This window comes from Verrucomicrobiota bacterium (genome assembly GCA_034440155.1).
GTDB lineage: Bacteria > Verrucomicrobiota > Verrucomicrobiia > JAWXBN01 > JAWXBN01 > JAWXBN01.
Genome location: JAWXBN010000102.1, coordinates 1 through 49,679, shown reverse-complemented (window position 1 = coordinate 49,679; position 49,679 = coordinate 1). Strand labels below are relative to the sequence as shown.

Genomic DNA, 49,679 nt, shown 5'->3' with positions numbered 1-49,679 from the left:
CGAATTGACTCATAAGTTATGACACCAGAAGGAAAAAGATTATACTCGCACTCGAAAGCATCCTGACTCTATCGACTCACTTCACACAAAGCCTAATTTTTCCCCTTTCTGCAAGGGGGGGAGAGAGTCATTTTTGAATTTCCGGCAAGAAACGTTTTTTCGTTTTTGACGAAGTGGGTAACGGGGATTAATAATAAGGGGTCATGCTCATTAAAGCCCGTACCATTTTACCTGTAGTGACTCCGCCGATAGCGGACGGGATGGTCTGTGTCGAGGACGGGCGGGTGGTGGATGTCGGGCCGGAAGATAAATTCCGCGGGCGACTCGCGCACCAGGAGGTCATCGACCTTGGTTCGAGCATTTTGCTGCCCGGATTGATTAATTCCCATTGTCACCTCGACTACATGATGATGAAAGGATCGATTATCCCGTCGGATTCCTTTTCGAGCTGGATCCGGCAGATTAATGGGCTCAAACGGATGCTTGTTGCTGATGATTATCTCTTGTCCATCCATGAGGGGTATGAGGAGCTTTTGGATCATGGAACGACAACGGTGGTTAATATCGAGAGTTTCCCTGAGGTTTTCCCCCGGTTGACTCCGCCGCCCTTGCGTGTGATCTGGGCTTTGGAACTCATCGATATCCGGGTGCGGCAGGACCAGCCCGATTTTGTCGATGGTATGTTGCTGGCTTTGAATTATCCGGAAGAGTGGCTGGGGGGAGTGGCCCTTTCCCCTCATGCACCTTACACGGCATCGGTGGATATTTATAAACTCGCCCGGGACGCTGCGCGCGAGCTCGGGTGCCTAGTCACGACGCATGTATCCGAGTCGGATGAGGAATTTGACATGTTCACGCTGGGGAAAGGGAATTTTGCCCAGTTTATGAAAAGTATCGGTCGTGACATGAGCGACTGCGGGATTCACACCCCGTTCCAGCATTTATTGAGGAAGGGAGCCGTCGGGGATGATGATTTGCTGGTGCATATGAATTACCTGAGCGAGGAGGATATCGTGGAGGCGGGTCGGAGGGGGATGACGATTTGCCATTGCCCGAAGAGTCATCATTATTTCGGGCACGGGGAATTCCCTCTAATCAAACTGCGTGATGCGGGTGCCCGGGTTGTTTTGGGCACAGACAGCCTCGCCTCGAATAACAGCCTTGATCTCTTTAGTGAGATGAGGGCGGCTAAAGAAAAGTATCCCCAGCTAAATTACCGCCAGCTTCTGGATATGTGTACGATTGATGCGGCGCGGGCGATAGGTAAAGGCGGGTGTCTCGGGCAAATTGCTCCGGGAGCCCTAGCGGATTTTGTGGCGGTGCCAGCGACGGGGTTTGATGACCCCTTTGAGGATGTCTGCCGATTCCGGGACATTGTTCCTTTTGTTATGATTAATGGAAAGGTCGTGCGTCGTGACTGTGTCCTCTGACATGGATCAATGGCTCTCAGGCCAATTACTCAAAATCGATGCCGCCCATCTCCGGCGCAAATTGCGCACCGTGGAAAGCCCTCAGGGCCCAGAAATCAGGATCGAGGGGCAGACGGTCTTAAACTTTTCATCGAATGACTATCTCGGGCTGGCTAATCACCCCTTGATCAAGGGTGCCGCGCAAATTGCGCTGGATCATTATGGCACGGGTGCCGGGGCTTCGCGCCTGATTAGCGGGAATTTCGAGCCGCAAGCAGCTTTGGATGCGCAAATTGCCCGTTGGAAAGGAACTGACGCGGCATTAACTTTCTCCAGCGGGTTTGCTGCGGCACTCGGGACGGTGACGGCTTTGTGCGGAAAGGAGGATGTGGTGATCCTGGATAAACTGGTGCATGCCTGTGTCGTGGATGGAGCCCGAATGAGCGGGGCCGCGGTCCGGGTTTTTCCCCATAATGATAGGGGGAAATTAGAGAGTCATTTAGCTTGGGCTCGGGGAAAGGCCGACAGTAATGGCGGGAAAATATTGGTCATTACGGAGAGTGTTTTTTCCATGGACGGGGATCGTGCTCCCTTGGCCGAGATGATTGCACTCAAGGAAAAATACGGAGCATGGCTGATGATTGATGAGGCTCATGGACTCGGAGTGCTGGGCGCGACGGGGGCCGGACTGGCGGAGGATCTCGGGGTGCAATCTCGGGTCGATATCCAGATGGGAACGATGAGTAAGGCTCTGGGCAGCGGGGGCGGTTACATTGCAGGCTCGCAGGCACTGGTGGACTTTTTGCTTAACCGGGCGCGTTCCTTCATTTTCTCCACGGCCCTCCCTCCTGCGACCTGTGCGGCGGCGATGAAAGCTATCGAGGTGGTATCGGGTAATGAGGGGAAAAAACTGCGCAAATTGCTCTGGGAAAATATTTCAGCTTTTACGGGGGCATTTCAAAGGGGAGTAACCGCACAAAGCGCGATTATCCCGGTCATGATCGGGGATGAGTCCCGTGCGTTGCAAATAGCGCAGGGATTATTTGACGCAGGTATTTATGTCCCGGCCATCCGTTATCCGACAGTCGCCAAAGGGGCGGCCCGGCTGAGGATTTCCCTCAGCGCAGGGCATACCCCGCAGCAAATTGCGCGGTTAGTATGCGCACTGCCTGCGCCCGGTCAATAGGTCTGGCGCGGGCTGGGGGCTGGCGGGAGGCTACATTAAAATGCTTTGCCTAAGACACGATTTAATCTCCTCACAAAGTCGGGGGCATCTTTGATCTCGACACCTTCCATCAGGAGGGCCTGGTCAAAGAGGAGTACGGCCACATCGGAAATCTTCTCCTCGTCGTCAACATTCTTGAGGCCTGTGATAATCGGGTGGTCCGGATTGATTTCTAGAATGGGTTTCACCTCGGGAAGGTCGTCGCCGCGACCCATCTGCTTCATCATCGCATGCATCTGGTAGGTAGGATCGGATTCATCCGTGACAATACAGCTCGGGCTGTCGGAAAGGCGTATGGACACTTTGACGTCCTTGACGCGGTCGCCTAGGGCTTTTTTGATCTTTTCCACGACAGGAAGAACGTTTTTTTCCTTCTCCTTGTCTTGGGTATCCTTGAGGTCCTCACCGGCGTCGGAACGGTTGACGGCTTTGAGATCCGCGTCTTTGTATTTGTGAAGGGAGGGAATGACGACTTCATCGATTTTGTCGTCCATAATGAGGACTTCAATCCCTTTTTTCTTGTAGGCTTCAAGCAGCGGACTGGCGCGGAGTTTCACCTCGTTATCCCCGCTGATGAAGTAAATGGCCTTCTGTTCAGGCTGCATCCGGCCCTTATAGTCTGCGAAGCTTGTCCAGCCCTCGACTTTGGAGGATTTGAACCTTACCAGGTCGATCAATTGATCTCTGTGTGAATAGTCGGAGTAGAGGCCTTCCTTGAGGGGACGATTATACTGGGCGATAAACTCCAGGAATATGTCAGGCTTGTCCTTGGCCAGTTTCTCAAATTCAGAGAGGAGCTTTTTCACGCTGTCTAGCTTGATCTTCATCATGACTTTGTTCTGCTGGAGGATTTCGCGGCTGACATTCAGAGGTAGATCCTCGCTGTCAATGACCCCGCGGATGAATCTTAACCAAGAAGGGAGAAGCTCCTTGTCGTCATCTGTGATAAAGACACGGCGGACGAAGAGTTTTACCCCCGGTTTATAATCCGCATAGTACATGTCGAATGGAGCGGTTTTCGGAATGTAGAAGAGGGTCGTATACTCAATGGTGCCTTCGGCGCGGGTATGAGTCCAAAACATCGGATCATCCACATCGTGGCCCACTGTCTTGTAAAACTCCTTGTAGTCCTCGTCCTTGAGTTCGTTTTTGGAACGTTTCCACAGGGCGCTGGCAGAGTTAACCTGTTCGGTTTCCATTGCCTTGGACGTTTCCTTGCCTTTGTCATCGCGCTCAGTCTTTTCGTAGGTGAGGAAGATCGGGAAAGCAATATGGTTAGAGTATTTTTTGATCAGACTTTCAATCGACCAGTGGGAGGCGTATTCCGCACCCTCTTCATTTAAATGCAGGACGATAGTGGTGCCGTGGGATGGTCGGACGGCCTCAATAATTTCAAACTCTCCTTTGCCTGTGCTTGTCCATTTGCAGGCCGTATCCTCGCCAGCCTTCCGTGAGGTGACCTCGATCAGGTTCGCGACCATGAATGAGGAGTAGAATCCCACGCCGAATTGACCGATCAGGTTTGAATCCTTTTTTCCGTCACCGGAGAGTCCCGCGAGGAAGGTGCGTGTGCCGGAGCGGGCGATCGTGCCCAAGTGCTCGACGAGCTCAGTCTCGTTCATGCCGATTCCGTTATCGGAAATGGTGAGAGTTTTTGGATCTTTCTCGTTGAACTCTATATTGATGGCCGGATTGAACGATAGGGATTTGAATTGATCATCGGTCAGGGTGAGATACTTCAGCTTGTCCAAAGCGTCAGAGGCGTTCGACACCAGTTCGCGCATGAATATCTCCTTGTGCGAGTACAGGCTGTGGATGATCAGGTGGAGGAGTTGGTTTACCTCGGTTTGGAATTGATGTTTACTCATAGTGGTCAGTGTTTTCTTGTGGATAAATTGTTGTTCGGTGTATTGAAGTCGCAGAGTTAATGATTCCGGATATTCCCTTACCCGCTTTTGTGAAAGCTGGTTCACATGAATACGGATTACCTCTCTGTGACGAACGCCATGAATCTACAGGACTGCGGAACGACCCACAAGCGGAAATCTAACACATTCCTGATCTCTCATTACATTTTTTTTACAATTGATTAACGATAGCCTGACAACACGGGGGAAGGAATTTGCCAGTATGAGGGCATGAAAACAATATTCATCGCAATCACAATGGCGGCGCTGGCGCTTTGTTTAACCACAGGCAAAAGCGAAGAAATAATCACGGTCAAACTCACCCCCGACCGGAATAAGATCGTTAAAACCAAAGATGCCGAGGTTTTAATTAAACTCGAGCTTAAAGGCCGGGAAGCATCCCGAAAAAGGCGGACCCCGGTTAATCTGGCCCTTGTACTGGACCGATCGGGTTCCATGGCGGGGCCCAAGCTTGAAAAGGCAAAACAGGCCGCCTGTGTGGCGATCGACCAGCTTTCTGAAAAGGATACGATCTCCGTGGTCATCTACGATGATCTGAGCAACCTCCTGATCCCGCCCCAGAAAGTCAAAGATAAATCGCATTTAAAGTCATTGGTCCGGGAAATTACTGATGGCGGGAGTACGGCCCTTTATGCCGGGGTGGAGATGGGCGCTCAGCAAGTGAATAAATTCTTCGCCAAAGAAAATGTCAACCGTGTCTTCCTGCTTTCCGACGGGATCGCCAATGTCGGGCCCAGCTCACCAGCGGAACTCGCCCGGCTCGGACGCAATTTGCGCGAACAGGGCATCCAAGTCACCACAATCGGGCTGGGGGATGATTATAATGAGGATTTGATGGTTTCACTGGCTGAGGCTTCAGCGGCGAATTATTATTACGTGCAAGATACGGAAAAATTACCCGGGATATTTGCGGAGGAACTCGGCAAAATCCAAAACATTCTCGCACGCAATTTGCGCGTGATTATCGTGCTCCCCGAGGGGGTAGAAGGTATCGAAGTCGTAGGTGAGCCGGATATCCGTTTTACCAACCGCCGCGCGGAGATTATCCTGCCCGAGGTTTACGGATCCCAAAACCGCAGTTTCCTGGTCCGTGCCCGGGTGGTGAATGCCTCAGGCGGAAAAATGGACGTAGCTCAGGCAAATATCGATTATAAGGATGAAGAAAGCGGGAAAGATAAAAAACAACAGATTCTTGCCTCTATCGAAATGACGGAAAATCAAAAGGAATCCGACGCCTCGCTGAATGTCGAGGTGGCCCAAGAAGCGGCCTTGGTACAAAATAGGGTGGTCCGTGAGGAAGCTCTGAAACTCGCTGATTCAGGAAAAAAGGCAGAGGCTGTACTAAAGCTCAAAGAACAATCCCAAGCCATCAGTAATCTTCCTGCAGCCGCCAGAACCCCGAAACTCGATCAGGAAAGGGATTCCTTGAGTGCCGTAGCGGACGAAGTAGAAGCTAAAGACGGTTTTGATAAACGCAGCCGCAAAGCTTTCCAATACGAGAATTATAAACAGAAAAACCAGAAAGAGTAGGTGATGTGAATCGTGTTACCGGAGGGGGACTCCTTCCCCCTCCTTTTTTATGAGGTTCTCATGAAGGAATCATAAGCGTGATAAAAGAAGGCCAGGGACGGGTTCGTAATGAAAATAATCGAGGATTCCGAGGACATGTGTCGCAATTTGCACGGATTCTGTTAATGAACCATTGATTAATCGTATGAAGAAGAATGCCATCATTTTTATCGTTTTTATTTTTCTCCCGGCCTTTGTGCTCGGGGTGCTGGCATTCCGAGCGGCGGGGCAACAAAAAGTGATTATTGAAAATCAGGAAGTGGAACTCCGGCAAACCCAGACGGATGAATTAGCCGCGCAGGTCAGGCTTTATATTGCCTCGGAATTCCTGAAATTCAAAGACGGGGTGAATGAATTTGGCAGCCTGGCCAATAGTGGCCAGCTTCCAGAGCAGATTGTTACGGGACTCGAGCAGAATAGTTTATTCTCGGAATATCAACCGGTCTTTTTTGCCACGGATATGCAAGGCGGGATCGTGGCGCCTTCACAGATTGCCGTGGATTCGGATGCGCGCCTGAAAAGTTTTTTTGAGCTGAATCGCACTTTTTTTGGGAATCAAACATCCGTGGCTGTTTACCAGACAGTTCCCCAGATCGATGAGGTTCTTAAGCAGAACCAGATGTCCACTGATAAATTACAATCGAAAGATAACCGGTCGGATGCCGCATCAGGCCTAGCGATGGAATCTCAAAAGCGGGACAGAATAAGTGGGGATCAGATGTCTGCATCAAAAGTAGATAATGCCCCCGCGCCACCTACTGCGGCGATCACTCCGGATGTTTCCCTATCCAGCAGGAATGAGGAAAAAGAATCTTTCAAAAATAAGAAAGCTGAGACCTATTACCGCAGTGTCGCGCCGAAAAAACAGGTCAGGCTCCAGGACGAAGAAAATAAACAACAAACATCGTCGGTGGTGGCAGATTATACACGGTTTAGTGAAATCGTGAGTGCCCAGAAGGAAGGGATTATTTCCCGTTACGTCGATGATCGGCTGGAGGTTTTATTCTGGTATAGGCCCGACCATATAAAAGAGACGGTTTTTTGCATGGCTTTAGAGGCTAAGGGGGTTGAGAAAATGATGGCGATAGGTTTCCCATCCTCAGTCCTCAAAGGGAATCAGGACGTGGGAATCGCCATACTGAATAACAAGGGTAAACCCGTGAGTTTTTCCGCAATGGATGGTTACCGCCCCGACTGGAAACAGCCCTTTGTCGCTACGGAAATAGGGGAAGTACTTCCTTATTGGGAGGTGGGCTTGTATTTCCGGGACGCGAACCGGCTGGAGCGTTCGGCCCGGACCATGAGATTAGTCCTCATGAGTGTCATCGCCCTGGCACTCGCCGCTATTTGTGTAGGGGTATGGTTTATCTTTAATGAAACCCGTAAACGCATGGAGATTGTCCAAAAGAAAACGGACTTTGTCAGTAATGTGTCGCATGAACTCAAGACACCGCTGACCTCGATCAGGATGTTTGCCGAGTTGCTCTTGGAGGGACGGGTGCAGGAACCCGAAAAAGTGACGAACTATTTGCGCATCATCACACTGGAGAGCGAGCGCCTGACAAGGTTAATCAACAATGTATTAGATTTCGCCAAGATCGAGAAGGGACAGAAACGGTATCATAAAAGAGTGTTTGATTTTTATCCGGTGATTCAAAAACTGTGGGAAGGTCAGGAACTGCACTTGCGGAATCAGGGATTCGACACAGTCTGGCACGGGGAGCAAGTCGCCTATCTCATCGACGGGGATGAGGATGCCTTGTCACAGGTCTTGGTTAATTTGCTCTCGAACGCAGAAAAATATTCTACCGATGTCAAAAGTATCGAATTACACACGGTCATCGACGGGAAGAAACTCCATGTCAGTGTGCTTGACCGGGGTATTGGGATTCCGTCAGGTGAGGAAAAGAAAATTTTCGAGCGTTTCTACCGTGCCCATGACTCGCTTTCGAGTGGTGTACAGGGTTCGGGCCTAGGGCTCACACTAGCTTTAAAGATCGCCGAAGATCACCGGGGGATCATTACCTGTGCACAAAGAAAAGGGGGAGGCAGTAATTTCACCCTCACGCTGACTCTAGAAGAGGAGACACTTTTATGAAAAAGAAAATTTTGGTCGTTGAAGATGATGCCCATATCCGGATGGGACTCGTGGAGTCGCTCAAAAGCGAGAATTACGATGTCGATGAAGTCAGTGACGGGCGTCAGGTGATGGCCAAGCTCAAAGGGTTCCAGCCCTCGCTGATGGTGCTCGATGTCATGCTCCCGGGAAAAAGCGGGTTCGATCTTTGCCGTGAGATCAGGGCGGGTGGGATGCAAGTGCCGATCCTCATGCTCACGGCCAAGGGGCAGGAGGTCGATAAAGTAGTAGGGCTCGAGCTCGGCGCGGATGATTATATGACAAAACCTTTCAGTGTGCGTGAATTACTCGCACGGGTCAATGCCCTCCTGCGGCGTTCCGAGCAAATTGCCCCAGCTGGAAAAAACGGGAAAGGGATCGTCCTACCTGCGCAAATTGTTTTCGGCTCAGTCAAGATCGATACTAAGGCCATGCGCGGCCAGAGGGGAAAAGAGAAAATCGACCTCACGGAAAAGGAACTCAAGATTATTGCCTTGCTCCACCGCGAGACAGGCAATGTCGTCAGTCGTAACCAATTACTCGACGAGGTCTGGGGGATGGAATATTACGGTACCACCCGCACACTCGATCAGGTCATTGTGAAGATCCGCCAGAAAATCGAAGTCGACCCTGCCGATCCGGTACACCTCCTCACCGTTCATGGAGTCGGATATCGATTAGAAGTGTAGAGAGAAAATCTGGGAGGGACTGTGATTGCAAAACGGGCGTGCCATACGAATACACACAATATTCAAAGTCATTCTGAGTGAAATACTTTGAGCTTAACCGTTTTGGATAAAAATCGATCTTTCTAAAGAAAACCCGGACGAATTAAAAAAAGTGATTAAATAACGGGAAGATTTAGGTCGAAATACACATTTTCACGGAAAAAGAAGGCGGCTAGTTGATCGGCGTTCAAAATGTTCCTCGTGGAAAATTATGAGGATCGGACAAATTAGGGAGTTAGGGTGCTCTATCCTTTAGAATATTATCATTTCAAAGATAGAGAGAAATCCGACTTAAAAATTGACAGTAAATCATGTTTTGTCAATGAATATATTATCAACTTTATGTGAAAAAGTTAAAAAACCAATTGACTAATTTTTCGGAAAGTCCTTATTTTGATCCCCTTGGAGTAATTCAAGTCTTTGGAGTCTTCAGAGAATTCTTTTCGTTACCAACGAATAAAATTTTCGGGAGGCTTTTCGTCATTTGACGGCAAAGCAGGTTTTATTCCAGAATGATAAACGATTTTTATTTTTGGTGGAAGCTAGAGATTAAAATTGGAGCGAGCCCGGTCATCGCATGGATTCATACAAGCTGTTGTGTATACGGTACGGATGGATTTAAAAAGAGCGGGAAAAGAACTGTAAGTAAGGCCCATGTAGCTCAGTTGGTAGAGCACGTCCTTGGTAAGGACGAGGTCACCGGTTCAATCCCGGTCATGGGCTCCATAAGAAATATAAATTTAGAAAACAATTCAAAACACTAACCAAAAAACTGTAAGGAGAAGCCAATATGGCCAAAGCAGTATTCAATCGTACTAAACCCCATGTTAACGTTGGAACAATAGGACACGTTGACCATGGTAAGACAACCTTGACTGCCGCAATTTGTTCCGTATTGGCAGGTAAAGGCATGGCGGAAGCTCGTAAATATGAGGATATCGATAACGCCCCCGAAGAAAAGGCGCGCGGTATTACCATTAATACTTCCCACCAGGAGTATGAGACAGAGAATCGTCACTATGCACACGTTGATTGCCCAGGACACGCTGACTACATCAAGAATATGATTACCGGTGCCGCCCAGATGGACGGAGCGATTCTTGTCGTGAGCGCTGCAGACGGTCCGATGCCTCAAACACGCGAGCACATCCTTTTGGCTCGTCAGGTCGGTGTGCCTGCCCTTGTTGTTTTCTTAAACAAATGCGACATGGTCGACGATCCCGAGCTTTTGGAACTTGTCGAAATGGAAGTCCGCGAGCTCTTGAGCTCCTATGAGTTCCCTGGTGACAAAATCCCCATTATCAAAGGTTCTGCTGTTAAAGCCCTCGCATCGAGCGATCCAAGTTCCCCTGATGCCAAGTGTATTCTTGAGCTGATGGATGCGATCGATACATTCATCCCTGAGCCAGCCCGCGAAATCGATAAACCATTTTTGATGGCTGTCGAAGACGTGTTCTCCATCTCCGGACGTGGAACAGTGGCTACCGGACGTATCGAACGTGGTATTGTGAAAAAAGGTGAGGAAATTGAAATCGTCGGTATCAAGGATACGATTAAGACAGTTGTTACTGACGTTGAAATGTTCCGTAAGAGCCTTGATGAAGGCCGTGCGGGCGACAACTGCGGTCTCTTGTTGCGTGGTGTTGAAAAAAATAACATCGAGCGCGGTCAGGTTCTTGCCAAAACAGGTTCGATCAAGGCTTATACAAAGTTCAAAGCTGAAATTTATGTCTTGAACAAAGAAGAAGGTGGACGTCATACCCCGTTCTTTAACGGATACCGTCCTCAGTTCTATTTCCGTACCACAGACGTGACCGGTGTCGTGACATTGCCAGCGAGTGTTGAAATGGTGATGCCCGGTGATAATGTGAGTATCGAAGTGGAATTAATTACCCCTGTTGCTATTGAAAAAACAATGCGTTTCGCGATCCGTGAAGGTGGCCGTACGGTCGGTTCCGGTCGTGTTTCAGACATTGTTTCATAAAGGGATAAAAATCATTTCTGATCCAGCCGGCCCTGTCAAAATAACTGACAGGGCTCGACTGTCTCGGGAAAAATGTTTTTTTGGTCGTTAGGCCAGTAGCTCAATTGGTAGAGTAGCGGTCTCCAAAACCGTTTGTTGGGGGTTCAAGTCCCTCCTGGCCTGCCAATAAAGGTGAAAATATAAAATGAATTTTACAGATATAATACTCAATTGGATCAAAAACCATCCTGCTACGACTATAATATGGGGAGTCGTTGCACTTTTTGTAGCATGGTTAATGATTAAGCACGGTGCAAAAATTAGGAATTTTCTTTTTGAGACGAAAGTGGAGCTCTCGAAATGCATTTGGCCGATCGATCCACAGGAAAAAGGTTATGCACGTTATCAAGGGTTGATCCAATCCACAGTGGTTGTGATCGTTGCCTGTGTATTGTTATCATTTTATATTGTGGCAGCTGATACAGTCTTATCATCATTTATCAGGAAATTCATTTTAAAAATTGGAGACATGTAAAATCGTGGAAGATCAAAATCCCATACCAAATGAGGGGGCTGTGACCCAAAGTGCTCCAGAAGAAAATACTAACTTTCAGTGGTTCAGTATCCATGTACTCAGTGGGCAGGAAAATAAAGTCAGAGACAGCCTGCTCAAAAGAGTCAAGATCGAGGAAATGGGGGAATGTGTTAAAGAAATCCTCGTTCCTACTGAGAGAGTCGCGGAAGTCAAAAGAGGAAAAAAAATCGAGGTTGTCCGCAAACTTTTTCCCGGTTATGTCTTTGCCCATTTAAATTTATATGACGACAAGCGTCAATTAGTCGGAAAAACCTGGTACTTTATCCGTGAGTCAAACGGGGTGATCGGGTTTGTCGGCGGTGAACGTCCTAGCGCATTGAGGAATGAAGAAGTAGAGAATTTAATCGCCCAAATCTCCGAAAAAGAGGACAAGGCAAAACCTAAAGTTGATTATAACGTAGGTGAAAAAGTGAAAATTAATGATGGTCCGTTCATGAGTTTCACCGGTGTGATTGAAGAAATCGACACTGAAAAAGGAAAATTAAAGGTTTCCGTTTCCATTTTTGGACGGAATACTCCTGTGGAACTTGAGTACTGGCAAGTGGAGCGTGAAGTAGATTAAAACAAGATAAAAGGTGAATTATGGCTAAAGAAGTAAGTGCAATCATTCGTTTACAGATTCCGGCAGGGCAAGCAAATCCAGCTCCCCCCGTTGGACCGGCATTGGGTCAACATGGTGTTAATATCATGGGATTCTGTAAACAGTTCAATGCTGAAACCCAGAAACAGGTAGGAGATATCCTACCTGTCGTGATTAGTGTATATAAGGATAAGTCCTTTACATTTATCACAAAATCACCACCCGCAGCGGGACTGATTAAAAGAGCTGTAGGAATCGCTTCGGCATCGAAGGAACCGAATAAAACAAAAGTGGGAAAAATCACCAAAAAACAGCTTTTGGATATTATTAATGTCAAACGTAAAGATTTAAATATCAATAGTGACGAGGCCGGTATCCGCATGATGACAGGTACATGCAGAAGCATGGGAATCGAAGTTATTGACTAAAACAACAACGTGGGAGCTTCTTATTTTTCTTCAAATAGGAAAATTACGGGAGCGAAGAGTCGGTTTCTACATAGGGACCGTCACACCACAAGGAGTAAAATAATGGCTAATCAAAAAAGTAAGCGTTATCAACAAGCAGCAAAGCTTGTTGACATGAAAAAGGTTTATCGCCTTGAAGAGGCGGTCAGCATCCTCAAAAAAATGCCCGCCACCAAATTTGACCAAACGGTGAATCTGGCAATTAAACTCGGAGTCGATCCGAAACAATCCGACCAAATGGTGCGTGGAACCGCAGCACTTCCCCACGGAAGTGGTAAAAATGTGCGTGTGGCTGTGTTCGCCCAAGGGGCGGCTGCAGACGCAGCTCTGGCAGCAGGTGCCGAGTATGTCGGTTTCGAAGACCTGATCAAAAAATGCAGTGATGGGTTTAATGATTTTGATGTCGCTATTTCCACGCCATCAGCGATGGTGGAAGTACGCAAACTCGGTAAGGTTCTTGGTCCCCGCGGTTTGATGCCAAACCCGAAGACAGGGACAATCACTGATGACACAGCCAAGGCCGTTAAAGAAGTTAAAGCCGGCCGTGTGGAATTCAAAATTGATAAGGCAGGAAATATCCATGTCCCGACTGGGAAAGTCTCCTTTGATGAAAATGCCCTCTTGGATAATATCCATGCTGTAATAGAGGCGATTTTGAAATCACGTCCTTCGACGGCAAAAGGGACCTACGTCCTAAATGCGACATTATCCGGAACAATGACTCCCGGGATCCGTCTCGATGCGAGTGCGATCATTAAAAGCTAACTTTGAGAGGGAATAAAATATGAGACCCGAAAAAACAATTTTAGTCGCAGATATCAAGTCAAAGATCAATGCATCCCCGTATTTGATCGTAACCGAATATTCATCCATGACAGTAACTCATTTTAATGAGTTGCGCAAACGTCTCCGTGATGTCCAGGCCGAATACAAGGTGATCAAAAACACGGCATTACGTATTGCCGCCGAACAGTCAGGGCTCCCTGATCTGAGGGCTTCTTTGACAGGGCAGATCGCCATTGTCACTGGCCTGAAGGATGTGTCAGCCGCTGCCAAAGTCGTAAAAACCTTTGCTTCGGAATTCGAAAAACCATCCATTAAACTGGGTGTGCTTGATAATAAGCTTTTGAGTGCTGCAGAGGTAAAAGCCTTGGCAGACTTGCCAAGCTTGGATGTCCTCCGCAGCATGATTCTCGGTGTGATTAATGCTCCTGCGACCAAACTCGCTGTGTTGCTTAATACTCCGGCTGGACAATTGGCCCAGGTTATTAAGGCAAAAAGCGAAAAAAGCGCATAATCACCAGATAAACAAATTTGGGCGTAATAAAAAATCCCATGTAACTCGTAGCTTCCGGTTTATGCCCGCCGGAGGTTAATTTGAACCGGGGTTCGGTTCGACTACGACACAAGGAAAAATAATAAAGGTAAAACATATGGCAGATCTGGATACAATCGTTCAGCAACTCAGTGGGCTCACCGTTTTGGAAGCCGCTGAACTCGTAAAGAAACTTGAAGAAACTTGGGGTGTCAGTGCTGCTGCTCCTGTAGCTGCTGCTGCAGCTCCCGCTGCGGCTGCCGCTGCTGCAGAGGAAAAGACATCCTTCAATGTTATCCTCAAAGAAACCGGTGCTAACAAGATCAATGTGATCAAAGAAGTACGCGCTGTCACCGGACTTGGACTCAAGGAAGCTAAAGACCTCGTTGAAGGTGCTCCTAAAGCGATCAAAGAAGGCGTGAATAAGGAAGAGGCTGAAGACATCAAGAAAAAAGTCGAAGCTGCTGGCGCCAAAGTAGAAATCCAATAAGCGCTTAATTTTTGACTCCCGCCTGAAACTTTTTTTCCAGGCAACAGGCGGGAGTCTTTTTACATTTCACGGACAGATCGCGAAGTGAAAAAAATGCAATAAAATTGCCTTGGGAAAAAAATACCGTCTGACCAGTAATCAGGCGTGAGTATGATGACCGGAAAAAATTACCACGGAGAATAAGACCATATGGTTGCATTAAGAAGAAACTTCGGAAAGCTTAAGAATGTCATCGATGTTCCTAATTTGATCGAATTGCAGGTTCAATCGTACATTGATTTTTTACAAACGGATGTTACTCCGGGCAAACGCAAGAATATAGGTCTCCATGCTGTTTTTAAGGAAGTTTTTCCTATTTCAAGTTATGACGAGAAAGTCTCCTTGGATTATGTGCAGTACGAAGTGGGCTCACCCAAGATGGGTGATATTGAATGTGTCAGAGAAGGCCAAACCTTTTCATCACCGCTTTATTTGACTTTCCGTCTCAAGGATGACAAAAATGCGAAGGAAGAAACCGTTTACATGGGCGAATTGCCCTTGATGACACCCCGTGGTTCATTTGTGATTAACGGTGCTGAACGCGTCGTTGTTAGCCAGCTTCACCGTTCCCCTGGTATTTGTTTTGAATCTTCCATCCACGCCAACGGGAAAACTCTCTTTAGTTTCCGTATCATACCAGACCGTGGTAACTGGCTTGAAGTCCAGTTTGACACGAGCGACCTCCTCTACATTTATCTGGATCGCCGCCGCCGCCGTAGGAAGTTTTTGGCCACCACATTCCTCAGAGCCTTGGGGTATAGCACTGATGAAGAAATCCTGAAACTATTTTATGATATCGAAAAAATCAGCCTTTCCACAGGCCTTGACGTAGAAACCATTGCGACAAAAGTCCTGACCACTGATATTCGTGACCAGGATATTGTCGTAGCACGTGCCTTTGAGCCACTCTCAAAAGCAGTGATTAAACAGTTGATTGATTTAGGGATCAAGTCAGTACAAGTCGTCGACACTAAAGATGACGATACGATCATTAAATCCCTCAAGAAGGACCCGACTCACAATGAAGAAGAGGCCTTGCGCGAGATTTACCGCCGTTTGCGTCCCGGGGATCCCCCCACTGTGGCCAATGCCAAGGCATTGATTAAAAGACTTTTCTTTGATCCCAGACGTTATGACTTAGGTCGTGTGGGTCGCTACAAAATGAATCAAAAGCTAACCATGGAAGTGGATATCGAACAGCGGACATTATCGAATGATGATTTTGTTTCAGCGATCAAGTATTTGTTGAGACTGCGTGCAGGTATTGACGGATCGATCGATGATATTGACCACTTAGGCAGCCGCCGTGTACGTACTGTGGGTGAACTCGTCGCTAACCAGTGCCGTGTCGGGTTAGCCCGTACGGAGCGTTTGGTCAAAGAGCGTATGACACTTTTTGATGTGAATACCGAAGGGATGACTCCCCAGAAGTTGATTAATCCAAAAGCACTGAGTGCCGTGATCCGTGATTTCTTCGGACGCAGCCAGCTTTCCCAATTCATGGATCAAACAAATCCCCTGTCAGAAATGACCCATAAGCGCCGCTTGTCGGCCCTTGGACCCGGGGGCTTGTCCCGTGATCGCGCCGGATTTGAGGTTCGTGACGTGCATCCTTCCCACTATGGTTTGATTTGCCCGATTGAGACTCCTGAAGGCCCGAATATCGGTCTGATCAATTCTCTAAGTTCATTTGCGCGAGTCAATGAGTTTGGATTTTTGGAAGCACCTTACCGCCGTGTGATCGATGGCAAGGTGACAGACGAAATCGAATATTTGACTGCTGACAAGTCCGAAAACTTTGTTATCGCTCAGGCGAATTCCCCCTTGAATGACAAGAGTGAATTTACCGATCCCAAAATCTCGGTTCGTTACCGTGCGGACTTTTTGGAGGTCGAACCGGCCAAGGTTGATTACATGGACGTTTCTCCCCGCATGTTGGTTTCTGTAGCTGCTAGTTTGATTCCCTTCCTTGAGCATGATGACGCGAACCGTGCATTGATGCGCTCGAACATGCAACGCCAAGGGGTACCTCTTCTTTACGGAGATTCACCCATTGTCGGCACAGGAATGGAAGAACGTGTTGCCCGTGACTCGGGTGTTGTCGTTGTCTCCGAGGGGAGTGGTATTGTTGCTTCTGTCACCGGTGATTTAGTAGTCGTCACTCAGGACGGCAAAATGCCTGATAGCAAAAAGAAATTAAAAACCGACAATGAAAAGGGTATTTACGTTTATGAATTAAGGAAATTCATGCGTACAAACTCCGCCACTTGTTTTAATCATAAGCCGATTATCAAGAAGGGTGAGCACATCAAAAAAGGACAGGTGATTGCTGACGGACCTTGTACTGAAAAAGGTGAATTAGCTCTCGGACGTAATGTGCTTGTGGCTTTCATGCCATGGAATGGTTATAACTTCGAAGACGCGATCCTCCTCTCTGAAAAACTGGTGAAAGATGATATTTATACATCGATCCATATTGAAGAGTTCGAAATCGGTGCCCGTGATACAAAGCTCGGGCCTGAGGAAATCACCCGTGATATCCCAAATGTGGGTGAGGAAGCACTTAAAAATCTCGGTCATGACGGGGTTGTCCGTGTCGGTGCCGAAGTAAAACCTGGAGATATCTTGGTCGGTAAAATCACTCCGAAAAGCGAAACAGAGCTTTCTCCTGAAGAACGCCTGCTCCGTGCGATTTTCGGTGAAAAAGCGGCGGACGTTAAAGATAGTTCCCTGACTGTTCCTTCCGGAATCGGCGGGATAATCATGGCGACAAAGGTGAGCTCGAACAAGACGATTGAAAGAATCAAGCTCAGCGAAACAGAAGCCAAAAAACGCCGTAAAGAAATCGATGATGATTTTAATAAGAAGAAAAACGAGCTTTTGGAGCAACTCACCGAAGGACTTTCCAATGTCCTTTTGGGAGAGAAAATCCCGCTGGATGTCGTGAATGCCGAGACAGGGGAGATTATTATCCCTGCAAACCGTAAGATCACAAAGACACTCTTGCGTAAACTCGCCAGTGTCTATGACCATATTGAAATCGATCCAAGCCCGATTCGCATCAAGATCCGCGAGATTATATCGAGCTTTGAAAGTAAATTCGAAGATTTGGAAAATGATCGTGACCGTTTACTTGACGGAATCGAAAGCGGAGACGACGTGGATCCTGGCATTATCAAGCAGGTGAAGGTTTATATCGCCAGTAAGAGGAAAATCTCTGTCGGTGATAAAATGGCCGGTCGCCACGGGAATAAAGGTGTCATCGCAAAAATCGTACCTGAAGAAGATATGCCATTCCTTCCGGATGGTACACCCGTGCAAATTGTCCTGAATCCATTGGGCGTGCCTTCACGTATGAATGTAGGACAGGTCTTGGAAACGCATCTGGGTATTGCTGCGAAGGTGCTCGGGTTCAAGGTGGCAACACCTGTATTCGACGGTATTGCTGAGAAACAAATCCGTGAATACCTCAAGCAGGCGAACCTCGATGAGGACGGTAAAACCTACCTCTACGATGGACGCAGTGGTGAGCGTTTTGATCAACGTGTCGTCGTCGGTTATATCTACATGATGAAACTGAACCATTTGGTCGCCGATAAAATCCATGCCCGTGCTGTCGGACCGTACTCGCTGGTTACACAACAACCTCTGGGTGGTAAAGCCCAATACGGGGGACAACGTTTCGGAGAAATGGAGGTCTGGGCTATGCAAGCTTATGGTGCTGCCTACACGCTCCAGGAATTACTCACGGTCAAATCCGATGATACGACAGGTCGTACGCGGATTTACGAATCAATTGTCAAGGGTGACAGTAATCTGGAAGCCGGTACTCCGGAGTCCTTCAACGTGCTCGTTAAAGAAATGCAAGGTCTCTGCCTCGATATCCGGGTCCAGAAAAGCAATACAGAAAGCATAGCGGTTTAATTTAACTCAATTCCTCAGGTAAATATGATTAAAGATACTACAGCCGTAATACAGGAAAGTTCTGAAGTTAAAGAAATCCTCGAGTTTGAACGACAGGAGAACAGTTTTGATCAAGTTTCGATCACGATTGCTTCCCCCGAAGTGATCCGTTCATGGTCGAGAGGTGAGGTGAAGAACCCTGAAACAATCAATTACCGTACATTCCGCCCTGAAAAAGGGGGCCTATTCTGCGAACGTATTTTCGGTCCGACAAAGGATTGGGAATGCGCTTGCGGTAAGTACAAGCGGGTTAAATATAAAGGTGTTGTCTGTGACCGTTGCGGTGTGGAAGTCACCCTCTCACGCGTCCGTCGCGACCGTATGGGACACATCGAGCTTGCTGTTCCTGTTTCGCATATCTGGTTTTATAAATGTATGCCTAGCAAAATCGGGCTCTTGATGGATATGAGCGCGAAATTGCTCGAACGTGTGATCTATTATGAGGACTATATGGTCGTCGATCCAGGTCGTACGCCACTCAAACAACGCCAGTTGCTCAGTGAAATGGAATACCGTGAAGCCCTCGACCAATATGGTGATGGTAGTTTCGTCGCCAAAATGGGCGCGGAAGCTATCCGTGATGTCATGGCCGGTATGGATCTCGCGAATACAGTCAAGGAACTCGAGGAATCCCTCCAGACGACCCGTAGTAAGCAGACCAAGAAGAAAATGGCTAAGCGCCTTAAATATATTATGGGCTTGGCTGGATCAAAGACACGCCCTGAATGGATGATCTTGGAAGTACTTCCTGTCATCCCTCCTGACTTGCGTCCTTTGGTTCCCCTTGAAGGCGGACGTTTTGCGACATCTGATCTGAACGATCTTTATCGCCGTGTGATCAACCGGAATAACCGTTTGAAAAATCTCCTCCAGCTCAAGACTCCTGACGTGATTATCCGTAATGAAAAACGGATGCTCCAAGAAGCTGTCGATGCCTTGATGGATAATGGCCGCCACGGGCGTCCTGTGACAGGTGCCGGTAACCGTCCCCTCAAATCCCTTTCCGACATGCTCAAAGGCAAACAAGGTCGTTTCCGCCAAAATCTCCTCGGTAAACGTGTAGATTATTCGGGTCGTTCCGTCATCGTCATCGGGCCAGAGCTCAAGCTCAACCAATGTGGTTTGCCGAAGAAAATGGCTTTGGTTCTTTTCGAACCATTCATTATCCGCCGTTTGAAGGAATTGTCATTTGTGCACACGGTTCGTAGTGCTAAAAAGATGATTGAACGCCAAGCTCCTGAAGTCTGGGATATCCTTGATGAAGTGACCAAAGGTCACTGCGTTCTCTTGAACCGCGCTCCGACACTCCACCGTTTGTCGATCCAGGCTTTCGAGCCGACATTGATTGAAGGGGATGCGATCCGTGTCCATCCGCTGGTTTGTACGGCTTATAACGCTGATTTTGACGGTGACCAAATGGCTGTCCATGTGCCCCTTTCCATTGAGGCCCAAATGGAAGCGAAAATATTGATGCTTTCCACGAGGAATATCTTTTCCCCTTCAAATGGAAAACCAATTATTACTCCTTCACAGGACATTCCACTCGGGTGTTATTATTTGACGCAAAATCCCCGTCCGGGTTCTTACCTCAATGCAGAAGGTGTAAAACGCCGGTTGTCGATATTTGCGCATTATGATGAGGTGCTTTTTGCCTACCAAGAAAAGTCACTCAAACTCCACGATCCGATTGTCTTTAAGAACCCGGATTTCGGCAATAAAACCCTTTACGGTGAATCCACCAAGAAGACGATCGAAACAACGGTCGGCCGAGTCATGTTTAATTACATTTGGCCTTCTGAAATCGGGTATGTGAATAAACCTGTCCCTAAAAAGATTTTAGGTGATATTATTTACCGCACATATCACGCAGTGGGAGCCCCACGTACTGTTGAGATTCTCGACCAGATGAAATCCCTCGGGTTCCAAGAAGCTACTCAGGCAGGTGTCTCCATTGGTATTGATGACATGATTATTCCTGATGAAAAACGTGTCGAAGTCGAAAAAGCCTTTAAACTGGTGACGGAAGTCGCGAAACAATACCGTAATGGTGTCATTACGGAAGGTGAACGTTACAATAAAATCACTGATATCTGGCTGCATTGTACAAGCCAAATCAGTAACGTCATGTACCGTACCCTCGATCATAATAAGGGCAAAAAAGAATTTAACCCCGTCTTTATGATGGTTGATTCAGGTGCCCGTGGTAATAAACAACAGGTTGTGCAGTTGGCGGGTATGCGAGGATTGATGGCGAAACCATCGGGTGAAATTATCGAAAGACCTATTCTTTCAAATTTCCGCGAAGGACTCACCGTCCTTGAGTATTTCATCTCCACACATGGTGCCCGTAAAGGTCTTGCTGATACAGCATTGAAGACAGCGGACTCCGGTTACATGACCCGTAAACTCGTTGACGTATCTCAAGACGTGATCATCCAGATCCCTGATTGTAGGACTGCTAACGGCATTTGGGTGCAACCGATTTATGAAGGGGACGAGGAAATCGTCAGTCTGCCGACCCGTATTATCGGACGTACGTCATGTGATGAGATTATTGATCCGGTCACAAAACAAGTCATTGTCCACGCAAATGAGGAAATTGATGAAATCAAAGCTGCCGGTATTGAAAAACTCGGCATTGAGAAGGTCAAAATCCGTTCGGTCCTTACTTGTGAATCCCAAGACGGGGTCTGTGCTAAATGCTACGGACGTAATCTTTCCTCAGGTAAAATCGCTAAACTCGGTGAGGCTGTCGGTATTGTCGCTGCCCAATCGATCGGCGAACCAGGGACCCAGCTGACAATGCGTACTTTCCACATCGGAGGAACAGCTAGTAAGACATTCAAACAACCGATTATCAAACTTAAGAATGAAGGAACGATCCGCTACAATGATTTGAAAGCGGTGGAATCCACTGAAGGTGGTTTTGTCGCCCTGAATAAGAGCGGATCGATCTCTGTTATTGAAAAAGATGGGCGTGAACTTGAACGTCACGACATTGTTATTGGATCGAAAATTGCATTTAAAGATGGTTCTCAAGCTAAGATGGGTGAGACCCTTGCTCAATGGGATCCGTATAACGTACCGATTTTGACCGAAAAAGCCGGTAAGGTCGAGTTTGTTGATATCATCCAAGGCGTTACAGTGAAGAAAGAAATGGATGAATCCACAGGGTTCTTGGGTACAGTCGTGATTGAGCACAAAGAAGATTTGCATCCACAAATCGTCATCCGTGACGGTGCTGGTGAAGTCATCGCGACATATTCGATCCCGGCCGGGGCGCACATTGTTGTCCAAGAGAACAAAAAGGTCACAGCCGGTGCGTTGCTTGCCAAGACACCACGTAAGATCGCTAAGACAAAGGATATTACCGGTGGTTTGCCACGTGTGGCCGAGCTCTTTGAGGCTCGCCGTCCGAAAGACAGTGCTGAGATCGCGAAGATCGACGGGGTTGTTGACTTCGGCGGAATCGTTCGCGGTAAACGAAAACTTCTCATTCAGGATGAAGAAGGTAATGAAGAAGAGCATTTGATTCCTTTGTCCAAACACATCATTGTGTTTAAAGGTGACAACGTCAAAAAAGGATCTCAATTAACCGAAGGACCAGTCGTCCCACACGAAATCCTCGAGATATGCGGACCCCAAGAGCTACAGGAATACTTAGTGAATGAAGTCCAGGAGGTTTATCGCCTTCAAGGTGTGGAAATCAATGATAAACACATTGAAATCATTATCCGCCAGATGCTCCGTAAGGTGAAAATATCTGATCCGGGTGACACATCACTCCTTTGGGGTGACCAAGTCGACCGTATCGAGTTTGAGCGTGAGAATCGCCGTGTCGCGGAGGCCGGTGGAAAACCCGCTGAAGCAACACCAGTACTCCTCGGAATCACTAAGGCATCCCTTGAAACGGATAGCTTTATTTCAGCAGCGTCATTCCAAGACACAACCCGTGTCTTGACGGAAGCGGCGACCTTGGGACGTATTGATAAACTCAAAGGATTCAAGGAAAATGTCATTATGGGACATTTGATTCCTGCTGGGACAGGATTCCGTAATTATCGCGGTTTAGAAATGCGTGTCTCAGAGGATGCTCTCGAGAGTATGACTCCTGAATCAGCGGAATCAACCGAAGAACCAGTCGCGAGCTAATTCCACGACATCTCATTAATCTCTCAAAGCGCTTCCTAGTATGGGGAAGCGCTTTTTGCTTTTACTGGTATCGACCCACTGCCCGGTCTCTGGATATTTCTATACGCTGAAACCCCCCATCCATGAGGGCTCTATTCATCGTGAGGTATTAAGGAATTGCCGTGTGAGCAAACACTCATTGAGGGCGTGGAAAAAAAGCAGGAACAATCAAATGGGTGAAAAATGGAGATCAATCCTGGGTAATGGTTAAACTCACATCGCAAGAAATGATGCCGGCAGTAATCGCGTAGCGGGTGAGTCCGGCAGTTTCGTGAATGTTGAGTTTTTCCATGAGATGGCTGCGGTGTTTTTCGACGGTTTTAATCGAGATGGAGAGTTCATCAGCCGTTTGTTTATTTGCTTTTCCCTCTGCGATCAATTGTAAGACCTCGATCTCGCGGGATGTTAGGATGAAATTTTTCTTTTTGATTTTACCCAAGCGGTCGGGCATTTTATTTTTAGACTGCTGCAGGAGAATTAAGGGACTAAAATAGTTACTTCCACTGTAGATCTGTCGGATCGCACGGGCCAGGACATCTGCGGATGATTGTTTAATCAGAAAACCCGAGGCACCGGCCTCAAGGGATTTTTCAAAGTAGGCATCCTCACTGAAAGCCGAGAGGATAAGCACTTTTGTTTTCGGAATGGTCTTACATATCTGGCGTGTGGCCTCTAATCCATTGAGTATGGGCATTCCAATATCCATGAGGACTATGTCAGGGCTCAGTTTGATGGACTTATCAATAGCTTCCCTGCCATTTTTGGCTTCCCCGATGACAAGAAAATCCTTTTCATCATCGAGTATCTTGTGGAATCCTGTGCGGACAATGGAGTGATCGTCAGCCAGAAGGATAGAGATACGTTTCATAGGAGGCATTTCCGGGGTGAGGCTTTTGATTCGAGGGGGACTTTGACCTTATCCTTTTTGATAAGAGGAATAATGGCACAAATAGTGGTTCCCTTTCCGGGTGAGGAATCCACCGTGAAGTGGCCACCTACCATATCGACCCGTTCTTTCATTCCGAGTAAACCGAGGCGCTTGTGCCGTTTGATAAAAAGTACGTCCTCCACATTAAACGATTTTCCATTGTCATGGATACATAGATCGATGGTGGTATTAGTTTTTTTGATGCTTACCGTGATGAGGGAGGCATCTGCGTGCTGTGCAATATTGGTCAGGGCCGATAGGGTAACCCTGTAGAGGACGGTACGGCGGGCATTGCTGAGCTCTTTCACCCCAGCAAATGCGGTGAAACGGATGGGGATTTTGGTGCGCTTGGTAAAGTCTTTCATATAAGAGTGAAGTGCAGGAATCAGTCCGAGGTCATCCAGGACAGTGGGTCGCAAATCACTGGCAAAACGGTGGACGATATTCACGGCTTGCTCAACGAGTTTTTGAGTATGAGAGATTATTTTCTTGAGTCCTTTAGTATTGATCACGGCTTCGCGGGACAATGATGCGAGATGGATATTGATCCCGGTGAGTGTCTGGGCGATGTCGTCGTGGAGTTCGCGGCTGATTTCCTCGCGATCATCTTCCTGATCGAGGAGGACTTGATGCGTTAAGTGACGCAGCTGGCCCTGTAACAAGTCCGACTCCTTGAGTAATTTTGAATAGTGCAATTTGCTCTGTCGGAGCTTTCCTTCGGCACTCTCGCGTCGGGATATTTCCTTCTTGAGCCTGCTCTTTGTAGCCGTCAATTCTTTGCGACAGGAGGATAAGTTATTATGAGGTTTATTTATTTTCACTATTTATAAGCTAGACCCAAAGCAGTCATCCGTCACCAAGTCTTATGAAGTATTCGTAAATAAAGTGGAACAGGGATGAGTTCGTCACAAGCACGAGCTTGGTAGGGTTAGACCCCATAGTTAAAAAGGGACGGTAGAGATACGCTATGGACAGATTTAAAAATTCAACAATCACCATTACTTACAAGAGGATTAAAAAATGAAATCGAAATATATTACTACACTACTCACGGCCGCGGCGGTCATATTTATCAGCACGGTCGGTAATTCATTGCACGCTACAGAAACAGACGAGCGCATCGAAGAATCAGCCAGAAACTCATACCTATTCAAAACATACCTATCGGGGGACACCATTAAAACCGAATCGAAAAACGGAGTGGTGACATTGACCGGGATTGTGGCTGATTCCGCCCACCGTTCACTCGCCGCGGATACCGTGGCGGGCTTACCAGGAGTAAAAAGCGTAGATAATAAACTCGAGATTAAAACGGCTGGGCCTTTGGAGCATTCGGATGAATGGATCGCCCGGAGGGTGCAATCCGTTCTTCTTTTCCAACGCAGTGTGAGTGCCCGTGGCGTACAGGTCAGCGTACTTGATGGTGTCGTGACATTAAAAGGGCAGGCTCCTGATGCAAATCAAAAAGAGTGGGCCACCGAGTACGTACAAGATATCGATGGAGTCAAAGCCGTGAAAAATGAAATGATTGTGGCAACGGGAATCGTCCCGAAACCCGTGGATATCATATCAGAGAAAATCGACGATGCCTCCATTACTGCCCAAGTCAAATGGTTGCTGCTCTCTCACCGTTCAACCAGTGCAATCAATACCATTATCAGCACGAACGATGGCATCGTGACAATCACTGGCGTCGCCAAAAATGCAGATGAAAAAATGTTTGTCAGTAAACTGGTCAACGACATCAACGGGGTCAGTAGTGTGATCAATAACATGACCTTGGAAACAACTAACGTATCGAGCAATTAATCAATTGATCGACTTCTATCCCTTTAAAAAAGAATTAATCACATGTTATACACCATCGTCGTCATCATCCTCATCCTCTGGTTACTCGGTCTAGTCACCAGCTATACAATGGGCGGTCTCATTCACATCCTTCTGGTCATTGCCATCGTGATGGTACTGATCCAGTTCATCTCGGGGCGCAGGTAAACTAAACAATAGAAAAAAATATGAATTCAAAAATTATTATCGGTATCGTTTTAATCGGCTTAGGAATCATCTCCCTAGGCTATCAAGCCATCACTTATACAAAAAGGGAGAAAGTAGTCGATATGGGACCGATCCAGATCACCTCTGATACAGAGAAAAAAATACCACTCTCTCCGATTATTGGAGCCATCCTGGTCGTGGGCGGGGTCGTCGTGATTGTAAGCCGGAAAGCCTGAGAAATAATCGAATAAAATATTATATATCCCGGTGTGGGTTAAAACCACCAGCCCGCATCGGTGTAATGGAGTAAATGATGAGTGTTATCAAAGTAGGAATAGAGAATTCAACAGCTATTGAATTGTACTACGAAGATCACGGTTCTGGGCAACCAGTTGTTTTGATCCATGGGTATCCATTGAATGGGCATTCGTGGGAAAAACAGTGTGCCGCTTTACTGGGGGCAGGATACCGCGTTATTACTTATGACCGTAGAGGGTTCGGTTATTCGAGCAAGTCTGCAATCGGTTATGACTACGACACATTTGCGGCGGACCTGAATGTGATTATGAATACTTTAAACCTCGAAAGTACTGTATTAATGGGATTTTCGATGGGCACGGGCGAAATCACCAGATACCTGAGTACCTATGGACAGTCCAGAGTAGCAAAGGCTGTTTTCATCTCGTCGCTCCAGCCTTTCCTGCTCAAGACAGAGGATAACCCTACTGGGGTACCCGCCAAAGTCTTTGAAGAGATCAAAGAGTCAGTGATGAATGACCGCTACGCATGGTTTGAAACCTTTTATCATGACTTTTTTAATACCGATGCATTTCTAGGCAACCGTCTGAGTGAAGCAGCCCTGCATAATGCGATGAATACGGCAGCCGATGCGTCATGGTATGCGTCCTCGGCGGTGATTGACTCTTGGCTAACTGATTTCCGTAAGGACATTTGCGATATCAAGGTCCCTGCACTCATTATCCACGGGACAGGTGACCGCATCCTGCCGATTGACTCGACCGGACGCCCCTTTCATAACGCCTTACCCGATGCTGAGTATATCGAGATTCAAGATGCACCTCATGGATTGATTTGGACACATGCAAATGAGGTTAATCAGATTTTACTCACCTTCTTAGCAAAATGAATCAGAGCATTAAAAAAAAATCCACAAAGAACAAAACAACAAAACAAGCCTGAACGACAACAAGGAATATTATGCCAGAAACAAATAGTAAAATGATGAAAAAGAATACTCACTTGCACACCGGGTTTATGCTGCTGACTGCTGGGGCGCTTTTATTGCTGGGACAAGGCTGCGCGACGCAGGATCCCCACAATACGGGATACCAAGATGGTGCTCATACTCGGACAACACGATATAACACAAAGAATACAGATGCTAATCAACAATGGTATCCTCAATACACTACTATCTACGTCGCCGAATCTGACAGTGATAGATTCCGTGTAAGGTATGATCTCGATAATGACGGTTTGCCTGTATCGATAAGAAAAGGAAGAGAAAGCGTTATCTTTTATGGCAGCCAAAGCTCCATCAACCGCCTCAACCGTTCATCATCAATGATTAATGAGCTGAGAAAGTATAACGTCACAATTCTTTCCGTTGTGGAAAATGATTATCGGTCATCAATAGGAAGATATGCCGGGCAAGATTACCGCAATCAATCGAATGTGAATAATCCATTGAGTGCCGTCGTTTATAATCGCAAGGGACACCGTGCTTACACATGGAATGAATCCCAAGGACAAAATCGTCTGATTAATCAGGTAAGAAACATGAATAAGAAAAACTAGCCTCGCACTTAGAAGGCAATTTAAGAAAAAAAGTGTTCACCCATTCTTTTACCTCATTGTCTGGGGGTATAAGGATGGAGGACATGGAAAAGAATTGGATTAAATATGAAATCACAAACTAAAGTACGACATTTATTCTTATCCTTGGTTGTAGCCACAGGGGTGTGCTCCATAGGAAATCCGGGGATCATTCATGCTGCGAGTATGGATACTGCGAACGAAATCCTGATCGCTGGCAATGACTCTGCGGCAGTTACTCCAAATGAAGCTATCGCAGTAATGAAGCAAGCGGGTAAGGGTAACGATAAATCTGTATCAACCCAGGTCGAATCGGCACTCAGTGATGAAAAGTCTACGCGTTCAGCTAATCCTGATGTCACAACATCCAAAGGGGTTGTTACTATTACCGGTGAGGCTGAAGATGCCGAGCAAAAGCTGAACGTCACAAAAGAGGCATTTAATGTATTTGGTGTCAAAGAGGTTAAAAATGAAATGACGATCGATAAAAGGCTACGTAATGCTTTGACTAGTATCAATTCTGGTATTGATGACAGTTCCATTACGACTCGGGTAATATCGTCATTGTTATTGAACCGTTCGACCAGTGCCCGTAAAACCACGGTCACCACTACTGAGAGGATCGTCACACTCGGCGGGATGGCTAATGACTTAGCTGAGAAGGATCTGGCAGCCAAACTGGCCGGCGAGGTTAAGGGTGTCAAGAGTGTCATTAACAATATGACCGTTAAGCACCTTGAGACCTTGTCAAAAAATTAGCAGGGGAATAATATCCTGAAATGCCGTTATGTCCATGGGGTATGGATAGGGGGCGAACAATTTGCTTCAAGGGCGGATTTCAGGAGGGTGAGATATTCAGTCCTTGAAATTTCGATGGCACCGATTTTTTGGGTGTGGGGGTTCATGACTTGAGTATCAAAAAGGGTAAAACCGTGTGCACGGAGATATTCAAAAAGATGGAAGAGGCCGACTGAAGAGGCATTATTAGCACGGCTAAACATGGATTCTCCAGCAAAAAGGCCTCCGATCGAGACTCCGTATATCCCTCCGACAAGGACTCCCTCCAGCCAGACCTCGCAGGAATGGGATATGCCCATCACGTGCAATTTGCTGTAGGCATCAATGAAAGATTCACTAATCCATGTCTCGTGTCGTTTCATTGTCAGCGTGGCACATTCTTCCATGACACGGGTGAAACAGGTGTCGAAGGTGACTTTGAATTTTTTTTGCCGGATGAGCTGTGAGAGCCTCCTAGGAGGTCGAATCTTATCGAACTCGAAAATGGCCCGTCGAGTGGGGGACCACCACGTCACCGGATTTACTGACCACGGGAAAACGCCATTCCTGTAGGCCCTGAGTAGATTCTCGGGGAGCAAATTACCCCCGATAAAGCAGAGGCCATCTGTTGTCTTGGGTTCGTAAAGGGCACCCTCATCGGGGAATTGAATATCCGTTTCGACAAGGATAGGAGGGCTAATCATGGTCACTTTAATCTCCCTGGATGAGGATGGAGATTAGATAACCACTGAGTTCCATCGCCCATACATCTGGATCATCAGTTTTTTGCCTATGATATTGATCCATATCAGTTTCATCAGGCGAGCCCAACCGTAACCAGAGTCCGACACGGATATCGTTGAGGATTTTGAGTAGCCACTCGAATTGATCGGGAGTGACTTGCATGGAGATCCCCTTTTTATCATGGGTAAAGAATTCATCAGAGGTGAGGAATTTCTGGAGGAGTTGTTTATTCTCAGTATAATTCTCCTCCATGGCTTCATTGAGGAGTTGCTGGTCATCGGAGGGGTCCTGACCGTGTGATAACCTGTGATACCCCTTGGGAATAACGGGATAGAGTCCGAGCAAATTGCCCAAGACATCATATTCATCGGTGCTCAGGCGTGCATGGAAGTGGCCATTCTCATTTTTGAGTATTTTCATTCGCGCTCCATGGTGGCGTGAAGGTGGTATTTAAGGAGCTCATGGACAAAATGCTCCGCTCGTTCCTTGGTATCCTTAGCGAGGACACTTTTCCCGTTTTTATGAACCTCGAGCATGTGATGCTCGGCTTTCTGTTTATTCCAACCAAAAACCTTCTGGAAAACATGGGAGACGTAATTCATCAAGTTTACCGGGTCATTCCAGCAAATCACCGTATATCCGGGTTCGTGGATGGGCCGGATGTCGGTATCTTCCCCGATTTCTGGACTAACATAGGTTTTTGTGCCTCCTGACATGCGGAAAGGATAAGGCGATTTTGTTAAAAAGACAATCACAGGATATCCAGTGGAGGAATCCGGCATCCCCCTGCAGAGGCAGAACTATTTGTGGTAAGTTTCGCCGTGGATGATCTTACAGGCGCGGTAAATCTGTTCCAAGAGGATCACACGAGATAACTGGTGGGGGAAAGTCATCGCACTCAAAGAAAGTCGGGTATGGCTCTGGTTGAGCACACTTTCATCGAGACCATGGGATCCCCCGATGATGAATTGGAACTTGCTGGTGCCCTGAATCGTTTGTGTTTCCAGAAACTCTGCAAATTGAGGGGAGGTCATGCCTCGGCCTTTTAGATCGAGGGAAATAACATGGGCCGCCGGATTGATTTTCATGAGGAGTACCTGGGCTTCATTGCGTGTGGCATGGATGATTTGGGAATCCACTGACTTTGACTCGTCCACGGACTGTTCATTGGTTTCTTGGAGAGAGGTTTTAGAAAAGCGGGTAAGCCGCTTAAGGTACTCATCCACAGCATCTTTGAGCCATGGTTCCCTGAGTTTGCCGACTGCCAGTATTTCAAATTGCATCATAATGATATTACATTTTGACAAAAGCCATAGCTTGAATAAAGTCAAGGGCACTTTATAAAATTAATTGTCCGGGCCTCTAGCTAGTTCCGCCGGCAAAATAAATCAAAAGAATAAAAATAGGATTTAATTATGGCAAAAGCCTCTGAAACAAAAGAAGAGATCAAAGAAGTCAAAGGTGAATCGAAAGTAGATATGGTGCGCCGGAAGAATCTTGATTTGGCGATCCAAGCAATCTCCAAACAATACGGTGAAGGCTCCATCCTCCGACTGGGTGATGAAAATGCCAAAGTGAAAATCGACGTGATCCCGACCAGCTCTGTCGCTGTGGATTGGGCTCTGGGTGTGGGCGGTGTGCCCCGTGGTCGTATTGTTGAGATTTACGGGCCGGAATCATCGGGAAAGACCACCTTGGTGCTACACATTATCGCTAATGCCCAAAAGGCGGGGGGTGTCGCGGCATTTATCGATGCAGAGCATGCGCTTGATCCTGCGTATGCAAAAAAAATCGGGGTAGACCTCGATCAATTGCTTGTTTCCCAACCTGATTCTGGGGAAGAAGCCCTGACCATTGCTGAAACCCTGATAAAGTCGAATGCCCTTGATGTTATTGTGATCGACTCGGTAGCCGCCCTTGTGCCCAAAGCCGAGCTCGAAGGTCAAATGGGTGATGCCACTGTCGGTGCCCAAGCCCGCCTGATGAGTCAGGCCATGCGTAAGCTCATCGGCCTCCTGAGCCAAGCAAAAACTTGTTGTATCTTTACTAATCAACTCCGTGAAAAAATCGGTGTGATGTTCGGTAGCCCCGAGACGACTCCCGGCGGTAAAGCACTGAAATATTATGCCAGTGTCCGTATCGATATCCGCAGGAAGGAAGCGATTAAACGTTCTGACGGTGAGGTCGTGGGGAACCGGGTACGTGTTAAAATCGTTAAAAACAAAGTAGCCCCTCCCTTCCGGGAAGCTGAGTTTGAAATCCTCTATAACGAGGGGATTTCCAAAGAGGGATCTTTGATTGATTTTGCCGTGGACAAAGGGGTGATCGATAAGAAGGGCTCATGGCTTTCATTTGCCGATGAGCAACTTGCCCAGGGACGTGATGGAACGAGGGAGTACCTCCGTCATAATCCGGAGATGTTCGCCAAGATCAAGAAAGCCTTGGATGAAAAACTTAATGCAGTGGATGTGCCTGTGGTCCCTGTGGTCCCTGTCGTCGCTGTTGATGAGTCAAAGTAAAAGATAGATTTAAATGAGAAAGCCGGTGCGAAAGGAGTATAAAAACTCTTTTTAATCCGGCTTTTCTTTTATTCGTGTTCTAGGACTTTCTTTGATTCCCCACCGATGATTTTTTTACCGGAAATTTTTATTTTAGTTTCGGGGGTGACCTCCTGAAGGTCGAAGGATTCTTCCCATTGCAGGATCGCCTGAGATTCTTTGCCAGTGATCAGCACGGCCCCGTTAGGAACCTTGTCGCCGGGATTTACCTGTTTTCTTTTTCCGCTAATGATGATGACGACATCACCTTCGGCAGCAATGGCGACAAAGGCTGCCTTGAGTTCCGCTCCAGTCATAAAAACTCCTGTGAGAAACGACACTAAAAAAAGCGTTTTCCGTTTTAAAAAAGAGGGCATTGAGAACCTCATGGCTCTACCTCCGCCGGTGCCTGATCGGCATCCGTTTTCAGGGGGAGAACAAATTGCGCATCATCATCTGTTCCTACGATCCTGTCTGGACCATAGGATTTAATAATGATTTTGTCGGCGAGGATATCAATGGTATAAGACCGCCCCCAAATGTCCTTATCCCAGTCAAAGAGCCCGAGAAGTCTGGGTGTATCCTTGTTGATTTGGGAGCGGATATAAAGGGAAAGCCTTTTTTGATCCATGTCACGGCATTCTTCCGGGTTTTCGGCTATTAACCGGGCGATCAGGCGCATATCCCGCTGGTTGACCAATTGTGAAATCTTTGTCCAGCCGCCCGAAAGGCCTTTATGCAGGACGACGGCATTCATCCACACGACTCCAATGAGTGCAATGACAGGAATAACCTTTAATAATCTAAAGTTTTTACCTCGAATGAGATGGAACCAATGGAAGTTTTTCATTTCCAGTCCTCCGTTTTCCTTTCGGAGGATGACAGGTCCAGAAGGTAACCGGTCATAAAATCCTTGGTGGCAATTTCTAGGAATTGAGGGCGGTCAAAAACAAAAGCTTTGAGGTGTTGGCTGACCTTGACGGTGGCTGTCGCGGGGATATTCTGGAGCATGCTTGTCTCCCCGAAGACATGACGTGTATGAAGTTTTGCAACAGGTTCCCCTGATCGGGTTACGATGACTTCTCCCTCAAAGATGAGATAAAAATGCTGATTGGGTTTATCCTCTTCAATTAAAACAGTATCAATGGGGAACTCTTGAATGGGGATTTTTTTGAGTAAGGAAAAATGGGCGGAGGGAGTCCAATCAACAAAAAGGGAAACTTCTTCTATAAAGGTGGCTAATTGGAGCTTTTCAGTTATCTGGTCAGGCCATTCTTTTTTAATAAGGTTCTCGAGGGTTTTATCCTTTTTTGCGAGGATTGTTTTACGGAGAATGGTTTTTTTAAGAATGATTTCTTTTGCGAAATCTGCTCCGATGGCCCAAACGGCATAGAATAACGTAAGGGTAAGAATAATGATGCCGAAAACCATGATCCCAACGACAAAATAGAGCCTGAATCCGAATGTTTCTGATAAAAGGAAGGTGGATACCACTTGATTAAACTGGACGGCGACAAATTCAGTGCTCAGACGGAATAATAATCCCAGCCAGATAATCAAATAGGTGATGTAGGCGATATAATAACGCTGGTTCCTGAATTCATCACTCAGATATAAGAGTTCTGAAAAAAGATTATTACCTGAAATATCAGGGATTTTATGGGGGAGATCCCTGTGGTTACGGAAGAGGCTCCTGACAAGATTTTGTCCCCATGAAGCGCCAAAAGGTATCGTGATTAAAATCAGGGAAAACCAAACTGCCAGGTAAAAACCAGATAAATATACAAGGGGATCATAAGCCACCCCGTTAGCCGTCAATATAATCTTGAAATGATGTTCGAAAAGATAAATTCCCAAGAGGAATAAAAACGGGCCTGTCAGTCCTGCCAGTGCGACCAAGCTTTCCCTCCAACGTCCCAAGATAATCGAGTCACGCGTATCATAGGTCAGGTAAGGCAGGATACGCCTCCAGCTCACGTGTACATTCAAGGGGGTGGAGCCCAGGCTGCTCTGGGCGACTATTGCCACCATGGATGATATACTCACCGAAAGGATGGTCCCGATAAAAAAATGAATCCAGTAACTAGGGGTGCTACCAACGATAACAGAGTGATTTGAAATAACGCTTATTCCCAATGTGAGCGTTAAAGCGATAAATATCACCCATATGGCCGATAGGAAGTGGAATGAGATTTTTGTACTTGATGATTTTTTCCGTGAATAGATTTTTCCCCCGTTTTTATTCTGGAGGATACCTGTTTCACAAGCCTCATTCACTAAATCGTAGAATGCCCCCAACGAGGGGATCGAGGTACTCTTCATGAGGTTTTCGAGAACCGTTGAGATTGTCTCATTCCCCTCGAATTTTCTCAGGATTTCTTCCTCCGTAGGGTTCACGACAAGATATTGGAAACGCGAGGGATCTTTCAAAAGGACATCATCCCGGCCATAAGTCACCCTTTCCAGCGAAGGGTTTAGCATGAGGATGGAATCATTCTTTAGCATATGATTGTAAAAATGCCCCGTGAAGATTACCTACGTCCGCGGAATCCGCCACCCCTGGAGCCGCTATAACCCGATGAGCGGGCGCGGTAGTCATTATTTAATTGTTGGTGTTGGTGGTCGAAATCCTGGCCTTGGGCGTTTTTCCACTGTCCGCCGGCATGCTGTTGCCACCCGTCAGGGGTGTGTTTGTAAACATTACCCTTGTCATCGGCAAAAACATTATTTTTCCCTGGATCATTGGTTGAATGGTTTTGATAATCATTCTTGGCATTTTGATAGTCGTTTTTGGCCTGAGGATTATTTTTTGCGTTATTCCAATCCTTTTGTGCCTGAGGATTATTTTTGACATTGTTCCAATCCTTTTGGGCTTGCGGGTTATTTTTGGCATTATTCCAGTCTTTTTGTGCCTGAGGATTATTTTTGACATTGTTCCAATCATTCTTCGCCTGTTGATTGTTGATTTTGCCATTATTGATTAGGTTACTGGTATTCCTGTTATAGATATTCCCGCTGTTTTTATTAAAGCTGTTGTTTATGTTGTTATTGATATTGATGTTGTTTTGTTGGTAGCCACCATGGCCCCACCAGTTGTTATTATTCCAAGATCCACCGCCCCAGGCAAAACAGGCCGAGCCAAAGCCAGAGCTGTACCCGACACCAAAAGCCCACTGGCCATTCGAGTAACCGACACTGAAACCGAAGGTGGAGGGGGCGGGATAACACACCCCGACTCCCACATAGGGGGGATAAACCCAGCCGGTACCATAAACAACCGTTCCTCCATAGACATAACTGCCCGTGTAGCCGGGGAGATAACCCACGGTCACATAGTCCGGGGTGGCTGCATAGACATAACAGTATGTGGCACTGTAAACCGGACTGGATGGGGGAATGGTATAAATCACTTGGGGAACAGATGTGGCGACCACCCAAGGTCCCAAGGACGTCTGGGAATGGTACCATATCCCTTCTGCACACAGATAATACGAGTTTGGGTTCTCCATAATCACTTGACTGGAAGTATTCACCGCATATTGCAAGGGAGTGGTCTCGATCGGTTTGAATTCAGGTTGGCCACCTGCGTAGGTGACGGGATTCTGGGGTTTGGCATTTGGTTTGACTTGGGCGGTAGAGGGGATGGATGAAGTCAAAACGGCGTCTTTAGCTTGGGGACTACCCGCTACGCTGACCAGCGCGTTGGCCTTTGGTGAGTTTTCCGGGATCAGGGTGAAATCCTGGGGGAGGGCATTTGCTGCGACATAAATCCACGGCCCGGACAGGGAAGGAGATTTATACCAACGCCCGGAGAGTAATACATAATTTATCTGGTTATCGATATCCAGAAAGACGTCACTGGTCGTATTTGATACATAAAGCAAACTCGTGCTCTGGATAGTCGCATAATCCGGCACTCCATCGGTTACAATTAATTCTGTCGGGGAAGTGGCGACAATAACACGGGGTAAATTCGAGGACTGGTAGAACCCTGCTTGCGTTGCGGCATTAGTGGATTTTGAGCTGGCTAATTTCTGGACGGAAGGGGGGACTGAGGAGGTGATTTCCCAATTCCCTTGGATATCGGTCGCACTGAGCCATTGTCCGCCGATCCAGAGGTAATAAAGTTTTTTTGCGGGATCAAAAGCAATGAGAAACGGGGTATTCATTACCCTCATGACTTTGGTGTCGGGAACAGGCTGGAGCTGTGGAGTGCCTTGGATTGAGACCAATACAGCGGGTGTCTGGCTGAAAATAATCGTGGGAGGTGCCGTGCTCAGATTATTGGCGTCTTTTTGTTGGGTCTTAGCCGTTTTTAAGCTGGCAAGGAGCTGGTCAAGGGAAAGGGTCATATTCAGAGAAGGAACCTCCTGGGAGATGGACTGGCTGATCTGGTCACTTAAGGATTTATCGACATTTGGGAATTTTGATTGGGTAATATTCACACTCGAGAGGGTGTATGTGCGGGAATCCAAGCTCGTCACGATCTGGGCACTGAACCAAACGGCTCCAAAGACTGGGGCACTGCCGTTTTTCGGGGCTATCGAGACGGCGGTTTTACCCGTGAGAGTATTGCCTTCAAGGGCGGAGACCTGAGGTTGATATAGGGTGATTTGACCTAACGCACTCGAGATTTGTCGGGGCCAGTTCGGTTTAGTTTCTTGGGCGGAGCTTGTATTTAAACAAGACACAAATGTCATCAGGAAAAGGGTGATGAGGAGGATAAGTCTCTTTATGTATTTCATAGGATAATGGGGGCTGGAGTTTGTCTATCTCATTTGGATTTTTGTCAATCATTGTCTCTGATAAATCAAAGAGGTTGATTGAAGTGGTTTATCCACTTGATAAACTGAGTTCGCGGACACGAAATTGAGAGTGACTCCAATTCGGGAATATTCAAGTATTTTTCTACTATTTCCCCTATGTTAGTTGAAAAATAAAAAAACTAAATATTATGGAATTTATAATGAATTAATTCTTGCGGATCAGAGCGGAAAAATGCGTAATCGGGGGGGTCTTTATCAAAATATATGAAATCAGCAGAAATCAGACAGTCATTTTTGGAGTTTTTTAAATCAAAAGGCCACACAATCGTGCCCTCATCGAGTCTTATGCCCGACTCGCCTAATCTGCTTTTTACTAATGCGGGCATGAATCAATTTGTTCCTATTTTTCTCGGTCAGTCTATATGTCCCTATAATCCTGCGCGTGCCACGGACACACAAAAATGTATCCGCGCCGGGGGTAAACACAATGATCTCGAAGATGTCGGGCTCGATACCTACCACCATACGTTTTTCGAGATGCTGGGGAACTGGAGTTTTGGGGATTATTTCAAAAAAGAAGCCATTTCTTGGGCATGGGAACTCGTTACCGAAATCTGGAAATTCCCGAAGAACCGGATTTATGCGACTGTTTATAAGCCGGGGGAAGGCGATCCAGCCGCATTTGACCAAGAGGCCTACGATTTCTGGGCAGAGCAATTTGCGCGGGCCGGGCTCGATCCAAAAGTCCACATTGTTTTCGGGAATAAAAAGGATAATTTCTGGATGATGGGTGAGACGGGGCCTTGTGGACCGTGCTCGGAACTCCATATCGACCTGACTCCGGAGGGGGATACAAAAGGCTCACTGGTCAATGTCGGCTCGGCCCTCTGTATGGAAATATGGAATCTGGTTTTTATCCAGTTTAATGCAAATGGCGATGGTAGTTTTTCCAACCTCCCCGCCCAACATGTCGACACCGGAGCGGGATTTGAACGGATCAGCGGCATTATCCAGTGCTCGAAGAATTTCACCGATTTCAGCGGAGTCATCTCGAACTATGAAACCGACGTTTTCCGCCCGATTTTTGATGAGATCGAGAAATTGAGCGGGAAAAAATATGCATCCACCCTGCCGAAAGCCGGGAGTACGGGGGATACCGAACAAGAGAAAATCGACGTGGCTTTCCGTGTCATCGCTGATCATATCCGCACGTTATCATTCTCGATTGCTGACGGCATTTTGCCGGGTAATAACGACCGTAATTATGTCCTCCGCCGCATTTTGCGTCGTGCTGTCAAATACGGGCGTACTCTCGGGCTGCACGATCCCTTTTTCTATCAACTCGTCGATGTGCTCGCCGCGCACATGGGTGGAGTCTTCCCCGAGATCGCCGCTAAAAAAGAAAAGGTCAAAGAAACGATTAAACAGGAAGAGGAAAGTTTTAATAGGACTTTGGATAAGGGGATTGAGATGTTTAATGCCGAGGCGGCGCGCCTGTTAGGATCGGGGAGCGTCCAGCAGGTTGCCGGTGCAGTCTTTTCCGGCGAATTCGCCTTCAAACTCTACGACACATATGGGTTCCCGCTGGATTTAACTGAGCTCATGGCACGGGAACAGGGGTTAAAAGTCGATACGAACGGCTTTGAGAAGCTCATGGACGAGCAACGCTCACGGGCGCGGGCAGCCCAGAAGAAGGAGATTATCGAGGTGACGGAGGCGCAAATTGCTTCAAAGACGGAATTCCACGGGTTCGACCATACTGAAATCGAGGCTACGGTTTTAGCCGTACAGGATTTGAAGGGAAAACAGGCCGTCATCACTGATAAAACTGTTTTTTATGCCGAAATGGGCGGACAAGTCGGGGATACCGGATTGATGGGGGCGGCGAAGGTTGTTAATACCATCAAGGTCGGGAATACATTCATGCATATTCTGGCCCCGGAGCAAATGGCACCGGAAGTCGGTGAGGTCGTCGTGATCAAAATAGACAAGGATCGCAGGGGGATGATCGAAGGGCACCACACGGGCACACACCTTTTCCATTGGGCATTACATGAGGTTGTCTCCCAGGATGCCACGCAAAAGGGGTCCTATGTCGGCCCCGACCGTTTGCGTTTTGACTTTAATTCCGCTGCTGTGACCCCCGAGCAAATTGCGCGGATTGAAATGAGGGTGAATGAAAAAATCACCGGAGGTAACAGGGTGCAGTGGGCGGAACGCCCTTATGAGGAGGTCAAGGGGGATTCATCGGTCATGCAGATGTTCGGTGAGAAATACGGGGATAAGGTCCGTGTCGTCGATATCGGTGGATATTCAAAAGAACTTTGCGGCGGGACACACGTTCGTACCACGACCGAGATTGGTTACTTTAAAGTCATCAGTGAAGGTGCTGTGGCGGCTGGAATCCGGCGTATTGAAGCTGTTGCCGGTGCAGCGGCTGAGGAGTATTTTATGAAGAAACTCGAAGAGAGTTTCAGCAAATTACGCGAAATAAAGGGAAAACTTGATGCAGTAGGGCTTGAGGCCCCCGAACTACCGGATGGCCAAGCGACGGGAGCCGAGCAATTGAGTAATTTACATGCTAAAATAGCAGATATTATTTCTGAAATGGAGCTCCAATTAGCAGGTTATGAAAAGGCCCAAGCAAAGGAACAGGAACGCCTCGCCCAGATCGAGGGTGCGCAACTTGCGGGGTTACTCCCCACTCAAATAGAGCAAATTGCTGGGATGGATTGTATTATTCAGAATGTAACAGTCTCCCATCCGGACACATTAAAATTTGCCATCGATACACTCAAAGGCAAATTTGGTGGAATAATTCTTTTAGCGACCGATTGTGGAGGCCGCGCAAATGTGATATGTTCGGTAAATAATACCCTTGTGAAACAAGTACATGCAGGGAATGTGATCAAACAAATAGCACCGATTATGGGGGGTGGCGGGGGAGGAAAACCCGAACTGGCCCAAGCTGGTGGAAAAAATCCTGAAAAAATAAATGAAGCACTTGATGCGGCACGGAAATTATTGGCGGGTTAGGGCCTAATTTCATTGTGCGCAGGATAATCGCCACAAGCATCACTCCAAATTAAATAAAGCTTCCAAAATGGATTTTTTTCATTTTTCATTTTGCATTTTATATTATATATAATTAACATTGATTTAGTCAGGATTTTCCTGATGAAAATCATTCGGGCTTAAGATGATAAGTTAAGCTAGATTTAGTGTGTCAAATTAATACTTATGCCAACCATCACTTCACTTCAAAATCTTCATGAGAAATTTCTCTCCACTCAGGATGGGAAATACGAATGGAAATTTGAAGGATTCACGGGATATACGATCCATCGTGGTGGAAAAATCATTTGGGCTGAGGCTGTCGGTACTATGAACCATTATCAAGGGCTTAGTGCGTTATTAAGAATTGCATCCAATCCCCAAGTCGAGATGGAGCAAACCGAGGACACCGATGAGGTACCGAATATTCGTGAGGACTGGAGTTATGTCAGTTACAAGCTCCGTGAACAAATCAGGATGACGGTGCGTTATTTTTCCTTGAAGCCTCGTAAAGAGGAGTTATGGCTCCAAAAAACCGATGTCCTGCCAGTGGATCTTGAGGATACCCAGAAAACAATCCTTCAAGAGCTCAAAGACCCCATAAAACATTTTCCTGATGGAATGGGAATGGATGCAGATTTAATGTTATGGCAGCTCGTCGTATTAGAAGAACGTGGTGCAGTGAAAATTGTGGAACCCCAAAGAGTATCGATTTTGAAAAAAAGCTGATTGAATTCATCCTGATTTTAGGATTCTCTCTGACGGGTAATGGTTGAATTCATCCAACAGATCATCAACGGCTTATCCATCGGGAGTATCTATGCCCTGATTGCCCTAGGTTATACGATGGTTTACGGGGTGCTCCGCCTGATAAATTTTGCACATGGTGAGATCTATATGATCGGGGCTTATGCCGGTTTTTACACGGCGACATTTATCATGACCCGGGACATTCCATTGCCGTTGGTCATTACCACCCTGATCTGTGCGATGATTGCTTGCGGGCTTTTGGCTGCCGGGATTGAATTTGTCGCTTACCGTCCATTGAGGAAACAGGCAAGGTTGACGGCTTTGATTACGGCTATCGGGGTTTCCTTACTTTTGCAAAATGGTGGGCAGATTATTTTCGGGGCAAATCCCCGCAGTTTTCCCGACCTGATTACGGACAGGAATTTGCTTTCCGGATTAAATCTTTCCCTGACGATCATTGATGTCTTGATTTTTTCGCTGACCTTACTTCTCCTGATTTCACTTTTCTGGATTGTGAAATTTACCAAACTCGGCCGAGCGATGCGTGCGATCTCGGAGAATCCCCAAGTGGCCTCGCTGATGGGCGTAAATGTGGACCGGGTGATTTCCCTGACATTTGTCATTGGGGCAGTACTCGCCGGGGCGGCAGGGGTGCTGGTGGGGATAAGTAAACCAAAAATCGATCCGCTGATGGGGTTAATGCCCGGAATAAAGGCTTTTGCGGCGGCGGTTCTGGGTGGAATCGGGAATATTCCCGGCGCAGTCGTTGGGGGAATTATTATAGGTCTCGCTGAAACATTAGTGTCGGCTTATGTGCCGGGCGGCAGTTCCTACCGAGATGCCATTGCTTTTGTGATTTTGATCATCATCCTGTTATTTAAACCCACCGGGATTTTCGGAAAAAGTGTTTCGGAGAAGGTATGAAGATATTTTTTCAAAGAAACGGGTTGATCCTCTGTGTGATCGCAGTTTTTGTGATCGTCTGCCCTTTACTGGAGAAAGGGATGGATGGTTACTGGCAGCAAATTGCCATGAGTGTGGGGATTAATGCCATCCTCGCGGTGAGCTTGACATTGATTAATGGCATCACGGGGCAATTCTCAATCGGACACGCGGCATTTATGGCCATAGGCGCGTATTTCTCGGGGTTTCTTTCCATTTCATTCGCCAGTCGGTTTATGGGGATACTCGATTCGTTGCCTCCTGTGGTGGCTAATAACCTTTGGATACTGCTGGTTTTGCTGGCGGGGGGGATTCTTGCGGGAATATTCGGTTTTATTGTAGGAATGCCGACTTTGCGGTTAAGGGGGGATTATCTGGCGATTACGACTTTAGGTTTTGGGGAGATAGTCCGGGTGATTATCCTGAATCGGCCCGCTTTGGGTGCGGCGACAGGAATGTCTGTGCGCCCGAATGAAGTGGGGCTTTTCTGGGTGTACTTTATGTTGTTGGTATGTGTCGTGGTCATTTACCGTATTACCCATAGTCCACGGGGTTTGTCCTTTTCAGCCATCCGCGAGGATGAGATCGCTTCCTCATCCATCGGGATCGATCCGACTCGTTACAAAGTGGCGGCTTTTATTGTCGGTGCTTTTTTTGCCGGGGTCGGGGGAGCCTTGTTCGCCCATCAATCGATCTCCGGTTATATCAATCCCACGAGCTTTGGTTTTGTTAAATCATTTGAGATTATCGTGATGATTGTCTTGGGAGGATTAGGAAGCATTACCGGGGCCATTCTCGGCGCGGTGGTTTTAACTATCCTGCCCGAGCTCCTCCGCAGCGGAAGCCAATACCGTATTGTTATCTATGCATTAATGCTTATTATCCTGATGTTGCTGCGGCCTCAAGGCCTTTTTGGACGCCATGAATTAAGTTTACTGGAGATTAAACGTCTCTGGAAATTAGCTTTATCGAAATTCTCTTGCCTCACAGGACGCGACAAGGATCAGCGGAGGGAGGACAAATGAGTACACCACTTCTGGAATTGCGTGCATGCACGATTAAATTTGGCGGGTTAACAGCGGTGAATTCGATCAACCTCAAAATCGATAGTGGCCGTATTTTTGGGATTATCGGGCCAAATGGCGCAGGGAAGACGACGATTTTTAATCTGATTACCGGCATTTATAAACCAACATCAGGGGATATCTACCTGAACTCCCTTAATATCTCAGGAATGAAGTCCCATCGGATTAATAGCACGGGAATCGCCCGGACATTCCAGAATATCCGCCTTTTCCGGGAGATGACTGTCCTTGAGAATGTGACAGTGGCCATGAGGCACCTTTCCCGGAAGAGTTTTATCGGGACAATATTCCAAACCCCGGATTATTTGTTGAATTTGGATTCGGTCATTCAGGAAAGCAGGCAATTGCTTGCGAAATTCAACCTCCAGGACTCTTGTGATGAAGAGGCGGGGAGCCTTTCCTACGGACAACAGCGCAAGCTTGAGATCGTTCGCGCCTTAGCCACAAAACCGAAATTACTTTTACTCGATGAACCCGCCGCTGGGATGAATCCCCAAGAAAAAACAGAGCTTAAAGGACTCATCAGACAGATACGGGAGGGGTTTGACCTGACCGTGCTGATTATCGAACACGATATGGGTGTGATGATGGATTTGTGTGAGCAAATTGCTGTTCTGGACTATGGGGTAAAGATCGCCGATGGTACCCCACAGGAGGTGAGGAGAAATCCTGCAGTCATCAAAGCTTATCTGGGAGAGGATTTCTAAACCGGTTATGATGCTCGAAATTAAAAATCTGGTGGTAGGCTATGGTCCAGTGGAGGTGCTCCACGGGATTAGCCTTGAGGTGCAAACGGGTGAAATCGTCGCATTGATCGGGAGTAACGGCGCGGGCAAAACCACTCTCCTGCGCACGATTAGCGGCTTGGTAAAACCCAAGTCAGGCACGATGCATTTCAGGGGATCCCACTATTTGGAAAAAACAAAACCCCATATTATCGTGCGTGAAGGCCTCTGCCACGTGCCTGAAGGACGAGGGGTTTTTGCCCAGATGAGTGTATGGGAGAATCTCCAGATGGGTGCCTATTTAAGGAATGAGACCCAGGAACTGGAGGAGGATTATGATTATATTTTTACCCTTTTCCCGATCCTGAAAGAACGCCGCGATCAAAAAGCGGGGACACTTTCTGGTGGAGAACAGCAGATGCTCGCCATAGGAAGGGCCCTCATGGCCAAACCGCGATTACTCTTACTCGATGAACCCTCCCTCGGGCTGGCGCCTTTGGTGGTCCAGACAATTTTCTCCACCTTGAAAGAGATTAATGAGGCAGGGACAACTATCTTGCTTGTCGAGCAAAATGCCCACCAAGCCCTCAAACTGGCTGATCGGGGATATGTGATCGAAACAGGAAGAATCGTGCTTGAAGATCAGGCCCGGAACCTCTTGAATAGTGATGACGTGAAAAAAGCCTATCTTGGAGAAATATAGACATGTCAGAAAAGAAACCAACCATCGCTATCATAGGAGCCTCAGGTGACCGGACAAAATTCGGGAATAAAGCCGTGCGCGCTTTTATTCAACAAGACTTCGATGTTTATCCTGTGAATCCTCGGGAAACCACAGTGGAAGGGGTAACCTGCTACAAATCGATTTTGGACATTCCAGTGACCTTGGATATGGTGAGTATTTATGTGCCTCCGGCTGTCGCCATAAAAGTCCTTGTAGACGTTGCCAAAAAAGGAGCCCGTGAGGTATGGCTAAATCCCGGCACGGAAAGTGATGATGTTATTGAAAAAGCCACGGAACTGAAACTCCATGTGATTACCGATTGTTCGATTATGGCGATCGGGATCGACCCGGATGAACTGTAGCCTTTTACACTGCCTGTGAGCCGCTTCATTTACGAATGTGCCAAAATTACGGCCAACCTCCCTTTTGCTCCATTTTGGAAAGTCAAAGTGGAAGGAAAAGAGTATATTCCCCAGCAGGGTGCCGCGATTCTTGTTGGTAATCATATCAGCCATTTCGACCCGGTGTTATTGATAGCGGCCGTTCCAAGGCAAGTCCATTTTATGACGTCGGCGGAGTTTTTAACCATTCCGGTCGTGGGCCGTATTCTTACATGGTCGGACTGTTTTCCGATCGACCGTTTTTCCAAGGACAGGAAAGCGGTGAAAACCGCTCTGGTACGCCTCCGTGCCGGGCACATTCTGGGCATTTATCCTGAAGGAGGACTCCGCACCGGGGATAAATCAGTCTTGAATGGGGCAACCCTACAACCCGGGGTCGCGGCCTTGGCGCAAATGGCTTCTGTTCCCATTATTCCTTCCTGTATCCTCGGGACGGACCAGATTTATTCGATTCCCGCCTGGAAAAAAAGGAAGAGCCTCTGGATCCGTTTCGGTCGGCCATTCTTTTCGGCGGAAGGAGAAGACCGGACGGAGTTATCAGGACGGATCGGGGATTCGATTAGGGAACTTTTCCAGCAGATGAAAGATGACTTAAAACTCTCCGGGGATGATTTGCCCCAGACGGCACAACGCCGCAAAGGAAAGGAATAAGGATGAAAGAATTTTATGCCTACATCGACAAATGTGTACAGCTACCCAAGCTGCAAAGGAGGTCCTTTGAAAAAGAGCTTTGGAAAAAATTTGGTGTCAAAAAAGCTGTTTTTATCTTGGACATGAGCGGATTTACCGTGTCTGTACAACGTAATGGGCTCGTCGATTTTCTCTGCAAAATCCGTGTCATGCATCAAATCGTCGAGAAAAAAATCCTCGAATATAAAGGTCGGATTGTAAAATTTGAGGCGGATAATGCTTATGCCGTATTTGATAAGCCCGAGCAGGCGCTCCAAGCTTCCGTCGAGGTAGTCCGACATTTCCAGACTCATAAAGGGGACGGGGTTTCAGTCAGTGTGGGGATATCTTACGGGGAAGTGTTATTGATCCCCGGGAAAGATTTTTTCGGGGATGCAGTCAATCAAGCCTCTAAACTGGGAGAGGACCTTGCCCAAACTAACGAAATCTTGGTGAGTGAAAATGTCGTGACAGCCAAGGTTAAAAAAATATTTTCGATGGAGAAACTCGATTTGAAGGTCTCCGGTATAAAAGTAAATTGCTTTAAAATTATTATTTAATTATAGACTGCGGCATTATGGAATCCCTCCTCGACGTTAATTTAATCGCCACTTTTTTCCTATTGATCGGCCTAGAGCTAGTCCTGGGGGTGGATAATATCCTGATTATTTCGATCGTGACCGGCAGGCTGCCGAAGGAACAGCAAAATAAAGCCCGGATTATCGGATTAGCTTTGGCCCTGGGCTTGCGTATTCTTATGCTTTTTGGTGCGGGATTATTGATCAAGATGAGTCATCCTGTGATTGGACATTTATCGATTAAAGATATTGTACTGCTGGCGGGTGGACTTTTCCTTCTTTATAAGGCGGTCAAAGAAATCCATCACGTGGTGGAGTTCAGGGAAGAACACACCACCGTCAAGGCAGTCGACGCTTTTTGGAGTAGTATTACACAAATTGTTGTCCTTGATTTGGTTTTTTCGATTGATTCGGTCATCACCGCCGTGGGATTAACCAGCCATTTCGGAGTAATTATCGGAGCAGTGTTGATTTCGTTTATCCTCGTGATTATTTTTGCCGGTAAAGTCAGCCAATTCATTACGACTTATCCGACCGTCAAAATCCTAGCCCTTTCCTTTTTGCTTTGTATCGGTACGACCTTGGTCATGGAGGGGCTCCACCAGCACGTCCCCAAAGGTTATATCTACCTGCCGATGGGATTTGCTTTGGCTGTGGAGCTCCTCCAGCTCCGTTACGACTTTAACCGTAAAAACAAGGCTGCAAAGGGTGAGGGGGCTTAAATCCCGGATTTTCCCTGAAAAAATCCCTTTTCATTTGTCCTAAGTTTGTGTGAAGTCTTCTGTCTTATGATTTCACGTTATTCACGCAAGGAAATGGCCGAGATTTGGAATGAACGCACCAAACTCGATATTTGGCTGGAAATTGAAAAGCTCGCCTGTGAAGGAATGGCGCAAATCGGGGTCATCCCGAAAGCCGATGCCAAGACTATCCGCCAAAAGGCAAAAATCACCAGTGTCGAAGAAATCCATGAACTTGAAAAAGTCACTAATCACGATGTGCTAGCATTCCTCGAAGTCGTCGCCAAACCCGCAGGAAAGGCCGGTCGCTGGATACACCAAGGACTAACCTCGAGCGATTTGCTCGATACGACGATGGCCGTCCAATGCGTCGAATCGGCGGACATCCTCCTCGACGACCTCTATGAGCTGCTGAAGGTCATCGCAAAAAAAGCGAAGAAATATAAATTAACCCCCATGATCGGGCGTTCCCACGGGATCCATGCTGAACCCATTACTTTCGGCCTGAAAATGGCTCTGATGTACGATGAGTTTAACCGCGGAATCACCCGCCTCGAAAATGCCCGTGAAAATATCCGGGTCGGCAAACTCTCCGGTGCCGTCGGTACTCATGCCCACCTCGATCCCCGGGTCGAAGAGTATGTCTGCAAAAAAATCGGACTGAAAGCTTCCCCCCTCGCGACTCAGGTAATCCAACGCGATCGCCATGCCGAGTACATGTCTACCCTGGCCTTGCTCGCCTCCAGTATAGACCGTTGGGCCACGGAATTCCGCCACCTCCAGCGTACCGAGGTTTTGGAAGTCGAGGAATTCTTCTCGAAAGGCCAAAAGGGAAGTTCAGCCATGCCCCATAAACGTAATCCGATCACCGGTGAACGCTTGAGCGGTTTGGCCCGTGTCATCCGTGGCAACGCCATGGCCGCCTTTGAAAATGTGGCCCTCTGGCATGAACGCGATATTTCTCACTCCAGTGCGGAACGCGTGATTTTCCCCGATAGTTGTATCGCCCTTGATTACATGCTCTATAAATTGATTGATCTCGTCGATAAACTCATCGTTTATCCGGAGAATATGGCGAAGAACCTCTGGAAGACAAAAGGCCTTTTCTTTTCCCAAAGTGTATTACTCGACCTTACCCGTAAGGGAATGCTCCGCAAGGATGCTTATGAGGCTGTTCAACGTTCGGCTATGGCTACTTGGCAGGGGGATAAATCTCTGGCCGAGAATCTCAAGGGTGATAAGCAAATTGCCCGATTCCTGAAGCCTTCCGAGATTGATAAACTCTGTGACCTGAAAATCCATTTCCGTTACGTGGATCAGACATTCAAAAAGGTCGGAATTAAATAATAACCGGAGAAATTAAATTTATGATGAAAGCCATTGTTACTGTCATGCCCAAACGCACCGTTCTCGACCCCCAAGGGGTCACGGTGAAAAACGCCATCCACCATCTCGGGATGGAATGTGTGGAAGAAGCCCGTGTGGGCAAATCCATTGAGCTAAAAATATCCGGTGAGGACATCACAAAGACCCGTGAGAAACTCGAGCAAATTGCCAAAGACCTCCTCAGTAACCCAGTCATCGAGGATTACGAAATTTCGATTGAAAAGATATAAGTCTCTGGGGCCTTGGTCGTAGCAGTAAGCCTCTTTTGCGGCGATGTAATTCTCCCCCCCTTGACTGCGCGCTGGGCTTTTATTTATCCCCTGTGCAAGTTGCGCTGGGGGGGGAATGATCAAATGCCCAGTGACTGGGTTGTCAGGCTTCTACCCCAAAACGGGCGAGTTCTTTGCGGAGATTGGTTTTTGGGGTGAGATGGATGGTGTTAAACCCTGCTTTTTTGGCTCCGATGATATTGGCCTCCAGATCATCGACGAAAATACTTTTCCGGGGATCTTCCCCACTGTGGGAAATGACGTGGCCGTAGAATTCCGGTTCAGGTTTACGGGCACAGATGCGGTTTGAATAGTAGAGGAACTTGAATTCACGCAGGAAAGTATGTTTCGGTTCGAAATATTCGATATGGGCCTCGCATGTATTGGAGACGAGGTAAACGGGCATTTTTTTGGAGAGTTGGTTCGCTATCTCGATATTGGTTTCGTGTTCCCAGAAAATTTCACAGAAAATATCGGCCATTTCATCCAGAGTGCCATTATAGTCGAGCCAGTCGGACATGGATTGGAAGAATTCAATCGTAGTGATTGTTCCTTTTTCGTAGAGGGTAAAGGCGGGATTTGAGAAGAAACGTTTTTCGATTTTTGCAGGGGTCAGCGATGATTTTTTAGCGAGAGATTTTTTGGCAATGCCGAAATCAAAATTCAGCAATACCTTTCCGAGATCAAAGAATAGAGCATTAATGGTCATGGTTAAATTGCTCTTCTGCCTTCTAAAGCACGTGATAGTGTCAAGCTATCCGCGTATTCTAACCCCATTCCGGCAGAAATTCCATAAGCAATTCGGGTGACGGGGATGTTTTTTTCTTTTAATAACTTGCCTGTGTAAATCGCTGTGGTTTCGCTCTCTAGCTCGGTGCCAAGCGCTAATATGACCTCCCGGACTGGGAAATGAGTAATTCTTTCCATGAGCTCTTTGATGCGGAGATCTTCAGGATTAACCCCGTCCAAAGGGGAAAGACGGCCCATGAGGGCATGGTAAACTCCGTGGAAACTCCCTGCTTTTTCAATGGAGAGAATGTCGTGGGGAGTCTCCACCACACAGATGATTCCCGGGTCGCGTGAGTGATCCAAACAAATTGCGCAGGGGTCGGCTTCGGTATAGTTCCCGCATGTCGTACAATGCCGGACTTTTTCCAGGGCGCATTGGATTGCCTGGATGAGTTCTTTGGCTACTTCACTTTTTTCTTCCAGCAAGGAAAGGGCGATACGTTCTGCACTACGTTTCCCGATGCCGGGCAATTTGTTTAATGCGTTAATCGCATTTTTCAGGGCATCAGGGTAATCGTGTGGCATATTTCTTTTAGAGGCCGAGGTTAATGCCGGGCAGGTCCATGCCTTTGGTGATTTGTCCGATTTCGTCAGCCGAGATTTTGCGTCCGGATTCCTGAGCTTGGCGGACGGCTGTGAGGACCAAGTCAGAGACCATGTCGGCATCTTCTGGCTTGAGGATTTCTGGGTTGATTTTAATCGACTGGATCGTGCCTTCACAATTTGAGACGACGGTGACCGCTCCACCGCCTGCACTGGCTTCGACCGTGCGGGTTTTGAGCGATTCCTGGGTTTTAGCGAGTTGCCCCTGCATTTTCTGGGCTTGGGCGAGCATTTTCATGACATTCATATTTTTTTTTAAATCTCCTCTGTGGGGTCGAGTGTGCCGCGATTAATTTTTTGCGGGTTTATAATCAATAATCCGAGCGCGGAAAACTTCCATTGCCTCTTTAATAAAAGGGTCGCTTTTGAGATCATCGAGGCTTTTCTTTTGGGGTTCACGCGGCGGGGCGGTAATGGCGATGTCCGGCTTGGCGGGAGGTTCTTCTGGAGCTGTGATCACACTCTCGGGCGACGGTGCGGGCTTCGGCCTACTGGTGACGGGCTGGGCGGACTGCGCGGGCGCTGGGGCGCTGGCGGCCTCCACAGAGTCCGTGATCCGGAATCCAACGGCGAGGTGTCGTCCGGCGGCCTCGCGGATTTTGTCCGTGATAAAATCTTTTTGTTTTGGGGTATTCAGCTGGTGGGCGAAAAATTCATTCGCCTTATTAAATCCGACGACCAATGTGTCCCCGTCCATGGATAGGGGTTTCCCGGCGGAAACGTAAGTTTGAATAAGGGGTCTTTCGACTGCCGCAGAGGCGATCACGGCACTCCACACGGCGTGGATATCCACGGGGTTTGTG

49 protein-coding genes and 2 tRNA genes are annotated in these 49,679 nt (G+C 47.3%); 36 read left to right on the top strand and 15 right to left on the bottom strand.

Annotated features, from left to right (window positions below; genetic code table 11):
* Window positions 1-203: 203 nt before the first annotated feature.
* Together SGI98_10990 and bioF are read left to right on the top strand one after the other, a co-directional pair.
* On the top strand, window positions 204-1,430 hold the full coding sequence (locus SGI98_10990) for an amidohydrolase family protein (GenBank protein MDZ4743927.1): 1,227 nt from the start codon (window positions 204-206) through the stop codon (window positions 1,428-1,430).
* Window positions 1,414-2,595, top strand: coding sequence for an 8-amino-7-oxononanoate synthase (gene bioF / locus SGI98_10985; GenBank protein ID MDZ4743926.1), 1,182 nt, complete (start codon window positions 1,414-1,416; stop codon window positions 2,593-2,595). The genes SGI98_10990 and bioF overlap by 17 nt, the downstream gene beginning before the upstream one ends.
* 35 nt (window positions 2,596-2,630) lie before the next feature.
* Here bioF and htpG read toward each other — a convergent pair whose 3' ends face one another.
* Window positions 2,631-4,502 (bottom strand): molecular chaperone HtpG, encoded by a 1,872-nt coding sequence (htpG, locus tag SGI98_10980; protein MDZ4743925.1) that lies wholly within the window; start codon window positions 4,500-4,502, stop codon window positions 2,631-2,633.
* 59 nt (window positions 4,503-4,561) lie between these two features.
* Between htpG and SGI98_10975 the strand changes: the two genes are divergently transcribed.
* The 15 genes from SGI98_10975 to rpoC all read left to right on the top strand — a co-directional run bounded on the left by SGI98_10975 (window position 4,562) and on the right by rpoC (window position 22,539).
* Entirely contained in the window at window positions 4,562-4,684 is a 123-nt protein-coding gene (locus SGI98_10975; protein ID MDZ4743924.1) for a hypothetical protein, read from the top strand.
* A gap of 88 nt (window positions 4,685-4,772) precedes the next feature.
* Window positions 4,773-6,092 (top strand): VWA domain-containing protein, encoded by a 1,320-nt coding sequence (locus tag SGI98_10970; GenBank protein MDZ4743923.1) that lies wholly within the window; start codon window positions 4,773-4,775, stop codon window positions 6,090-6,092.
* Window positions 6,093-6,276: 184 nt separating this feature from the next.
* Complete coding sequence (locus tag SGI98_10965; GenBank protein MDZ4743922.1) at window positions 6,277-8,229, top strand: HAMP domain-containing sensor histidine kinase; 1,953 nt, start codon at window positions 6,277-6,279, stop codon at window positions 8,227-8,229.
* On the top strand, window positions 8,226-8,936 hold the full coding sequence (locus SGI98_10960; protein ID MDZ4743921.1) for a response regulator transcription factor: 711 nt from the start codon (window positions 8,226-8,228) through the stop codon (window positions 8,934-8,936). Before SGI98_10965 ends, SGI98_10960 begins: the two co-directional genes overlap by 4 nt.
* Before the next feature lie 689 nt (window positions 8,937-9,625).
* Window positions 9,626-9,701, top strand: a tRNA-Thr gene (locus SGI98_10955).
* A 64-nt stretch (window positions 9,702-9,765) separates the two neighbouring features.
* Window positions 9,766-10,959 (top strand): elongation factor Tu, encoded by a 1,194-nt coding sequence (gene tuf / locus SGI98_10950; GenBank protein ID MDZ4743920.1) that lies wholly within the window; start codon window positions 9,766-9,768, stop codon window positions 10,957-10,959.
* Window positions 10,960-11,048: 89 nt separating this feature from the next.
* A tRNA-Trp gene (locus tag SGI98_10945) sits at window positions 11,049-11,124 on the top strand.
* Window positions 11,125-11,143: 19 nt separating this feature from the next.
* A complete protein-coding gene (locus SGI98_10940) occupies window positions 11,144-11,473 on the top strand; it encodes a preprotein translocase subunit SecE (protein MDZ4743919.1) in 330 nt (109 codons plus the stop codon).
* 4 nt (window positions 11,474-11,477) lie between these two features.
* Window positions 11,478-12,095: a transcription termination/antitermination protein NusG gene (gene nusG / locus SGI98_10935; GenBank protein ID MDZ4743918.1), complete on the top strand. Its 618-nt coding sequence runs from the start codon at window positions 11,478-11,480 to the stop codon at window positions 12,093-12,095.
* Between the two features lie 20 nt (window positions 12,096-12,115).
* The gene (gene rplK, locus SGI98_10930) at window positions 12,116-12,541 is read left to right on the top strand and encodes a 50S ribosomal protein L11 (GenBank protein ID MDZ4743917.1); all 426 of its coding nucleotides are present in this window, start codon (window positions 12,116-12,118) and stop codon (window positions 12,539-12,541) included.
* A 102-nt stretch (window positions 12,542-12,643) separates the two neighbouring features.
* Window positions 12,644-13,345 (top strand): 50S ribosomal protein L1, encoded by a 702-nt coding sequence (rplA, locus tag SGI98_10925; protein MDZ4743916.1) that lies wholly within the window; start codon window positions 12,644-12,646, stop codon window positions 13,343-13,345.
* A gap of 19 nt (window positions 13,346-13,364) precedes the next feature.
* The gene (rplJ, locus tag SGI98_10920) at window positions 13,365-13,877 is read left to right on the top strand and encodes a 50S ribosomal protein L10 (protein MDZ4743915.1); all 513 of its coding nucleotides are present in this window, start codon (window positions 13,365-13,367) and stop codon (window positions 13,875-13,877) included.
* A 136-nt stretch (window positions 13,878-14,013) separates the two neighbouring features.
* On the top strand, window positions 14,014-14,385 hold the full coding sequence (gene rplL, locus SGI98_10915; protein ID MDZ4743914.1) for a 50S ribosomal protein L7/L12: 372 nt from the start codon (window positions 14,014-14,016) through the stop codon (window positions 14,383-14,385).
* Window positions 14,386-14,574: 189 nt separating this feature from the next.
* Window positions 14,575-18,348, top strand: coding sequence for a DNA-directed RNA polymerase subunit beta (rpoB, locus tag SGI98_10910; protein ID MDZ4743913.1), 3,774 nt, complete (start codon window positions 14,575-14,577; stop codon window positions 18,346-18,348).
* A gap of 24 nt (window positions 18,349-18,372) precedes the next feature.
* Window positions 18,373-22,539, top strand: a complete 4,167-nt coding sequence (rpoC, locus tag SGI98_10905; protein ID MDZ4743912.1) for a DNA-directed RNA polymerase subunit beta' — start codon at window positions 18,373-18,375, stop codon at window positions 22,537-22,539.
* A gap of 229 nt (window positions 22,540-22,768) precedes the next feature.
* Here the strand turns inward: rpoC and SGI98_10900 are convergent, their stop codons facing one another.
* Together SGI98_10900 and SGI98_10895 are read right to left on the bottom strand one after the other, a co-directional pair.
* Window positions 22,769-23,446 (bottom strand): response regulator transcription factor, encoded by a 678-nt coding sequence (locus SGI98_10900; protein ID MDZ4743911.1) that lies wholly within the window; start codon window positions 23,444-23,446, stop codon window positions 22,769-22,771.
* Window positions 23,443-24,327, bottom strand: a complete 885-nt coding sequence (locus SGI98_10895) for a histidine kinase (protein ID MDZ4743910.1) — start codon at window positions 24,325-24,327, stop codon at window positions 23,443-23,445. Before SGI98_10895 ends, SGI98_10900 begins: the two co-directional genes overlap by 4 nt.
* Before the next feature lie 199 nt (window positions 24,328-24,526).
* On the opposite strand from SGI98_10895, the gene SGI98_10890 reads away from it, so the two are divergent.
* The 6 genes from SGI98_10890 (at window position 24,527) to SGI98_10865 (ending at window position 28,096) form a co-directional block, all read left to right on the top strand.
* A complete protein-coding gene (locus SGI98_10890; GenBank protein MDZ4743909.1) occupies window positions 24,527-25,315 on the top strand; it encodes a BON domain-containing protein in 789 nt (262 codons plus the stop codon).
* Between the two features lie 42 nt (window positions 25,316-25,357).
* Window positions 25,358-25,501 carry a lmo0937 family membrane protein gene (locus SGI98_10885; GenBank protein ID MDZ4743908.1) on the top strand — a complete coding sequence of 48 codons (144 nt, stop codon included), beginning with the start codon at window positions 25,358-25,360 and terminating at the stop codon, window positions 25,499-25,501.
* 20 nt (window positions 25,502-25,521) lie between these two features.
* The gene (locus SGI98_10880; protein ID MDZ4743907.1) at window positions 25,522-25,737 is read left to right on the top strand and encodes a DUF3185 domain-containing protein; all 216 of its coding nucleotides are present in this window, start codon (window positions 25,522-25,524) and stop codon (window positions 25,735-25,737) included.
* Between the two features lie 77 nt (window positions 25,738-25,814).
* Window positions 25,815-26,648, top strand: a complete 834-nt coding sequence (locus tag SGI98_10875; GenBank protein ID MDZ4743906.1) for an alpha/beta hydrolase — start codon at window positions 25,815-25,817, stop codon at window positions 26,646-26,648.
* Between the two features lie 71 nt (window positions 26,649-26,719).
* Window positions 26,720-27,319, top strand: coding sequence for a hypothetical protein (locus tag SGI98_10870; protein MDZ4743905.1), 600 nt, complete (start codon window positions 26,720-26,722; stop codon window positions 27,317-27,319).
* Window positions 27,320-27,424: 105 nt separating this feature from the next.
* Window positions 27,425-28,096 (top strand): BON domain-containing protein, encoded by a 672-nt coding sequence (locus SGI98_10865; GenBank protein ID MDZ4743904.1) that lies wholly within the window; start codon window positions 27,425-27,427, stop codon window positions 28,094-28,096.
* A 26-nt stretch (window positions 28,097-28,122) separates the two neighbouring features.
* Here SGI98_10865 and aat read toward each other — a convergent pair whose 3' ends face one another.
* The 4 genes from aat to rlmH are packed head-to-tail and all read right to left on the bottom strand — an operon-like array spanning window position 28,123 to window position 30,144.
* Window positions 28,123-28,818 (bottom strand): leucyl/phenylalanyl-tRNA--protein transferase, encoded by a 696-nt coding sequence (gene aat, locus SGI98_10860; GenBank protein MDZ4743903.1) that lies wholly within the window; start codon window positions 28,816-28,818, stop codon window positions 28,123-28,125.
* A gap of 7 nt (window positions 28,819-28,825) precedes the next feature.
* Window positions 28,826-29,278, bottom strand: coding sequence for a hypothetical protein (locus SGI98_10855; protein ID MDZ4743902.1), 453 nt, complete (start codon window positions 29,276-29,278; stop codon window positions 28,826-28,828).
* Complete coding sequence (gene clpS, locus SGI98_10850) at window positions 29,275-29,640, bottom strand: ATP-dependent Clp protease adapter ClpS (GenBank protein MDZ4743901.1); 366 nt, start codon at window positions 29,638-29,640, stop codon at window positions 29,275-29,277. Before clpS ends, SGI98_10855 begins: the two co-directional genes overlap by 4 nt.
* Window positions 29,641-29,658: 18 nt before the next feature.
* A complete protein-coding gene (gene rlmH, locus SGI98_10845) occupies window positions 29,659-30,144 on the bottom strand; it encodes a 23S rRNA (pseudouridine(1915)-N(3))-methyltransferase RlmH (GenBank protein ID MDZ4743900.1) in 486 nt (161 codons plus the stop codon).
* Window positions 30,145-30,336: 192 nt separating this feature from the next.
* Between rlmH and recA the strand changes: the two genes are divergently transcribed.
* Window positions 30,337-31,377 (top strand): recombinase RecA, encoded by a 1,041-nt coding sequence (recA, locus tag SGI98_10840; GenBank protein ID MDZ4743899.1) that lies wholly within the window; start codon window positions 30,337-30,339, stop codon window positions 31,375-31,377.
* A gap of 68 nt (window positions 31,378-31,445) precedes the next feature.
* On the opposite strand, the gene SGI98_10835 is transcribed toward recA, so the two are convergent.
* From SGI98_10835 to SGI98_10820, 4 genes are all read right to left on the bottom strand, one after another.
* A complete protein-coding gene (locus tag SGI98_10835; GenBank protein MDZ4743898.1) occupies window positions 31,446-31,712 on the bottom strand; it encodes a hypothetical protein in 267 nt (88 codons plus the stop codon).
* Between the two features lie 68 nt (window positions 31,713-31,780).
* Window positions 31,781-32,245 carry a hypothetical protein gene (locus SGI98_10830; protein ID MDZ4743897.1) on the bottom strand — a complete coding sequence of 155 codons (465 nt, stop codon included), beginning with the start codon at window positions 32,243-32,245 and terminating at the stop codon, window positions 31,781-31,783.
* Entirely contained in the window at window positions 32,242-33,900 is a 1,659-nt protein-coding gene (locus tag SGI98_10825) for a cyclic nucleotide-binding domain-containing protein (GenBank protein MDZ4743896.1), read from the bottom strand. The genes SGI98_10830 and SGI98_10825 overlap by 4 nt, the downstream gene beginning before the upstream one ends.
* 26 nt (window positions 33,901-33,926) lie before the next feature.
* On the bottom strand, window positions 33,927-36,140 hold the full coding sequence (locus tag SGI98_10820; GenBank protein MDZ4743895.1) for a hypothetical protein: 2,214 nt from the start codon (window positions 36,138-36,140) through the stop codon (window positions 33,927-33,929).
* Window positions 36,141-36,425: 285 nt separating this feature from the next.
* Here SGI98_10820 and alaS point away from each other — a divergent pair, with 285 nt between their 5' ends.
* The 12 genes from alaS (at window position 36,426) to purS (ending at window position 47,445) form a co-directional block, all read left to right on the top strand.
* Window positions 36,426-39,197: an alanine--tRNA ligase gene (alaS, locus tag SGI98_10815; protein MDZ4743894.1), complete on the top strand. Its 2,772-nt coding sequence runs from the start codon at window positions 36,426-36,428 to the stop codon at window positions 39,195-39,197.
* A gap of 204 nt (window positions 39,198-39,401) precedes the next feature.
* Window positions 39,402-39,944: a hypothetical protein gene (locus SGI98_10810; protein ID MDZ4743893.1), complete on the top strand. Its 543-nt coding sequence runs from the start codon at window positions 39,402-39,404 to the stop codon at window positions 39,942-39,944.
* Between the two features lie 39 nt (window positions 39,945-39,983).
* Window positions 39,984-40,889: a branched-chain amino acid ABC transporter permease gene (locus SGI98_10805; protein ID MDZ4743892.1), complete on the top strand. Its 906-nt coding sequence runs from the start codon at window positions 39,984-39,986 to the stop codon at window positions 40,887-40,889.
* Window positions 40,886-41,932, top strand: coding sequence for a branched-chain amino acid ABC transporter permease (locus tag SGI98_10800; GenBank protein ID MDZ4743891.1), 1,047 nt, complete (start codon window positions 40,886-40,888; stop codon window positions 41,930-41,932). The genes SGI98_10805 and SGI98_10800 overlap by 4 nt, the downstream gene beginning before the upstream one ends.
* Complete coding sequence (locus tag SGI98_10795) at window positions 41,929-42,699, top strand: ABC transporter ATP-binding protein (GenBank protein ID MDZ4743890.1); 771 nt, start codon at window positions 41,929-41,931, stop codon at window positions 42,697-42,699. Before SGI98_10800 ends, SGI98_10795 begins: the two co-directional genes overlap by 4 nt.
* Window positions 42,700-42,709: 10 nt before the next feature.
* Complete coding sequence (locus SGI98_10790; protein ID MDZ4743889.1) at window positions 42,710-43,420, top strand: ABC transporter ATP-binding protein; 711 nt, start codon at window positions 42,710-42,712, stop codon at window positions 43,418-43,420.
* Between the two features lie 2 nt (window positions 43,421-43,422).
* The gene (locus SGI98_10785) at window positions 43,423-43,803 is read left to right on the top strand and encodes a CoA-binding protein (protein ID MDZ4743888.1); all 381 of its coding nucleotides are present in this window, start codon (window positions 43,423-43,425) and stop codon (window positions 43,801-43,803) included.
* Window positions 43,804-43,818: 15 nt separating this feature from the next.
* Entirely contained in the window at window positions 43,819-44,493 is a 675-nt protein-coding gene (locus SGI98_10780) for a lysophospholipid acyltransferase family protein (GenBank protein MDZ4743887.1), read from the top strand.
* Between the two features lie 2 nt (window positions 44,494-44,495).
* Window positions 44,496-45,071, top strand: a complete 576-nt coding sequence (locus SGI98_10775; protein MDZ4743886.1) for an adenylate/guanylate cyclase domain-containing protein — start codon at window positions 44,496-44,498, stop codon at window positions 45,069-45,071.
* Window positions 45,072-45,088: 17 nt separating this feature from the next.
* Window positions 45,089-45,811, top strand: coding sequence for a TerC family protein (locus SGI98_10770; protein MDZ4743885.1), 723 nt, complete (start codon window positions 45,089-45,091; stop codon window positions 45,809-45,811).
* A gap of 66 nt (window positions 45,812-45,877) precedes the next feature.
* Complete coding sequence (purB, locus tag SGI98_10765) at window positions 45,878-47,176, top strand: adenylosuccinate lyase (protein ID MDZ4743884.1); 1,299 nt, start codon at window positions 45,878-45,880, stop codon at window positions 47,174-47,176.
* 20 nt (window positions 47,177-47,196) lie between these two features.
* The gene (gene purS, locus SGI98_10760) at window positions 47,197-47,445 is read left to right on the top strand and encodes a phosphoribosylformylglycinamidine synthase subunit PurS (GenBank protein ID MDZ4743883.1); all 249 of its coding nucleotides are present in this window, start codon (window positions 47,197-47,199) and stop codon (window positions 47,443-47,445) included.
* Window positions 47,446-47,587: 142 nt separating this feature from the next.
* On the opposite strand, the gene SGI98_10755 is transcribed toward purS, so the two are convergent.
* The 4 genes from SGI98_10755 to SGI98_10740 all read right to left on the bottom strand — a co-directional run.
* Entirely contained in the window at window positions 47,588-48,193 is a 606-nt protein-coding gene (locus tag SGI98_10755) for an HAD family phosphatase (GenBank protein MDZ4743882.1), read from the bottom strand.
* A 2-nt stretch (window positions 48,194-48,195) separates the two neighbouring features.
* Window positions 48,196-48,798 carry a recombination mediator RecR gene (recR, locus tag SGI98_10750; GenBank protein ID MDZ4743881.1) on the bottom strand — a complete coding sequence of 201 codons (603 nt, stop codon included), beginning with the start codon at window positions 48,796-48,798 and terminating at the stop codon, window positions 48,196-48,198.
* A 7-nt stretch (window positions 48,799-48,805) separates the two neighbouring features.
* Complete coding sequence (locus SGI98_10745) at window positions 48,806-49,123, bottom strand: YbaB/EbfC family nucleoid-associated protein (protein MDZ4743880.1); 318 nt, start codon at window positions 49,121-49,123, stop codon at window positions 48,806-48,808.
* A gap of 42 nt (window positions 49,124-49,165) precedes the next feature.
* Window positions 49,166-49,679, bottom strand: a 514-nt coding sequence (locus SGI98_10740; protein MDZ4743879.1) for a hypothetical protein, incomplete at its 5' end; no start/stop codon positions are given.

Bases quoted from the DNA above. Each gene is read 5' to 3' on its own strand.
- SGI98_10990 (MDZ4743927.1), top strand. From the start codon at position 204: ATGCTCATTAAAGCCCGTACCATTTTACCTGTAGTGACTCCGCCGATA.
- htpG (MDZ4743925.1), bottom strand. From the start codon at position 4,502: ATGAGTAAACATCAATTCCAAACCGAGGTAAACCAACTCCTCCACCTG.
- SGI98_10975 (MDZ4743924.1), top strand. From the start codon at position 4,562: ATGATTCCGGATATTCCCTTACCCGCTTTTGTGAAAGCTGGTTCACAT.
- SGI98_10970 (MDZ4743923.1), top strand. From the start codon at position 4,773: ATGAAAACAATATTCATCGCAATCACAATGGCGGCGCTGGCGCTTTGT.
- SGI98_10965 (MDZ4743922.1), top strand. From the start codon at position 6,277: ATGAAGAAGAATGCCATCATTTTTATCGTTTTTATTTTTCTCCCGGCC.
- SGI98_10960 (MDZ4743921.1), top strand. From the start codon at position 8,226: ATGAAAAAGAAAATTTTGGTCGTTGAAGATGATGCCCATATCCGGATG.
- tuf (MDZ4743920.1), top strand. From the start codon at position 9,766: ATGGCCAAAGCAGTATTCAATCGTACTAAACCCCATGTTAACGTTGGA.
- SGI98_10940 (MDZ4743919.1), top strand. From the start codon at position 11,144: ATGAATTTTACAGATATAATACTCAATTGGATCAAAAACCATCCTGCT.
- rplK (MDZ4743917.1), top strand. From the start codon at position 12,116: ATGGCTAAAGAAGTAAGTGCAATCATTCGTTTACAGATTCCGGCAGGG.
- rplA (MDZ4743916.1), top strand. From the start codon at position 12,644: ATGGCTAATCAAAAAAGTAAGCGTTATCAACAAGCAGCAAAGCTTGTT.
- rplJ (MDZ4743915.1), top strand. From the start codon at position 13,365: ATGAGACCCGAAAAAACAATTTTAGTCGCAGATATCAAGTCAAAGATC.
- rplL (MDZ4743914.1), top strand. From the start codon at position 14,014: ATGGCAGATCTGGATACAATCGTTCAGCAACTCAGTGGGCTCACCGTT.
- rpoB (MDZ4743913.1), top strand. From the start codon at position 14,575: ATGGTTGCATTAAGAAGAAACTTCGGAAAGCTTAAGAATGTCATCGAT.
- rpoC (MDZ4743912.1), top strand. From the start codon at position 18,373: ATGATTAAAGATACTACAGCCGTAATACAGGAAAGTTCTGAAGTTAAA.
- SGI98_10900 (MDZ4743911.1), bottom strand. From the start codon at position 23,446: ATGAAACGTATCTCTATCCTTCTGGCTGACGATCACTCCATTGTCCGC.
- SGI98_10890 (MDZ4743909.1), top strand. From the start codon at position 24,527: ATGAAATCGAAATATATTACTACACTACTCACGGCCGCGGCGGTCATA.
- SGI98_10885 (MDZ4743908.1), top strand. From the start codon at position 25,358: ATGTTATACACCATCGTCGTCATCATCCTCATCCTCTGGTTACTCGGT.
- SGI98_10880 (MDZ4743907.1), top strand. From the start codon at position 25,522: ATGAATTCAAAAATTATTATCGGTATCGTTTTAATCGGCTTAGGAATC.
- SGI98_10875 (MDZ4743906.1), top strand. From the start codon at position 25,815: ATGAGTGTTATCAAAGTAGGAATAGAGAATTCAACAGCTATTGAATTG.
- SGI98_10870 (MDZ4743905.1), top strand. From the start codon at position 26,720: ATGCCAGAAACAAATAGTAAAATGATGAAAAAGAATACTCACTTGCAC.
- SGI98_10865 (MDZ4743904.1), top strand. From the start codon at position 27,425: ATGAAATCACAAACTAAAGTACGACATTTATTCTTATCCTTGGTTGTA.
- aat (MDZ4743903.1), bottom strand. From the start codon at position 28,818: ATGATTAGCCCTCCTATCCTTGTCGAAACGGATATTCAATTCCCCGAT.
- SGI98_10855 (MDZ4743902.1), bottom strand. From the start codon at position 29,278: ATGAAAATACTCAAAAATGAGAATGGCCACTTCCATGCACGCCTGAGC.
- clpS (MDZ4743901.1), bottom strand. From the start codon at position 29,640: ATGCCGGATTCCTCCACTGGATATCCTGTGATTGTCTTTTTAACAAAA.
- rlmH (MDZ4743900.1), bottom strand. From the start codon at position 30,144: ATGATGCAATTTGAAATACTGGCAGTCGGCAAACTCAGGGAACCATGG.
- recA (MDZ4743899.1), top strand. From the start codon at position 30,337: ATGGTGCGCCGGAAGAATCTTGATTTGGCGATCCAAGCAATCTCCAAA.
- SGI98_10835 (MDZ4743898.1), bottom strand. From the start codon at position 31,712: ATGACTGGAGCGGAACTCAAGGCAGCCTTTGTCGCCATTGCTGCCGAA.
- SGI98_10830 (MDZ4743897.1), bottom strand. From the start codon at position 32,245: ATGAAAAACTTCCATTGGTTCCATCTCATTCGAGGTAAAAACTTTAGA.
- SGI98_10825 (MDZ4743896.1), bottom strand. From the start codon at position 33,900: ATGCTAAAGAATGATTCCATCCTCATGCTAAACCCTTCGCTGGAAAGG.
- SGI98_10820 (MDZ4743895.1), bottom strand. From the start codon at position 36,140: ATGAAATACATAAAGAGACTTATCCTCCTCATCACCCTTTTCCTGATG.
- alaS (MDZ4743894.1), top strand. From the start codon at position 36,426: ATGAAATCAGCAGAAATCAGACAGTCATTTTTGGAGTTTTTTAAATCA.
- SGI98_10810 (MDZ4743893.1), top strand. From the start codon at position 39,402: ATGCCAACCATCACTTCACTTCAAAATCTTCATGAGAAATTTCTCTCC.
- SGI98_10805 (MDZ4743892.1), top strand. From the start codon at position 39,984: ATGGTTGAATTCATCCAACAGATCATCAACGGCTTATCCATCGGGAGT.
- SGI98_10800 (MDZ4743891.1), top strand. From the start codon at position 40,886: ATGAAGATATTTTTTCAAAGAAACGGGTTGATCCTCTGTGTGATCGCA.
- SGI98_10795 (MDZ4743890.1), top strand. From the start codon at position 41,929: ATGAGTACACCACTTCTGGAATTGCGTGCATGCACGATTAAATTTGGC.
- SGI98_10790 (MDZ4743889.1), top strand. From the start codon at position 42,710: ATGCTCGAAATTAAAAATCTGGTGGTAGGCTATGGTCCAGTGGAGGTG.
- SGI98_10785 (MDZ4743888.1), top strand. From the start codon at position 43,423: ATGTCAGAAAAGAAACCAACCATCGCTATCATAGGAGCCTCAGGTGAC.
- SGI98_10775 (MDZ4743886.1), top strand. From the start codon at position 44,496: ATGAAAGAATTTTATGCCTACATCGACAAATGTGTACAGCTACCCAAG.
- SGI98_10770 (MDZ4743885.1), top strand. From the start codon at position 45,089: ATGGAATCCCTCCTCGACGTTAATTTAATCGCCACTTTTTTCCTATTG.
- purB (MDZ4743884.1), top strand. From the start codon at position 45,878: ATGATTTCACGTTATTCACGCAAGGAAATGGCCGAGATTTGGAATGAA.
- purS (MDZ4743883.1), top strand. From the start codon at position 47,197: ATGATGAAAGCCATTGTTACTGTCATGCCCAAACGCACCGTTCTCGAC.
- SGI98_10755 (MDZ4743882.1), bottom strand. From the start codon at position 48,193: ATGACCATTAATGCTCTATTCTTTGATCTCGGAAAGGTATTGCTGAAT.
- recR (MDZ4743881.1), bottom strand. From the start codon at position 48,798: ATGCCACACGATTACCCTGATGCCCTGAAAAATGCGATTAACGCATTA.
- SGI98_10745 (MDZ4743880.1), bottom strand. From the start codon at position 49,123: ATGAATGTCATGAAAATGCTCGCCCAAGCCCAGAAAATGCAGGGGCAA.